Source organism: Burkholderia sp. PU8-34 (assembly GCF_053427725.1).
In genome coordinates this window covers 171122-228120 of the sequence record NZ_JBSAXC010000002.1, presented here as the reverse complement: position 1 = coordinate 228120, position 56999 = coordinate 171122, and the positions used below count along the sequence as shown (strand labels likewise).

General features: G+C 67.4%; 47 protein-coding genes, 4 pseudogenes and 1 riboswitch (2 of these 52 running past the window's edge). Of the genes and pseudogenes, 27 read left to right on the top strand and 24 right to left on the bottom strand.

Annotated features, from left to right (window positions below; genetic code table 11):
- From ACV22Z_RS05730 to ACV22Z_RS05720, 3 genes and pseudogenes are all read right to left on the bottom strand, one after another.
- A protein-coding gene (locus ACV22Z_RS05730) for a histone deacetylase family protein (RefSeq protein ID WP_448075354.1) crosses the window boundary here: on the bottom strand, positions 1-882 show its 5' portion. It extends 141 nt beyond the left edge of the window; the window shows 882 of its 1023 coding nt (coding positions 1-882); the start codon lies at positions 880-882; the stop codon falls past the left edge of the window.
- A gap of 25 nt (positions 883-907) precedes the next feature.
- The gene (locus ACV22Z_RS05725; protein ID WP_448075353.1) at positions 908-2179 is read right to left on the bottom strand and encodes a Zn-dependent hydrolase; all 1272 of its coding nucleotides are present in this window, start codon (positions 2177-2179) and stop codon (positions 908-910) included.
- Positions 2180-2210: 31 nt separating this feature from the next.
- Positions 2211-2354: pseudogene (locus ACV22Z_RS05720) on the bottom strand (MFS transporter); the annotation flags it as partial.
- Between the two features lie 150 nt (positions 2355-2504).
- On the opposite strand from ACV22Z_RS05720, the gene ACV22Z_RS05715 reads away from it, so the two are divergent.
- On the top strand, positions 2505-3461 hold the full coding sequence (locus ACV22Z_RS05715) for a LysR family transcriptional regulator (RefSeq protein ID WP_448075352.1): 957 nt from the start codon (positions 2505-2507) through the stop codon (positions 3459-3461).
- A 73-nt stretch (positions 3462-3534) separates the two neighbouring features.
- Here ACV22Z_RS05715 and ACV22Z_RS05710 read toward each other — a convergent pair whose 3' ends face one another.
- The 4 genes from ACV22Z_RS05710 to ACV22Z_RS05695 form a co-directional block, all read right to left on the bottom strand.
- Positions 3535-4581: a porin gene (locus tag ACV22Z_RS05710; RefSeq protein WP_448075351.1), complete on the bottom strand. Its 1047-nt coding sequence runs from the start codon at positions 4579-4581 to the stop codon at positions 3535-3537.
- A 213-nt stretch (positions 4582-4794) separates the two neighbouring features.
- Complete coding sequence (locus ACV22Z_RS05705) at positions 4795-6228, bottom strand: purine-cytosine permease family protein (protein WP_448075350.1); 1434 nt, start codon at positions 6226-6228, stop codon at positions 4795-4797.
- Between the two features lie 351 nt (positions 6229-6579).
- A complete protein-coding gene (locus ACV22Z_RS05700; RefSeq protein WP_448075349.1) occupies positions 6580-7242 on the bottom strand; it encodes an SOS response-associated peptidase family protein in 663 nt (220 codons plus the stop codon).
- A gap of 203 nt (positions 7243-7445) precedes the next feature.
- Complete coding sequence (locus tag ACV22Z_RS05695; RefSeq protein WP_448075821.1) at positions 7446-7892, bottom strand: phosphate-starvation-inducible protein PsiE; 447 nt, start codon at positions 7890-7892, stop codon at positions 7446-7448.
- A 656-nt stretch (positions 7893-8548) separates the two neighbouring features.
- Here ACV22Z_RS05695 and ACV22Z_RS05690 point away from each other — a divergent pair.
- The 4 genes from ACV22Z_RS05690 to ACV22Z_RS05675 all read left to right on the top strand — a co-directional run bounded on the left by ACV22Z_RS05690 (position 8549) and on the right by ACV22Z_RS05675 (position 16294).
- The gene (locus ACV22Z_RS05690) at positions 8549-9598 is read left to right on the top strand and encodes a Dyp-type peroxidase (protein WP_448075348.1); all 1050 of its coding nucleotides are present in this window, start codon (positions 8549-8551) and stop codon (positions 9596-9598) included.
- Positions 9591-10403, top strand: a complete 813-nt coding sequence (locus ACV22Z_RS05685; protein WP_448075347.1) for a family 1 encapsulin nanocompartment shell protein — start codon at positions 9591-9593, stop codon at positions 10401-10403. Before ACV22Z_RS05690 ends, ACV22Z_RS05685 begins: the two co-directional genes overlap by 8 nt.
- 591 nt (positions 10404-10994) lie before the next feature.
- Positions 10995-13853, top strand: coding sequence for an AAA family ATPase (locus tag ACV22Z_RS05680; RefSeq protein WP_448075346.1), 2859 nt, complete (start codon positions 10995-10997; stop codon positions 13851-13853).
- Between the two features lie 161 nt (positions 13854-14014).
- A complete protein-coding gene (locus tag ACV22Z_RS05675; RefSeq protein WP_448075345.1) occupies positions 14015-16294 on the top strand; it encodes an FdhF/YdeP family oxidoreductase in 2280 nt (759 codons plus the stop codon).
- Between the two features lie 269 nt (positions 16295-16563).
- On the opposite strand, the gene ACV22Z_RS05670 is transcribed toward ACV22Z_RS05675, so the two are convergent.
- The 3 genes from ACV22Z_RS05670 to ACV22Z_RS05660 are packed head-to-tail and all read right to left on the bottom strand — an operon-like array spanning position 16564 to position 19938.
- Complete coding sequence (locus ACV22Z_RS05670; RefSeq protein WP_448075344.1) at positions 16564-17484, bottom strand: bestrophin family protein; 921 nt, start codon at positions 17482-17484, stop codon at positions 16564-16566.
- Between the two features lie 42 nt (positions 17485-17526).
- The gene (gene cydB, locus ACV22Z_RS05665; RefSeq protein ID WP_448075343.1) at positions 17527-18534 is read right to left on the bottom strand and encodes a cytochrome d ubiquinol oxidase subunit II; all 1008 of its coding nucleotides are present in this window, start codon (positions 18532-18534) and stop codon (positions 17527-17529) included.
- Positions 18535-18537: 3 nt separating this feature from the next.
- A complete protein-coding gene (locus tag ACV22Z_RS05660; protein WP_448075342.1) occupies positions 18538-19938 on the bottom strand; it encodes a cytochrome ubiquinol oxidase subunit I in 1401 nt (466 codons plus the stop codon).
- Positions 19939-20402: 464 nt separating this feature from the next.
- Between ACV22Z_RS05660 and fdhD the strand changes: the two genes are divergently transcribed.
- The 5 genes from fdhD (at position 20403) to moaD (ending at position 24790) form a co-directional block, all read left to right on the top strand.
- The gene (gene fdhD, locus ACV22Z_RS05655; protein WP_448075341.1) at positions 20403-21245 is read left to right on the top strand and encodes a formate dehydrogenase accessory sulfurtransferase FdhD; all 843 of its coding nucleotides are present in this window, start codon (positions 20403-20405) and stop codon (positions 21243-21245) included.
- Between the two features lie 6 nt (positions 21246-21251).
- Entirely contained in the window at positions 21252-22472 is a 1221-nt protein-coding gene (locus ACV22Z_RS05650; RefSeq protein WP_448075340.1) for a molybdopterin molybdotransferase MoeA, read from the top strand.
- Between the two features lie 280 nt (positions 22473-22752).
- Positions 22753-23865: a GTP 3',8-cyclase MoaA gene (moaA, locus tag ACV22Z_RS05645; protein WP_448075339.1), complete on the top strand. Its 1113-nt coding sequence runs from the start codon at positions 22753-22755 to the stop codon at positions 23863-23865.
- Between the two features lie 46 nt (positions 23866-23911).
- Positions 23912-24478, top strand: a complete 567-nt coding sequence (locus tag ACV22Z_RS05640) for a molybdenum cofactor biosynthesis protein MoaE (protein ID WP_448075338.1) — start codon at positions 23912-23914, stop codon at positions 24476-24478.
- Between the two features lie 54 nt (positions 24479-24532).
- Positions 24533-24790 carry a molybdopterin converting factor subunit 1 gene (moaD, locus tag ACV22Z_RS05635; RefSeq protein WP_448075337.1) on the top strand — a complete coding sequence of 86 codons (258 nt, stop codon included), beginning with the start codon at positions 24533-24535 and terminating at the stop codon, positions 24788-24790.
- 76 nt (positions 24791-24866) lie between these two features.
- Here moaD and ACV22Z_RS05630 read toward each other — a convergent pair whose 3' ends face one another.
- The 3 genes and pseudogenes from ACV22Z_RS05630 to ACV22Z_RS05620 all read right to left on the bottom strand — a co-directional run.
- Positions 24867-26291, bottom strand: coding sequence for an aminotransferase-like domain-containing protein (locus tag ACV22Z_RS05630; protein ID WP_448075336.1), 1425 nt, complete (start codon positions 26289-26291; stop codon positions 24867-24869).
- A gap of 474 nt (positions 26292-26765) precedes the next feature.
- Positions 26766-27746, bottom strand: a complete 981-nt coding sequence (locus ACV22Z_RS05625) for an NADPH:quinone oxidoreductase family protein (protein WP_448075335.1) — start codon at positions 27744-27746, stop codon at positions 26766-26768.
- Positions 27743-28081, bottom strand: a pseudogene (locus tag ACV22Z_RS05620) (AMP-binding enzyme); the annotation flags it as partial. The gene ACV22Z_RS05625 and the pseudogene ACV22Z_RS05620, both read right to left, overlap by 4 nt.
- A gap of 202 nt (positions 28082-28283) precedes the next feature.
- Between ACV22Z_RS05620 and ACV22Z_RS05615 the strand changes: the two are divergent.
- Positions 28284-29102: an IclR family transcriptional regulator gene (locus tag ACV22Z_RS05615; RefSeq protein WP_448075334.1), complete on the top strand. Its 819-nt coding sequence runs from the start codon at positions 28284-28286 to the stop codon at positions 29100-29102.
- Positions 29103-29127: 25 nt separating this feature from the next.
- On the opposite strand, the gene ACV22Z_RS05610 is transcribed toward ACV22Z_RS05615, so the two are convergent.
- Positions 29128-30954 carry an acyl-CoA dehydrogenase gene (locus tag ACV22Z_RS05610; RefSeq protein ID WP_448075333.1) on the bottom strand — a complete coding sequence of 609 codons (1827 nt, stop codon included), beginning with the start codon at positions 30952-30954 and terminating at the stop codon, positions 29128-29130.
- A gap of 665 nt (positions 30955-31619) precedes the next feature.
- On the opposite strand from ACV22Z_RS05610, the pseudogene ACV22Z_RS05605 reads away from it, so the two are divergent.
- Positions 31620-31805: pseudogene (locus tag ACV22Z_RS05605) on the top strand (lysozyme inhibitor LprI family protein); the annotation flags it as partial.
- 74 nt (positions 31806-31879) lie between these two features.
- Here the strand turns inward: ACV22Z_RS05605 and ACV22Z_RS05600 are convergent.
- A pseudogene (locus ACV22Z_RS05600) lies at positions 31880-32407 on the bottom strand (zinc-binding dehydrogenase); the annotation flags it as partial.
- A gap of 66 nt (positions 32408-32473) precedes the next feature.
- Positions 32474-33466 (bottom strand): acyltransferase family protein, encoded by a 993-nt coding sequence (locus ACV22Z_RS05595; protein ID WP_448075332.1) that lies wholly within the window; start codon positions 33464-33466, stop codon positions 32474-32476.
- Positions 33467-34440: 974 nt separating this feature from the next.
- On the opposite strand from ACV22Z_RS05595, the gene ACV22Z_RS05590 reads away from it, so the two are divergent.
- From ACV22Z_RS05590 to ACV22Z_RS05555, 8 genes are all read left to right on the top strand, one after another.
- Positions 34441-35553 carry a hypothetical protein gene (locus ACV22Z_RS05590; protein ID WP_448075331.1) on the top strand — a complete coding sequence of 371 codons (1113 nt, stop codon included), beginning with the start codon at positions 34441-34443 and terminating at the stop codon, positions 35551-35553.
- Between the two features lie 258 nt (positions 35554-35811).
- Positions 35812-36831 (top strand): LacI family DNA-binding transcriptional regulator, encoded by a 1020-nt coding sequence (locus tag ACV22Z_RS05585; RefSeq protein WP_448075330.1) that lies wholly within the window; start codon positions 35812-35814, stop codon positions 36829-36831.
- 65 nt (positions 36832-36896) lie between these two features.
- On the top strand, positions 36897-37925 hold the full coding sequence (locus tag ACV22Z_RS05580; RefSeq protein WP_448075329.1) for an ABC transporter substrate-binding protein: 1029 nt from the start codon (positions 36897-36899) through the stop codon (positions 37923-37925).
- 16 nt (positions 37926-37941) lie between these two features.
- The gene (locus tag ACV22Z_RS05575) at positions 37942-38766 is read left to right on the top strand and encodes an ABC transporter permease (RefSeq protein ID WP_448075328.1); all 825 of its coding nucleotides are present in this window, start codon (positions 37942-37944) and stop codon (positions 38764-38766) included.
- Between the two features lie 10 nt (positions 38767-38776).
- Entirely contained in the window at positions 38777-39679 is a 903-nt protein-coding gene (locus ACV22Z_RS05570) for an ABC transporter permease (protein WP_448075327.1), read from the top strand.
- A 14-nt stretch (positions 39680-39693) separates the two neighbouring features.
- Positions 39694-40725, top strand: coding sequence for an ABC transporter ATP-binding protein (locus ACV22Z_RS05565; RefSeq protein WP_448075326.1), 1032 nt, complete (start codon positions 39694-39696; stop codon positions 40723-40725).
- A 57-nt stretch (positions 40726-40782) separates the two neighbouring features.
- Complete coding sequence (locus tag ACV22Z_RS05560; protein ID WP_448075325.1) at positions 40783-41607, top strand: phosphodiesterase; 825 nt, start codon at positions 40783-40785, stop codon at positions 41605-41607.
- Positions 41608-41958: 351 nt separating this feature from the next.
- The gene (locus tag ACV22Z_RS05555) at positions 41959-43164 is read left to right on the top strand and encodes an MFS transporter (RefSeq protein ID WP_448075324.1); all 1206 of its coding nucleotides are present in this window, start codon (positions 41959-41961) and stop codon (positions 43162-43164) included.
- A 22-nt stretch (positions 43165-43186) separates the two neighbouring features.
- On the opposite strand, the gene ACV22Z_RS05550 is transcribed toward ACV22Z_RS05555, so the two are convergent.
- Positions 43187-44599 (bottom strand): EamA family transporter, encoded by a 1413-nt coding sequence (locus ACV22Z_RS05550; protein WP_448075323.1) that lies wholly within the window; start codon positions 44597-44599, stop codon positions 43187-43189.
- Between the two features lie 514 nt (positions 44600-45113).
- On the opposite strand from ACV22Z_RS05550, the gene ACV22Z_RS05545 reads away from it, so the two are divergent.
- On the top strand, positions 45114-45452 hold the full coding sequence (locus tag ACV22Z_RS05545; protein WP_448075322.1) for a type II toxin-antitoxin system RelE/ParE family toxin: 339 nt from the start codon (positions 45114-45116) through the stop codon (positions 45450-45452).
- The gene (locus ACV22Z_RS05540) at positions 45449-45730 is read left to right on the top strand and encodes a helix-turn-helix domain-containing protein (RefSeq protein ID WP_448075321.1); all 282 of its coding nucleotides are present in this window, start codon (positions 45449-45451) and stop codon (positions 45728-45730) included. The genes ACV22Z_RS05545 and ACV22Z_RS05540 overlap by 4 nt, the downstream gene beginning before the upstream one ends.
- 34 nt (positions 45731-45764) lie before the next feature.
- Here ACV22Z_RS05540 and ACV22Z_RS05535 read toward each other — a convergent pair whose 3' ends face one another.
- The 3 genes from ACV22Z_RS05535 to ACV22Z_RS05525 form a co-directional block, all read right to left on the bottom strand.
- The gene (locus ACV22Z_RS05535) at positions 45765-46553 is read right to left on the bottom strand and encodes a molybdopterin-dependent oxidoreductase (protein WP_448075320.1); all 789 of its coding nucleotides are present in this window, start codon (positions 46551-46553) and stop codon (positions 45765-45767) included.
- A 26-nt stretch (positions 46554-46579) separates the two neighbouring features.
- Positions 46580-47212, bottom strand: a complete 633-nt coding sequence (locus ACV22Z_RS05530; RefSeq protein ID WP_448075319.1) for a cytochrome b/b6 domain-containing protein — start codon at positions 47210-47212, stop codon at positions 46580-46582.
- A gap of 168 nt (positions 47213-47380) precedes the next feature.
- Complete coding sequence (locus tag ACV22Z_RS05525) at positions 47381-47683, bottom strand: pentapeptide MXKDX repeat protein (RefSeq protein WP_448075318.1); 303 nt, start codon at positions 47681-47683, stop codon at positions 47381-47383.
- A gap of 309 nt (positions 47684-47992) precedes the next feature.
- Positions 47993-48109: riboswitch (TPP riboswitch) on the top strand.
- A 122-nt stretch (positions 48110-48231) separates the two neighbouring features.
- Here ACV22Z_RS05525 and thiC point away from each other — a divergent pair.
- Complete coding sequence (gene thiC, locus ACV22Z_RS05520) at positions 48232-50163, top strand: phosphomethylpyrimidine synthase ThiC (protein ID WP_448075317.1); 1932 nt, start codon at positions 48232-48234, stop codon at positions 50161-50163.
- Here the strand turns inward: thiC and ACV22Z_RS05515 are convergent.
- Positions 50151-50288 (bottom strand): hypothetical protein, encoded by a 138-nt coding sequence (locus tag ACV22Z_RS05515; RefSeq protein WP_448075316.1) that lies wholly within the window; start codon positions 50286-50288, stop codon positions 50151-50153. The genes thiC and ACV22Z_RS05515 overlap by 13 nt on opposite strands.
- A gap of 106 nt (positions 50289-50394) precedes the next feature.
- On the opposite strand from ACV22Z_RS05515, the gene ACV22Z_RS05510 reads away from it, so the two are divergent.
- The 4 genes from ACV22Z_RS05510 to ACV22Z_RS05495 all read left to right on the top strand — a co-directional run bounded on the left by ACV22Z_RS05510 (position 50395) and on the right by ACV22Z_RS05495 (position 53985).
- Positions 50395-50610 (top strand): glycine zipper 2TM domain-containing protein, encoded by a 216-nt coding sequence (locus ACV22Z_RS05510; RefSeq protein WP_448075315.1) that lies wholly within the window; start codon positions 50395-50397, stop codon positions 50608-50610.
- A gap of 384 nt (positions 50611-50994) precedes the next feature.
- On the top strand, positions 50995-51258 hold the full coding sequence (locus tag ACV22Z_RS05505; protein ID WP_448075314.1) for a hypothetical protein: 264 nt from the start codon (positions 50995-50997) through the stop codon (positions 51256-51258).
- Positions 51259-51440: 182 nt separating this feature from the next.
- Complete coding sequence (locus ACV22Z_RS05500; RefSeq protein ID WP_448075313.1) at positions 51441-52367, top strand: DMT family transporter; 927 nt, start codon at positions 51441-51443, stop codon at positions 52365-52367.
- 337 nt (positions 52368-52704) lie between these two features.
- On the top strand, positions 52705-53985 hold the full coding sequence (locus ACV22Z_RS05495; protein WP_448075312.1) for an EAL domain-containing protein: 1281 nt from the start codon (positions 52705-52707) through the stop codon (positions 53983-53985).
- 33 nt (positions 53986-54018) lie between these two features.
- Here the strand turns inward: ACV22Z_RS05495 and arfB are convergent, their stop codons facing one another.
- The 3 genes in view from arfB to recB are tightly spaced (each overlapping or abutting the next) and all read right to left on the bottom strand, a layout consistent with a single transcriptional unit that may run on beyond the window.
- Complete coding sequence (gene arfB / locus ACV22Z_RS05490; RefSeq protein WP_448075311.1) at positions 54019-54423, bottom strand: alternative ribosome rescue aminoacyl-tRNA hydrolase ArfB; 405 nt, start codon at positions 54421-54423, stop codon at positions 54019-54021.
- The gene (locus ACV22Z_RS05485; protein ID WP_448075310.1) at positions 54420-56726 is read right to left on the bottom strand and encodes an AAA family ATPase; all 2307 of its coding nucleotides are present in this window, start codon (positions 56724-56726) and stop codon (positions 54420-54422) included. Before ACV22Z_RS05485 ends, arfB begins: the two co-directional genes overlap by 4 nt.
- Positions 56723-56999: the end of an exodeoxyribonuclease V subunit beta gene (gene recB / locus ACV22Z_RS05480; protein WP_448075309.1), read on the bottom strand. 3437 nt of this gene lie beyond the right edge of the window; only the last 277 of its 3714 coding nucleotides appear in the window; its start codon lies off the right edge, out of view; it ends in the stop codon at positions 56723-56725. The genes ACV22Z_RS05485 and recB overlap by 4 nt, the downstream gene beginning before the upstream one ends.

Sequence of the window (56999 nt, the reverse complement as noted above, 5' to 3'; positions counted from 1 at the left end):
CGTGACCGCGACCTGCGATTGCGGATCGTCCTTGTAGATGTCGAAGCCGAGTGCGAGCACGAGCGCATCGGGCTGGAACCGCGCGAGTGCGTGCAGCGCGTCGTCGAGCCGCTCGAAGAACGCCGCTTCCGGCGCGCCGTGCGGCATCGGCAGGTTGAGGTTGAAGCCGTCGCCCGCGCCGGCGCCCGTCTCTTCCTCGAAACCCGCGACGGCCGGATAGAAGTTGGTCGGATCGCCGTGGATCGACACGTACAGCACGTCGTCGCGGCCGTAGAAGATTTCCTGCACGCCCTGGCCGTGGTGCATGTCGGTATCGAGGATCGCGACCCGCCGATGCCGGCCGCGCAGCGCCTGCGCGGCGATCGCCGCATTGTTCAGGTAGCAGAAGCCGCCCGCCGCGTCGCGCCGCGCATGGTGACCGGGCGGGCGGCACAGCGCATACGCGGCGCGCTCGCCGCCGTTGACGTCCGTCGCGGCTGCGAGCGCGCTTTGCGCCGACCAGTACGCAGCCCGCCACGTATTCGCGCCGACCGGACAGCTCCCGTCGGCCAGATAGCGTGCCGCCTTCGCGAGCACGCCACGCAGCGGATTCGGATCGCGCACGTAGATGTTCGACATCACTTCGTCGCCCCAGTCGTCGGGCATCCGTTTCCAGTCGCGGTGCGCCTCCTCGAGAAAGCGCAGGTAGTTCATGTCGTGCACGGCCGCGATCGGCGCCGTGCCGTGGTCGGCCGGTTCGCGCACGTCGAAGTCGAGCGAGCGGGCCGCCGCGACGAGACGCGCGGCGCGCTCGGGCACCTCCTGCGGCGCGCGCATCTGGCCGCGCGACAGGTAGGTACGCGGATGATGCAGCAGCTGTTCGGGGTGGAAGTAGGTTTTCATGTGTCGTCCTCGGTCGTTCGATGCGTTATGTGGTGTGTGCGGTCTGCGCCGCGTCGGCCGTCGCCGCAACGCCGGCACGCGCGAGCACCGCATGGAGCAATACGTTCGTGCCGCACGTCACGTCGTCGGGCAGCGCGTCCTCGGCTTCGTTGTGCGACAGCCCGTCGACGCACGGGATGAACACCATCGCGGTCGGGCAATGGCGCGCGAGCAGGATCGCGTCGTGGCCCGCGCCGCTGACGATCCGCTCGTGCGCATAGCCGAACGCGGCGGCCGCCTGCTCGACAAGGCCGACGCAGCCGGCATCGAACGGCGTCGCGGGGCTGCGCCAGCATGCGTCGACCGCAACCCGCACGCCGCGCGCGCCGGCAATGCGCGCGAATGCGTCGCGCAGGTCGCGCTCCATCGCGTCGACTTCGCGGTCGTCGTGATGGCGCAGATCGACCGTGAACGTCACGTCGCCCGCGATCGTGTTGCGCGACGCGTTGCGGATGCCGACCTGGCCGATCGTCGCGAGCCCGCGCGGTGCGTACGCCGCGACGATGCGCTCGAGTTCGAGCGCCATCTGCGCGCTCGCGAAATACGCGTCCTTGCGGTACGGCATCGGCGTCGTGCCCGCATGCGCGGCCACGCCCGTCACCGTCACGTCGAGCCAGCGGATCGCCTGCCCGCCAGTGACGACGCCGATCGTCGTGCCGTTCGCCTCGAGCACGGGCCCCTGTTCGATGTGCGCCTCGAAGTAAGCGTCGACGGCGCCGCCCGTGCGCCGCGCGCCGCGATAGCCGCACGCGGCCAGCGCATCGCCGAGCGTCACGCCGTCGGCGTCCTGTTTCGCGAGCGCGTCCGCAAGCGGCAGCGCACCCGTAAACACCGCCGAGCCGAGCATCGCCGGCGCGAAACGCGCGCCTTCCTCGTTGGTCCACGACACGATCTCGATCGGCTTTTCCGTCGCGATGCCCGCGTCGTTCAGCGTGCACACGAGTTCGAGCGCGGCCAGCACGCCGTACACGCCGTCGAAACGGCCGCCTTCCGGCTGCGTGTCGAGATGGCTGCCGATCAGCACCGGCGCCGCGTGCGCGTGCGTGCCGTCGCGCCGCGCGAACAGGTTGCCGATCTCGTCGACGCTGACCGTCATGCCGGCATCCCGGCACCACTGTGCGAACTGGTCGCGGCCGCGTCGATCGTCGTCGGTGAGCGCGAGGCGGCGCACGCCGCCGCGCGGCGTCGCGCCGATCCGTGCGATGTCCGCCAGGCTTTGCCACAGGCGCGCGCCATCGATTGCCAACAGGTCCTTCATGCGTACTCCGGATGAATTGACGGGATGCGGCTCAGTGCGAGCCGACCGCTACGGCCGCCGTGCTGCGCGCTTCGCGGCGCGCATCGAGCGCGACGATGCAGCAGAACGAAATGCCGGCGAGACACGTGTAGAACACCGCGAGCGGCCACCACTGTCCCGCGAAGCGATGCGCGATCGTGACGATCGGCCGTCTGCGCGGCCTTGCGCCGCACGATGCGGCGCCCCCTCCTTTATCGGCGAGCGCCGATCATTAGTCAAATTTCAAGTTATTATTCGCCGTATAAATTCAACTAATACCTCGACCGACGTTCCGCCCGGAGACACGATGCGCGCCGACCTCGCCCCCTTCCTGAACGACCGCCTCGACTGGAACCTGCTGCGCACCTACCTCGTGATCATGCAGGAGCGCAGCGTGAGCCGCGCGGCGGCCCGCCTGCACGTGACGCAGCCGGCGGTGAGCCAGGCGCTGCGCCGTCTCGAGGACGCGCTCGAGCGCCGGCTGATCGAGCGCCGCGGCCCGCATTTCGCGCCGACGCCGGCGGGCGAAGCGGTCTACCGGATCGCGAGCGACATCTATGGCGGCATCTCGCGCCTCGAGACCGAGCTCGACGACCGCACGGCCGACCTCACGGGCTCGATCCGCCTGCTGACCGTGAGCCGCATCGAATCGCCCGTCTACGACGAATTCCTCGCCGAGTTCCATCGCGCTTATCCGCGCATCGACCTGCAGATCGAGGTGATGCGCTCGTCGGACATCCTGTCGTCGCTGCTGCAGAAGACCGCGACAGCCGGCCTCGGCCTGTGCCGCACGCCGCACGACAAGCTCGAGATGCGCTGCTTCCTGCGCCAGCGCTATGCAATCTATTGCGGCCGCCATCACCGGCTGTTCGGGCAGACGCAACTGCGGATGGACGACCTGCTCGTGGAGAACTTCGTGTCGTTTACGAGCGACCAGATCGGCGACAGCCTGTCGCCGCTGACCGTGTTCCGTGACCAGAAGGGATTTACCGGACGCATCGTTGCGTCGTCGCCGAGCCTCGAGGAAGTCCGGCGGCTGATTTTCGCCGGGTACGGGATCGGTTGCCTGCCCGAGCACATCGTGCGCGACGACATCGCGCAGCAGCGGCTGTGGCGCCTGCCGCCGGACGACGGGCTCGTCGACGTCGACGTGTTCCTGCTATGGCATCGCGACCGCAAGATGAATGCGGCCGAGCAGGCGTTTCTCGACGCGATGGAGCGCTGCATGCAGCGCTATTCGCTCGCGGAGCGGTTGGGGAAGTAGCCTGGTCGCGCGACGTGCGCGACCGTGATCTGCGACGCAACTCCGGACGCATGCGCCCGGAGTCGCAACGAGATCAGAAGCGATGCACGATGCCGAGCTGCACGCCGCGCGCATTCGCGCCCGGATAGGCCAGCGGCAAACCGGGGTTCGCCGCACCGGCAAGCGTATAGCCGGCCTGATTGCGGTTGCGCAGGTACGACAGCGCGCCGTAGAAGCTCGTGCGCTTCGACAGGTCGTACTCGTACATCAGCCCGAACTGGTCCGCGTTGTCGCCCTGCGACGTCTGGTCGTGCAGGTACGCGTAGCCGAGCGCGACGTAGTTCGCCGGATTGATCTGGTATTTGACCGACAGCCCGTAGACGCGGGAATCGATGCCGATATCGTCCCACTTCACTGCCGAGAACCCGCCGTAGACGGTCGCCTTGCCGATCGCGTACGACGCGCCCGCCATGATCGTGCGGTCCGTCGTGGTGGCCGTCGGGTTCTTCAGCCACTGGCCCGCGACGAATGCCGCGAACGGCCCGTGCTCGTAAGTCACGTCGAACTGCTGGCTCGACCCGGCCGAGCGCACGCCGCCCGCGTCGCCGAAGCCGAAATACACGCCCGCCTGGAATCCGGCGATCTCGGGGCTCTGGTACGAAACGGTGTTGCTCGTGCGGAACGCGAACACGGTCAGGTTGTCCATGCCCGACGCCTGCGTGACCCCGCCGAACGCATCCTGCCCGCCCTGGTCGTTGAACAGCGGCGAGTTCTGCCGGCCCGCACGCACCTTGCCCCACTGCCCCGCGATGCCGACCCATGCCTGGCGGTTGAACATGCGCCCGGCATCCGCGAACGACCCGTCGTTCGGGTTGAAGCCGTTTTCCAGCGCGAACTCGATCTTCTGTCCGCCGCCGATGTCCTCGCCCCCCTTCACGCCGAAGCGGCTGCCCCACTGGCCGCCCGAGCCGATCGCCGCCGTGTAGCCGTTGCCGGTGTTCACGTACTGCGCGAACTCGTCGATCACGCCGTACAGCGTGACGCTGTCCTGCGCGCGTGCGGCGCCCGAGCCGGCAAGCGCTGCGGCCGCGCATGCGCAATGGAGGCCCACGCGTGCGAACGTCAGTCGCGACGACGGCATGCGATTTGTCTTTAATTTAGTCATGCTATTCATTTCAATGGAAAGCACTGCCGCGGGACGACAGCAACGTGTCGTCCTGCGGTCAGATGGAAAGGGAAATCGGGCTGAGGCGTGGCGCCTTGCGACGCCCGGCAGCCGACGCGTGGCGCACCGTCGTCCGGTGCGGCCGGTCGGGGACTCGACGGCTCCGCGTGCGCCGCGGAGCCCGCGTCGTCAGTTCTTGAGTTCGCCGTGCTCGAACGGCAGGATCAGCCGTTCGGGAATGCTGCGGCGCGACGCGCGTGCGCCGATGTAATACAGGATGGCCGGGACGACGAGGCCGAGGATCCACGAGATGTCGGTACCGCCCAGCGCGTCGACCAGCGGCCCCGTGTACAGGTGCGTCGACATGAACGGCAGCTGCACGAGCACGCCGACCACGTAGATCCCGATCGCCATGCCGTTCCAGCGGCCGTAACGGCCGTCCGGGTCGGACAGCGCCGGCACGTCGTAGCGCGATTTCGTGAAGCAGTAGTAGTCGACGAGGTTGATCGCGCTCCACGGCGTGAAGAACGCGAGCAGGAACAGGATGAACGCGGTGAACTCCTTCAGGAACGAATGGCGGCCGGCGAGCGCCACCATCGTCGAGATGAAGATCATCCCGAAGATGTACACCAGACGGCTCTTCGACGACACCGCGCCCTTGCCGCGAAAGCCGCTGACGATCGTCGCCATCGACATGAAGCTGCCGTACGCGTTGAGCGCCGTGACGGTGACCTTGCCGAACGCGATGCTGAAGTACAGCAGCGCCGCAACCGCGCCCGTCGAGCCGAGCCCGACGATATAGGCAACCTCGTGATGCGCGAACTGGCTGCCTGCCAGCGCCGCGGCGAACACGCCGAACACCATTGCCGCCTGCGCGCCGATCACCGAGCCGAGACCGACCGCGAGGAACGTGCGGACCGACGACGTCGAGCGCGGCAGGTAACGCGAATAGTCGGCGACGTACGGGCCGAACGCGATCTGCCACGACGCGGACAGCGACATCGACAGCAGGAAGCTCGCGAGCGAGAAGTGCCGGTTCGCGAGCAGCGCGCCGATGTCGTGGTTCGCGAACAGCTGCGTGAACATGTAGACGAACGCGGCGATGCCGATCACGCTCGCGATGCGGCCCACCGCATGGATCGCGCGGTAGCCGAACACGGTCAGCACGACGATCACGGCGGCGAACAGCAGGATGCCCGTCGCATCGTCGACCTTCAGCAACTGCGCGACGGCCTGCCCGGCCAGCACCGAGCCGCTCGCGGAAAAGCCCACGTACATCAGGCACACGAGCACGATCGGGATCATCGCGCCGTACACGCCGAACTGCACGCGGCTCGAGATCATCTGCGGCAGGCCGAGCTGCGGCCCCTGCGCGCCGTGCAGCGCCATCACCGCGCCGCCGATCAGCTGCCCGAGCAGCAACGCGATCAGCGACCAGAACACGTCACCGCCGAGCACGACCGCCAATGCGCCGGTCACGATCGCCGTGATCTGCATGTTGGCGGACAGCCACAGCGTGAACTGGCTGAACAGCCCGCCGTGACGCTCCGAGTCGGGAATGAAATCGATCGAGCGAACCTCGATCAGGCTGCCGCCGGCTTTTCCGCTTGAATTCGTTGACACGAAGAAATCTCCAAATTGCTTAGGATCACAAAGGTATCCATCGATACGGGGCGCGTGCCGAGCCGCCTTTGATGGCTCGTCGGAGTGGAACGCCGTGGATCGCCGGCATGCGCCAGGCACGCACGGTCAGCACCCTGGCGCGCAATCAGCACAGCCCGTGCCGATATTGCCTGCGGATGATCTTGTATATACAACTTTGATGATATTGGTAGTTACCCGAGACCGAGCGAAGCTGGTATTTGTCTGAATAATTCGGCGTACAAAGATGGCGACTGTCCGATGTTTAGGGGTCCGCCGAATGAAAGCCGTCAGAAAGCCGGCGCCTACTCCGCCGGACACCGGCCCGTGCCACTATTTCGGATTCGGTTCGGCCACCAGTTCGTCGCCGGGCAGCAACTGCAGCATCAGGCGTGCGGCCTCGACGTTCGTCGTATGCAGCCATTCGTCGTAGTCGTCGGCCCGCAGGATCACGACGCCCCGCTTCTCGTCGCCGGGCCGGTGCATCCGCGCGAACACCGGATGGCCGTCGGCGTTGACCGTCAGCATCGACATGCCGATCAGCGCCCGGCCGTCGTCGCCTTCGTAGCGTCGCCAGATGCCGGCGACGCAGCAGGTATCCCAGTCCGCAAGGCCGATCCGGTGCCACACGTTGCGGCCCGTCTCGTAGCACGGCTCGCAGATCCAGCGCGCCGGAATCAGGCAGCGCTGCCCGTCGCGCCACGCCTTCGCGTACAGGCGCGACGTGCCGACCGTCTCGGCGCGCGCGTTCATCGTGTCGAGCTTCTTCTTTTTCCTGCCGTTTTCGTCGACCCGCTCAGGCTGCATGAATTTCGGCCAGAAGCCGAACACGGCCTTGACCACCGCAAGGCCGTCGCCCTGCGCGCACGCGATCGGCGCCGCGTAATCCGGATACACGTCCGGCTCCCACGGATCGCGGCGGAACAGGTCGCCGATGCCGATCTTCAGTTCGCTGATGCCCGGATCTTCGTCCGGCGCGCGATAGTTGGTACACACGGCGGCGGCCTGCGATGGATTGGAATCCTTTCATCGTAGGACACCATACGCCGCGCAGGTGAACCAACACCTCTTTCAAGGGATCAATTTTTCAGTGCAATGGCCGCATTCCGGGCTGTCGTGCGGGCGGGGAGCGGCAAGCCCTGTCGTTCTTCACGTCACGGTTGCGAAGGTTGCAGCTGCGGCGGCTTTCCGGCAAAGCACTACCGCCCTTCCGGCACGTCGTCGGCTTCGTCCGGGTCGGCCGGGAACCGGTGCTGTCCGAAACGCAGAATGAGCACGCCGACCGCCAGCAGCACGATGCCTAACGTCGTCATCAACATGTGTTCGGGGCTGTCCGTCACGCCGCGCAGGATCAGGTCCCGCGCGAGCGACGTCATCGCGATGTACAGCGGGAAGCGCACCGGCAGCCGGCCGAGGCGCAGGTAGCGGACCGTCATCGCGAGCACTTCCAGATACAGGAACATCAACAGCAGGTCCGTCAGCGACACCTGTCCCGCGACGACGACCTTCCACGCCTCCTGCCCCATCGCGAACGTCGTCGCGAGACCGATCACGACGAGCCCGCCAAGCTCGGCTGCGTGGAGAAAGCCGTCGAAGCGCCGGCGGAGGCGATCTGCCGCCGCGAGCAGCGGGCGGGACGTGTTCAGTGTGTTCAAGATGACTCGTTGCGTGAAAGTTGAAACGGCCGGCGCGCCGCGCGCGTTCGTCCGTTACGATCGTCGGACCGCACACCGATCGTGCCGGGTTCTGCGCGATCGTCCATCCGTCGCGCATCATTTCGTTATCCCGATGATTGTCGGACGCATCGCGCCCGGTTTCGTCGATCGCCTGCACGACGCGACGGCAGCCGAGATAACGCCCGAGCGTGTCGAACTGCGCACTGACCTGCGCGACGCCAGCGAGCAGCCTCATCGCGATGGCGCTCGCCGGATGGCGGGCGGTCTTAATCTACTGCACACGACGCGGCGGCATCAAGAGCACAGCTGCTGCCGGCGGGCGGGCCGGGCCGTTGACCGACCGCAGATTCGGATAACAGATCTGCACGATCTGTTCCAAAGACGCACCGAAGCTGCTAGATTGCTTCCGCAACCATGCAATTCGGCAAGCGCCGTGCTGTGCTGCTGCGGCATCGCGACGCACTTGCAGCGGCAGCCGGCGCGCGACGGATCGCACGCGCCGCGCGACGGCCGCGCCTGTCACAAAAGAGCACAGCGACACCTGACACACTCGTCCGATCCGCTTTCGTGGTGCATCGTTTCGACGCCCCGCGTATCGTATCGGCGTAACCAACCGGCATGCCCCGATGCAGACAAACCCACCCGCCCCGCAGAACGTTCACAGCCCCCCTACCCGCAACGCGATCTTCCTCGTTGCGACCATCAACCCGGGCGCCGGCCACGCCGACACGATCCGCGCCTGGTGCGGCGACATTGCCGCGCTCGTCCGCTCGGTCGGCAAGCGCGTGCCGGCCGGCAACCTGACGTGCGTATGCGGCTTCGGCGCCGACGCGTGGGACACGCTGTTCGGCACGCCGCGGCCCGCGGCGCTGCACCCGTTCCGCGAATTCGGCACGGGCCAGCGCGTCGCCGTCGCGACACCCGGCGACATCCTGCTGCACATCCGCGCCGATGCAACCGATCTGTGCTTCGAACTCGCGACGCTGCTCGTCGGCCGCCTCGGCGACGCGGCGAAGATCGTCGACGAAGTGCACGGCTTCCGCTATTTCGACCAGCGCGCGATGATCGGCTTCGTCGACGGCACGGAGAATCCGGCCGGGCGCGAAGCCGTCGATTTCACGGTGATCGGCGACGAGGATGCCGAATTCGCGGGCGGCAGCTACGTGATCGTGCAGAAGTATCTGCACGACATGGCCGGCTGGAACGCGCTGCCGGTCGAGACGCAGGAGCGCATCATCGGCCGCACCAAGCTGTCGGACATCGAGCTCGACGCGGCGGTCAAGCCGTCGTCGTCGCACAGCTCGCTGACGACGCTCGTCGAAAACGGCGAGGAAGTGAAGATCCTGCGCGACAACATGCCGTTCGGCCGCCCTGGCGCCGGCGAGTTCGGCACCTACTTCATCGGCTACGCGCGTTCGCCCGCGCCGATCGAGCAGATGCTCGAGAACATGTTCGTCGGCCGGCCGCCGGGCAATTACGACCGGCTGCTCGATTACAGCCGCTCGGTGACGGGTTCGCTGTTCTTCGTGCCATCGGCCGACCTGCTCGACGCGCTCGCGACACGCGCTGCGCCAGCCGCCGACGCCGAGCCGGAGGCCGCGCCCCAATCGAACGAGCCGCCCGCCGACGGCTCGCTGAAAATCGGCTCGCTCAAAGGAAACCATCGATATGAATAACCTGCATCGCGAACTCGCCCCGATCTCCGCCGCCGCGTGGTCGCAAATCGAGGAGGAAGTGGCCCGCACGTTCAAGCGCTCGGTGGCGGGCAGGCGCGTCGTCGACGTGATCGGGCCCGACGGCGTCGAACTGTCGGGCGTCGGCACCGGCCACCTGCGCGACATCGCCGCGCCGCGCGAGCACGTCGGCGCGAAGCTGCGCGAGGTCAAGGCGCTCGTCGAGTTCACCGTGCCGTTCGAACTGAAGCGCGATGCGATCGACGCGGTCGAGCGCGGCGCGCGCGACGCCGACTGGCAGCCCGCGAAGGACGCTGCGCAGCGGCTCGCGTTCGTCGAGGACAGCGCGATCTTCGACGGCTATGCGGCCGCCGGTATCGCCGGCATCCGCGAAGCGACGTCGAACCGCCAGATCGTGCTGCCCGCCGACGTCCGCGACTATCCGGGCGCGATCGGCGAAGCGCTCGAAGCGTTGCGGCTCGCGGGTGTCGACGGCCCCTATGCCGTGCTGCTCGGCGCGGATGCCTATACGGCGCTCGGCGAAGCGCGCGAACAGGGTTATCCGGTGATCGACCACCTGAAGCGGATCGTCAACGGCGAGATCGTCTGGGCGCCCGCGCTCAGCGGCGGCTGCGTGCTGTCGACGCGCGGCGGCGACTTCGCATTGCACCTTGGCGAAGACGTGTCGATCGGCTATCACAGTCATACCGGCAGCGACGTTCGACTGTACCTGCGCGAGACGCTCACGTTCCTGATGCTGACGAGCGAGGCCTCGGTCGCGGTGGCCGCGCAGCCGACCGCAGCCTGACAACCGGCCGTCCGGCGCACCGCGCCGGACCCATCCGGCGCCGATCGGCGAACCGGGCGCCGACCAGACGGCGCTCGTCGAAGGGTGCGCTCGTCGAAGGGTGCGCTTGGCGGAGCGTCGCCGTATCCTTCATTTCAATTCGATGTAACGCTTGCTTCGCGGGTTCGAGCCGGTTGAATCTCCATCCTGCAACCTGACAGTTGGCCGGCGACCGCGTGCATGAAGGCGTCGCTGGCCTCCCCTCCCTCCCCCCGCCCCTCTCTTCCCCCGTGCAGAGCCCGCGTCGCACCTGCGCGCGTGCCCGCCTGAATCCGTTCGCGTGACGACGCCACACGCGTCGTTTCCGCATTCGTGACAAACGCATGTCCGTCTGTACTCCTCGCGTTCGCGCGACACGTGCGCGCAAGGGTGCAATTCGCCCGCCACGACGGATCGAACTGTGTCTTGGACAGCGTCTGTCGATCCGCTATTTTTTGACACAGTCAACGTGATGCGATGGGTTCGTCGAAACACGTGCGTTCCCGTCCCCGGCTGTGTCCGCACCGCATCGGCCATCGACCCAGCGACCTCTTTACCGACAGGAGCCACCCCATGCCCGCACTTTGCGATATCTGCCATGCCCGCCCTGCCGTGGCGCGCGCCACGGTGACGCAGAACGGCGAGCGCAAGTCGATTTCGATCTGCGACTACCACTACCGTCAGCTGATGCGGCATCAGAGCATGCTCAATCCGTTCGACACGCTGCTCGGCGGAGGAAGCGACCTGTCGCACTTCTTCGGCGGCTTCGGCGAAGGCGCGCATGACGACAGCCATCTCGCCGCCGAACTGCCGCGCGAATCGGTCGACCCGACCGACGCGTTCAGCGAACAGACGCTCGAACTGCTGCAGCGCGCCGCGGAAAAAGCGCACGAGCTGCGCCGCACCGAACTGGATACCGAGCACCTGCTGTACGTGCTCGCCGATACCGACGTCTGCGCCGCGCTGCTGAAGGAGCTGAAACTCTCGCCGGACGACATCCGGCGCTACATCGACGAACACGCGCACACCGGCACCGCGGACCCCGACGCACCCGTCGACCGGATGACGATCTCGCCGCGCGTGAAGAAGGCGATCCAGTTCGCGTTCCAGGCGTCGCGCGATCTCGGCCACTCGTATATCGGGCCGGAGCATCTGCTGATCGGCCTCGCGGCCGTGCCCGACAGCATCGCGGGCACGCTGCTGAAGAAATACGGCGTGAGCCCCGAAGCGCTGCGCCAGAAGGTCGTGAAGGTCGTCGGCAAAGGCGCGGAAGACGGCCGCGTCGACACGCCGACCGGCACGCCCAATCTCGACAAGTTCGGCCGCGACCTCACCGCGCTCGCGCGCCAGGGCAAGCTCGATCCCGTGCTCGGCCGCGCGCAGGAAATCGAGAGCACGATCGAAGTGCTCGCGCGGCGCAAGAAGAACAATCCGGTGCTGATCGGCGAGCCGGGCGTCGGCAAGACGGCGATCGTCGAAGGCCTCGCGCAGCGGATCGTCAACGGCGACGTGCCCGAAGTGCTGCGCAACAAGCGGCTCGTCGAGGTGAACATCAACTCGATGGTCGCCGGCGCGAAGTACCGCGGCGAGTTCGAGGAACGCGCGAAGCAGCTGATCGACGAAGTCACCGCGAAGCAGGACGAGCTGATCCTGTTCATCGACGAACTGCACACGATCGTCGGCGCCGGACAAGGCGGCGGCGAAGGCGGCCTCGACATCGCGAACGTGCTGAAGCCGGCGCTCGCGCGCGGCGAGCTGAGCCTGATCGGCGCGACGACGCTCAACGAATACCAGAAGTACATCGAGAAGGACGCGGCACTCGAGCGGCGCTTCCAGCCCGTGTTCGTGCCCGAGCCGACCGTCGAACAGACCATCGTGATCCTGCGCGGGCTGCGCGACAAGCTCGAGGCGCATCACCAGGTGAGCTTTACCGACGAGGCGTTCGTCGCGGCCGCCGAATTCGCGGACCGCTACATTACGTCGCGCTTCCTGCCCGACAAGGCGATCGACCTGATCGACCAGGCGGCGGCACGCGTGCGGATCAGCGCGACGTCGCGGCCGGCGGAGATCCAGGAGCTCGAGGCGGAACTCGCGCAGTTGAAGCGCGAGCAGGACTACGCATCGTCGCGCAAGCGCTTCGACGAGGCGAAGAACTTCGAGGAGCGCATCGCCGACAAGCAGAAGCAGCTCGACGACCGGATGGAGGCGTGGCAGCGCAAGACCGGCTCCGAAACGCTGGAGGTGACGGTCGCGTCGGTCGCCGATGTGGTGTCGCGCCTGACCGGCATTCCGGTCAACGAACTCACGCAGGAAGAGCGCCAGAAGCTGCTGCAGATGGAAGCGCGGCTGCGCGAGCGCGTCGTCGGCCAGCAGGATGCGGTGGTCGCGGTCAGCGACGCGGTGCGGCTGTCGCGCGCGGGCCTCGGCCAGACGCACCGGCCGATCGCAACGTTCCTGTTCCTCGGGCCGACCGGCGTCGGCAAGACCGAGCTTGCGAAGGCGCTCGCGGAAACCGTGTTCGGCGACGAGCAGGCGATCATCCGCATCGACATGTCCGAATACATGGAGCGGCATGCGGTGGCGCGGCTGATCGGCGCGCCGCCCGGCTACGTCGGCTACGACGAAGGCGGCCAGCTCACCGAGCGCGTGCGGCGGCGCCCGTACAGCGTGATCCTGCTCGACGAGATCGAGAAGGCGCACCCGGATGTCTACAACGTGCTGCTGCAGGTGTTCGACGACGGCCGGCTGACCGACGGCAAGGGCCGCGTGGTCGACTTCAGCAACACGATCCTGATCGCGACCAGCAACCTCGGCGCCGCGATCATCATGGACAACCTGACGCAGCCCGAGGCCGCGCGCAAGACCGACAAGGCGATCAAGGACGAGTTGATGCAGGTGCTCAAGGGACATTTCCGTCCCGAGTTCCTGAACCGGATCGACGAGATCATCGTGTTCCATGCGCTGTCGAAGGACGACATCCGCGCGATCGTGCAGATCCAGCTCGACCGCGTGATCCGCACCGCGGCCGCGCAGGACATCACGCTGACGATCGGCGCGCCGCTCGTCGACCATCTTGCCGATGTAGGCCATCAGCCCGAATTCGGTGCGCGCGAACTGAAGCGCCAGATCCGTCAGATCATCGAGACGCGCCTCGCGAAGGAGATCCTCGGCGACAAACTCAAGTCGGGTGATCGCGTCGAAATCGACTACGACGACGCCGGCGACGAAGTGAAGTTCAACAAGCTGCCGCCGGCCGCGGACGTGTCGAAGGACGGCAAGGCCGCAGCAGACGGGAACGCATCGGGCGACGGCGAGGCGGCGGCCGAACCGGCCGGCGACATTCCGTCCGACGTGACGGAAGCCGCCGCCAGACCGGCTGCCCGAAAGACATCGCGCGCGAAGTCGTCCGGCGACAAGAAGGAAGCCCGATAAGGAAACCCGGTGGCCCGCTGCCCGGGCCCCGAACGGACGCGTGCACCGCCACGCGCCACCGGCGCCGCCCCGCTCCCTCGGGAACGCGCCGCACGTAGCCGCGACGCGGCATAACCCGAGCCCGGTTCCGGCGTGTCCGGCACGGCTCACGGAGCATTCACATGACAAATCGACGCGAAGTGCCAGGTATCAGGAAGTACGAGGGGCCCGCCGGCGGTTGGGGCGCGCTTCGCGCCACGGCCGACGCAGTGCGCACGCAGATGGACGCCATCGAGGCGCCGATCATCCTGATGCGGACCAACCAGCCCGACGGCTTCGACTGTCCCGGCTGCGCGTGGCCCGACAAGGAGCACCGGTCCACATTCCAGTTCTGCGAGAACGGCGCGAAGGCCGTCACGTGGGAAGCGACCACCAAGCGCGTGACGCCCGAATTCTTCGCGGCCAATACGGTGTCGTCGCTGCTGCGCATGTCGGACTACGAACTGGAGAACATGGGCCGGCTCACGCATCCGCTCGTCTACGATCGCGCGACCGACACGTTCCGCCCGGTCGAATGGGACGCCGCGTTCGCGCGCATCGGCGAGGTGCTGCGCGGGCTGTCGCCCGAGCAGGTCGAGTTCTATACGTCCGGCCGTGCATCGAACGAGGCTGCGTACCTGTACCAGCTGTTCGCACGCGAATACGGGACGAACAATTTCCCCGACTGCTCGAACATGTGCCATGAGCCGACGAGCGTCGGCCTGCCGCAATCGATCGGCATCGGCAAGGGGACCGTGTCGCTGGAGGACTTCGACCACTGCGAGCTGATCATCTCGATCGGCCACAACCCCGGCACGAACCACCCGCGGATGATGGGCACGCTGCACGAATGCTCGCGGCGCCACGTGCCGATCATCGTGTTCAATCCGCTGCGCGAGCGGGCGCTCGAACGCTTCGCGGATCCGCAGGACATGATCGAGATGGCGTCGTTCGGCTCGACGCGGATCGCGTCGACGTACTACCAGGTCGATGCGGGCGGCGACGCGGCGGCGCTCAAGGGCATCATGAAGGCGCTGCTCGCGCTCGAGGCCGAACAGGGCAACGTGCTCGACCATGCGTTCATCGCCGCGCACACGAACGGCTTCGACGCGTTCGCGGCCGATCTCGAAGCAACGTCGTGGGACGACATCGAACGTGCGAGCGGCCTCAGCCAGGCGCAGCTCGAGGAGGTCGCGCTCGCGTATGCGAAGTCGAACGCGACGATCGTCACGTACGGGATGGGCGTCACGCAGCACAACAAGGGCACCGCAAACGTGCGCCTGATTGCCGACCTGCTGCTGCTGCGCGGCAACTTCGGCAAGCCCGGCGCCGGCATCTGCCCGCTGCGCGGCCACTCGAACGTGCAGGGCAACCGCACGGTCGGCATCACCGAGAAGCCGGCGGCCGACTTCCTGAAGAAGCTCGAGGATGTGTTCGGCTTCACGCCGCCGGCGCATCACGGCCACGACGCGGTCCAGGCGATGCAGGCGATGGTCGACGGCACGGCGAAGGCGCTGATCTGCCTCGGCGGCAACTTCGCGGTCGCGCTGCCCGATCCCGAGCAGTCGTTCCCGGCGATGGGCAAGCTCGACCTGAGCGTCCATCTCGGCACGAAGCTGAACCGCTCGCACCTGCTGGTCGCGAAGGAAACCTACATCCTGCCCGTGCTCGGCCGCACCGAGCTCGACGTGCAGGCGAACGGCCCGCAGTCGGTGACGGTCGAGGATTCGATGTCGATGGTCCACGCATCGGCCGGCAAGCTGAAGCCCGCATCCGAGCACCTGCGTTCGGAGCCCGCGATCGTCGCGGGCATCGCGCACGCAACGCTGCCCGCCAGCAAGGTGCAGTGGCTCGACCTCGTCGCTGACTACGACCGGATCCGCGACCTGATCGACCGGACGATTCCCGGCTTCGAGGCGTTCAACACACGGATCCGCACGCCAGGCGGGTTCCGGCTGCCGCTGCCGCCGACCGAGCGCGTGTGGCCGACGGCCACCGGCAAGGCAATGTTCTCGGTCTACACGGGCGTGAAGGAAGACGCCGACGTGCTCGGCGCGGACGAGGTGCTGCGCCTCATCACGCTGCGCAGCCACGATCAGTACAACACGACGATCTACGGGCTCGACGATCGCTACCGCGGCGTGTTCGGCCGACGCGACGTGCTGTTCATGAACCCGGCGGACCTCGAGAAGTTCGGACTCGAGCACGGCGACCTCGTCGACATCGAGACGGTTTCGCCGTCGGGCCGGCTGCTGCGCCTCGAGAAGATCACTGCGATCGAGTACGACATCGCGCCGGGGTCGGTCGGCGCGTACTATCCGGAAGCGAACGTGCTGGTGCCGCTCGACTACATCGACAAGGAAAGCGGCACGCCGTCGTACAAGTCGGTGCCGGTGAAGGTGACGCGCTCGGCCACCGTGTGACGGAAAGGCAGGCTCGCCGCTTCGGGCTTCGGGCTTCGGGCTTCGGGCTTCGGGCTTCGGGCTTCGGGCTTCGGGCTTCGGGCTTCGGTGCGGCGAGCGGCGAGCGGCTGGAATGAAAATGCAAATGGCGCGTCATCGGACGCGCCATTTTTTTCTGACCTTTCGAAGTACAGTGCCGCACTGCTGCGCACTTGCATTCGCCCTCTTCAACGACGACGTCGCGCGCGAATCCCCTTCCCGTCGCGCGGCCATCCGCACGCCGCCGGCAGTCAGGTCAGCTGGTACGTCTCGGAAGGCGCGACTTCCTTCGGGATCTCGTTGCCGCACAGTTCGAGCACCGAGCGCTCGATTGTCCGGGTGATCGCGTCGAGCGCCAGCGCATTGGGCGCCACGCCGAACGGTTCGGCGACTTCGTTCGCGATCGCTTCGAGCGCGATCAGCGTGTATGAGATGAACACGCAGATCAGCGGCGTGAAGAATTCCGTCGAGTCGACGAGACCGAACGGCAGCAGCACGCAGTACGCGTAGACGGTGCGATGCAGCAGCACGCTGTACGCGAACGGGATCGGCGTCGACGCGATCCGCTCGCACCCGCCGACTGCATTGCCGAGCTGATCGAGCTGCGCGTCGAACATCCACGTCGTGACGTCGGCGCCCGCTGCGCCGCCCCGCATCCGCACCAGGTTGCCGCGGATCTCGTCGAGCAGCGCAACAGGCTTGTAGCACTTGCCGCTCAATGCACCGGTGCGCGCGAGCCCGAGGATGCGCGTCAAATCCTCGGCGGGATCGGTGTGGCGCAACTGGTGCTTCAGCGCGTAGACGAACGCGATCAGCAGGTCGGTGGTCTGGTTGCGTTCGGCGGCGTCGACGTGTTCGGGAAGGTAGTGCCGCATCTGCGACGTCAGCGCGCGCGACGCGATCAGCAGGTTGCCCCACAGGTGCCGCGCCTCCTTGAAGCGCTCGAAGCTCGCGTTGTTGCGAAACGCGAGGAAGATCGCCAGCGCGAGCCCGAACAGCGTGAACGGTGCGGTATTGAGCGGGATCTTCTCGCCGAAGATGCGGCCGTTCGTGAAGACCGCCAGCGTGCTGACGGTCGCCATGAAAACGAGCTGCGGAATGATCGATTGCAGGACCGAACCGTTCCACACGAACAGCATCTGCAACCAGTTCTGTCGCGGTCTGACGATCATGATGCGTGTCGAATGACAGGCGCGCCGCGCGGGGCGTGCGTGTCAGTGGTAGCCGACGTCTCCTTCCCGCACCTTGCCGCGGAACACGCGATACTGCAGCGCGTTGTAGACGAGGATGATCGGCAGCACGATCACGGTGCCGACCAGCGCGAACAGCTGGCTCGAATGGCTCGACGACGCATCCCAGATCGTCAGCGACGGCGGCACGATGTTCGGCCAGATGCTGATGATGAGGCCCGTATAGCCGAGAAAGCAGATCGCGAGCGTCAGCAGGAACGGCGTCGCCTCGTGCTGGCGCCGCACCGTCCGGAAGATTCCCCACACGCACGCGAGCACGAGCACCGGCACGGGCAGGAACCACACGAGGTTGCCGCTGCCGAACCAGCGATGCGCGACGGCCGGCAGCCCGATCACGGTCCACAGGCTGACGACGCCCATCATCGCGAGCAGCACGCCCGTCAGCGGCTTCATCAGCAGCCGCATCTTGCGCTGCAGCTCGCCGTCGACCTTCAGGATCAGCCAGCCGCAGCCGAGCGTCGCGTAGGTGACGAGCACGCCGATCCCGCAGAGCAGGCTGAATGGCGACAGCCAGTCGAACGGGCCGCCGACGAACTGGCCGTTGGCGATCCGGATGCCCTGCAGCAGCGAGCCGAGCACGATCCCCTGGCAGAACGCGGCGAGCGCTGACCCGCCGATGAACGCGAGATCCCACAGATGCTGCGTGCGGGTCGCCTTCGCGCGCAGTTCGAAGGCGGCGCCGCGAAAGATCAGCCCGACGACCATCAGGATCAGCGGCAGGTAGTTCGCCGGCAGCAGCGTCGAGTAGACGACCGGAAACGCGCCGTACAGCCCCGCGCCGCCGAGCACGAGGAACGTCTCGTTGCCGTCCCACACCGGCGCGACCGTGTCGAGCATCACCTGCCGCTCGGCCTTTGCGTCGAAAAACGGAAACAGCAGCCCGATGCCGAGATCGAAGCCGTCCAGCATCACGTAGATGTACACGCCGAGCGCGATGATCGCGGCCCATACCACCGGAAGATCGATTTGCATGACTTACTCCGCTTCGGTGACGTTCAGCGGCGTGGACAGCGCGCTCTTGCGCAGCCCCGGATGCCGGTGCAGTTCGATGTACCCGGCGTTCGCCGCCGGCCCGTGCATCATCAGTTTCAGCATGTAGTAAAGGCCCGTTCCGAAGACGAGGAAATACACGACGACAAAGATCAGCAGCGATACGCCTGCCTGCTGCGCGCTGATCGGTGCGACCGAATCCGCGGTGCGCAGCACGCCGTACACGGTCCACGGCTGCCGGCCGACCTCGGTCGTGATCCAGCCGGCGAGCAGCGCGACGATCCCCGACGGTCCCATGCCCAGCACGAACCATTGGAACCAGCGCGTTTCATAGAGGCGGCCGCCCTTTCTCAGCAGCAGGCCGACGAGCGCGGTGAGCAGCATCAGCATGCCGAGGCCCGCCATGATCCGGAACGTCCAGAACACGATCGGCGAATACGGACGGTCCTGCGGCGGGAATTCCTTCAGCCCGCGGATCTCGCCGTTCCAGCTGTGCGTGAGGATCAGGCTGCCGAGGTGCGGCACCTGCACTGCGTAGTGCGTGGCTTCCGCCTGCATGTCGGGCAGGCCGACGAGGTTGAGCGACGTGCCGCCCTTCTCCGTTTCCCACAGCCCTTCGATCGCCGCGATCTTCGCGGGCTGGTATTCGCGCGTGTTGAGCCCGTGCGCATCGCCGACGACGATCTGCACCGGCGCGAGCAGCAGCAGCATCCACAGCGCCATCGAGAACGTGCGCTTGACCGGTTCGTCGCGGCGGCCCTTCAGCAGATGCCACGCGCCGCACGCGGCGACGATGAAGCCCGCGACGATGAACGCCGCGATCGTCATGTGCACGAGCCGGTACGGAAACGACGGATTGAAGATCACCTTGAACCAGTCGACCGGGACGACGATGCCGTCCTTGATCGCGTAGCCCTGCGGCGTCTGCATGAAGCTGTTCGACGCGAGGATCCAGAACGTCGAGATCAGCGTGCCGACCGCGACCATCAGCGTCGCGAAGAAGTGCGCGCGCGGGCTCACGCGATTCCAGCCGAACAGCATCACGCCGAGGAAGCCGGCCTCGAGGAAGAACGCCGTCAATACTTCATACGTCAGCAGCGGCCCGGTGATGTTGCCGGCGATGCGGGAAAACCCGCTCCAGTTGGTGCCGAATTCGTACGCCATCACGACGCCGGAGACGACGCCCATCCCGAAGCCGATCGCGAAGATCTTCGACCAGAACTGGAACATCGACTTGTAGGCCGCGTCGCCGGTCGCCAGCCAGCGCCACTCCAGCACCGCGAGGAAGCTCGCCATGCCGATGCTGATCGCGGGAAACACGATATGAAAGGACACCGTGAACGCGAACTGCAATCGCGCGAGGTGGATGGCATCGAAGAGTTCCATGACCGTTATGTGCCCGTGATGATGAAGACAGGGGGTTCGACGCGAGCCGTCCCGTGACGGCCCGGCAGCCTTCCGTGCGGCCTCGGCGATTGCGTGTGAATGACGCTGAATTGCACGTGAAGCGCGCCCGGCATCGAAGCGTGATCGACGATATCGCGATTCGAATGTCGTTCGCAATCAATCGCTTGCACGCGCGAACTGTGCTCGTGGCGTCGCCGTCGATGTGTACATCTAAACCACGCGGTCAGCCAACGCGGTCGCCAGCTGTACTGCTTTTCCGGTTGTGACGCTGTGTACGCACAGCGCATCCGATCGCCCGTACGCTGTCGACAGGTTAGGGTTCGCGGCGCAGGCGCACATGTGCGCGATGCGTTCCGCCCACCCGTCATCCGTCATCCGTCATCTGCCGGCTTCGCACGCATCCGCTGTCGGGATGCGCCGCCGGCGCCATTGCGAGGACACTCATGCAGCCAGGCCCCCACCTGAACGAGCCGACCGGCAGCGTCGCGCGCGACGTCATGCGCCATCGTGCGGGCGAGTTCGAGCGGGTCGTCGACCGCGTCGTCGACGAATGCCCGGTCGCGCTCGTGTTCAACGGCATTTCGCACGCAGTGATGATGGCGACGCCGATCGACCTCGACGTGTTCGGCCTCGGCTTCGCACTCAGCGAAGGCATCGTCGAACGCGCATCGGATGTCTACGACATCGAAAGCGAATACACGGCGGAAGGCGCGGTGGTGCACCTCACCGTGTCGCAGCGTGCGTTCATGGCGTTGAAGATGCGACGGCGCGCGCTCGCCGGCCGCACCGGGTGCGGCGTGTGCGGAATCGAAAGCATCGCGCAGCTCGACCTGCATCCCGCGCGCATCCGTCACGCCGGCGCGGCGGCCGGAATCGGCGCCGATGCGGTCGCGCGCGCAGCGCATGCACTGCCCGCACATCAGGCGCTGATGCGCGACACGGGCGGCATACACGCGGCCGCATGGTGCAGCCGCGACGGCGCGGTCGTCGAGGCCTTCGAGGACGTCGGCCGGCACAACGCGCTCGACAAGCTGATCGGCCGGCTCGCGCGCGGCGCAACCGATCCGCGCACGGGCTTCGTGTTCCTGTCGAGCCGCGCGAGCTACGAGCTGGTCCGCAAGGCCGCGCGCATCGACATCCCGATGATCGCGACGATCTCCGCGCCGACGGCGCTCGCGATCGACGTCGCGCGCGAAGCCGGCATCCGCCTGCTCGGCTTTTGCCGCGGAAACGGTTTCGTCGACTATGTCGACGGCATCGACACACCAGCAACCGTGGACGCATGACCCGCCATGACTCGACCGATCGACTTCGACACTGCCCAGCAGCACTTCGCGCACGCGTTCGCGCGCTCGCCTGCCCCGACGGCCATCCCGACCGCCGACGCGGCGGGCCGCATCCTCGCCACGCCATTGACCGCCGTGCTCGACCAGCCGTGCGCCGACCAGAGTGCGATGGATGGCTACGCGGTACGCTTCGCCGACCTCGCAAGCGGCGAGCCGTTGCGCGTTGCGCAGCGCTGCTACGCGGGCGACCTCCCGCGGCCGCTCGATCCGCGCACCGCGGCGCGCATCTTCACCGGCAGCCTGATCCCGCCCGGCGCGGATACGGTGGTCATGCAGGAAGACGCGCAGGAGCAGGATGAGCACGTGACGTTCGGCGAACGCACGCGCGCCGGCACGCATATCCGCCGGCGCGGCGAGGAACTGCGCGCGGGCGACCTGCTGATTCCGGCGGGCGTCCGGCTGCATGCCGCGCACGTCGGCATCGCGGCCGCACAAGGGATCGAGCGGCTCCACGTGCATCCGGCACTCCGTGTCGGCATCCTGACGACCGGCGACGAACTCGTCACGTGCGGTGCACCGCGGATGCCGCAGCAGATCTACAACAGCAACGCGCCGATGCTTGCCGCGCTCGTCGCCGGAACCGGCGCCGTCGTCACGCGGAGCACGCATGCGCGCGACACTCGCGACGCGATCGATCGCGCGCTGCGAGACCTGCTCGCGCATTGCGATGTGCTCGTTTGCGTCGGCGGCGCGTCCGTCGGCGACAGGGATCTCGTGCGTCCCGCGCTCACCGGACTCGGCGCGTCGTTCGTGCTGTCCGGCGTGCGGATGAAGCCCGGCAAGCCGGTGGCGCTCGCGCGGCTCGACGGCAAGCCGGTCGTGCTGCTGCCCGGCAACCCGGGCGCCGCGCTGACGACATTCGCGCTGTTCGTGACGCCGCTGATCCGCGGCCTGCAGGGGCAAGCGCGCGACGAACGCGTGCCGGTCACGCCAGCGCTGCCGCTCGACGCCGACATCGAGGCCGACACGGCGCGCGACCGGTTCCTGCGGGTTCGCTGCCGAGTCGCGCCGAACGGGCAGCCCGTGCTCGATACGCTGCGGCGGCAAGGCGCCGGGATGCTGCAGTCGCTCGCGGACGCAAGCGGCCTCGTGCGGCTGCCGGCCGGCCGCGCGATCGCGCGCGGCGATGCGCTGCCCTACTACGATTTCGCGCGATGGCTCGCATGACGACGACGGCGCGCGGGTGCGTGTTGCGATGCGGCACAGCACTGGCCGGCACCTCACCTGGTTCGCAAGGTTCGCGGGCCGCGCGCCCGCGGCGAACTGTATTCCTGCAAATCGGCCGGGATTGTGTCTCTGTTTCGTCGACCCGGCGAACTATTCTCCGGCAAGGAGCCTGTCACGGCTCGCGCGCGTCCCGTCGATACGACATGCGCGCGGTCGACCGCTCCGCTCTTCTCAACCCGCGCAGGCCAACGGACAGATCGTGAACGTCATCGATTCCGTCATGCCGACCGAATCCGCGTCGAGACGCGGCGCGTCGGCGGGCGACTTCCCCCGCATCGTCGACACGCTCGAGCGTCCGCTGCGCGACCTGCGGCTGTCCGTCATCGATCGCTGCAACTTCCGCTGCACGTACTGCATGCCGCGCGACAGCTTCGACGGCGATCACGCGTTCATGCCGACGTCGGACCGGCTGTCGTTCGCGCAACTGACCCGCATCGCGCGCGCCTTCGTCGCGCTCGGCGTCGAGAAGATCCGCATCACCGGCGGCGAACCGCTGCTGCGGCGCGGGCTCGAAACGCTGATCGAATCGCTCGCGTCGCTGACGACGGCCAGCGGCAAGCCGGTCGACATCGCGCTGACGACCAACGGGTCGCTGCTCGCCGCGAAGGCGCGCTCGCTGCGCGATGCCGGGCTCGCGCGCGTGACGGTGAGCCTCGACGCGATCGACGATGCGCTGTTCCGCCGGATCTGCGACGTCGACCTTCCCGTGTCGCGCATCCTGGCCGGCATAGACGCCGCGCAGGCGGCCGGGCTCGCGCCCGTCAAGGTCAATGCGGTGATCGAGCGCGGCGTCAACGACAACCAGCTGCTGCCGCTCGTGCGTGCGTTCCGGCACACGGGCGTGGCCGTGCGCTTCATCGAGTACATGGACGTCGGCGGTGCGCACTCCTGGTCGACCGACAAGGTCGTCACGGCCGCGCAGATGCGCGACACGATCGACGCCGTGTATCCGCTGCTGCCGACGGGCGACGGTGACACGAGCGACGGCACGGGCGACGACGAAGCGCATGCCGGCACCGCCATCGGCTATCGCCACGCGGATGGCGCGGGCGATGTCGGCTTCATCGCCAGCGTGTCGCGCGCGTTTTGCGGCACCTGCACGCGTGCGCGCGTATCGGCCGACGGCCAGCTCTATACATGCCTGTTCGCGACGCACGGCACCGATCTGCGGCCGTGGCTCGCCGACACCCTGCCGCTCGAACCGCTGACTGCCGCGATCCGCGATCGCTGGCTGCGCCGCGACGACCGCTACTCGGCGTTGCGCGCGGCACGCGCCGCGCGGCGGCCGGGGAACGCGTACCCGACCGTGCGCATGTCGCTCGTCGGCGGCTGACACGCAGCCGAACGATGCGAGACGCGCCGCCCTCTGGAGAACCACCATGACGTCACCCATCGATTCGCCCGCCGCGCCTGACGACCCGGCCCATTCCGACCATCGCCGCGACGACGATACCGCCGTGCTGCCTGTCCGCACACCGCCGGCGATTGCCGCCGGCTTCGAGGTGCGCGTCCAGTACGCGCCGATCGACGTCGATGCGGAAATCATGCCGATCGCACGCAACCCGCGGGTCGGCGCGCTCGTGAATTTCCTCGGCGTCGTGCGCCAGACCGGCGATTTCGACGACGTCGTCGCGCTCGAGATCGAGCACTACCCGGGCATGACCGAACGGTCGCTGTGGAGCATCGTCGAGGAAGCGTCCGCGCGCTGGCCGCTCGAAGCCGTCCGGATCGTCCACCGGATCGGCCGGATCGCGCTCGGCGAGCCGGTCGTGCTGGTGGTGGTCGCCGCGCCGCATCGCGCGTCGGCATTCGATGCGTGCGAATTCCTGATGGACTTCCTGAAGACCCATGCGCCGTTCTGGAAAAAGGAAATCCGGCATGACGGTGCGGCCGAGTGGGTTGAGGCCAAGACGCACGACGATCAGGCGATGCGACGGTGGGGCTGACGCGCACATTGCCTGTCTGCCCGCTGCATTTCCCCCTTTCAGCAACGATCCGCCATGAGACTGACGATCAAGTACTTTGCAAGCATTCGCGAACAACTCCGCGTCGACGAGGAAACCGTCGACATCGATGCGGCTGAACTCACCGTCGACGCGCTGCGCAGCACGCTCGCATCGCGCGACGAACGAACCGCCGACGCGCTGCACCGGGATCGGCCGGTGCGCGTCGCCGTCAATCAGGAAATGGTGAGCGGCACGTTCGTCGTGCGCGAGGACAGTGAAATCGCCTTCTTTCCGCCTGTCACCGGCGGCTGAACGATGTCGCATGCCGCATGCCGGGAATGCGCGGCATGAACGCGACGCGCACGGTAGCGAGCGCCGCACTCGCCGTTCAGCGCGCGCAGATCGCAGCCAGCTTGCCGACCGTGATGACGGCCTGCTCGATCTGGCTCGACCACGGGCTGCTGTAGTTCAGCCGGATGAAATTCCGGTAGCTGTCGGAGATGGAGAACATGTAGCCGGGCCCGATCGTGATCCCCTGCTCGAGCGCGAGCTGATACAGCCGCATCGCGTCGACCTTCGCCGGCAGCTCGATCCACAGCACGTAGCCGCCTGCCGGGCTCGAGATCCGCGTGCCCTCGGGGAAGAACCGCGACACGATCGCGCGCATCAGGTTTGCCTGCTGCGCATACGCCTTGCGGATCCGGCGCAGGTGATGCTCGTAGCCGTCGCGTTCGAGGTATTCCGCGATCGCGAGCTGCGGCAGCGACGGCGTCGCCAGCGTGTTCAGGAACTTCAGCTTCTCGACCTGATCGCGATAGCGGCCCGGCAAGGCCCAGCCGATCCGGTACGCGGCGGTCAGGCTCTTCGAGAACGACGAGCAGTGCAACACGAGCCCCTTCCTGTCATAGGATTTCAGCGTGCTCGGATGCGTATCGCCGAAATACAGTTCGTTGTACACGCCATTCTCGATGATCGGCAGATCAGCCTTCGCCGCGAACTCGACCAGCTCGCGCTTGCGCTCGTCCGGCATCTGGAAGCCGAGCGGGTTCTGGAAGTTCGGCATCACCATGCACGCGGCAATCGGCTGCGATTTCGCGATCGCCGCGAGCGCCGCGATGTCGATCCCGTATTCCGGATGCGTGGACACCTCGATCGCCTTCATCCCGAGACGTTCGATCGCGTGCAGCATCGCATAGAAGGTCGGCGACTCGACGGCGATCACGTCGCCGGGCTTCGCGACCGCCTGCAGGCACAGGTTGATCGCTTCCGTCGCGCCGACCGTGATGATGATCTCGTTCGGGTCGACCGACATGCCGTTTTCCAGGTAGCGGCGCGCGATCTGCCGCACGAGCCGCGGATGGCCGGGCGGCAGCCCTTCCGTCACGCCCCACAGCGACTTGTCGCGGCCGGCCGCATACGCATACCGGTTCAGCTTTTCGAACGGGAACAGGCTCGGGTCCGGATACGGCGAGCCGAGCGGCACGGCGTCGTCGACGCCGATCGAGCGCAGCGTCGACAGCACGAGGCGGCTCACGTCGACCGATGACGAGATCGCGATCGGCTTAGACGGGCGCAGGTCGCGCACCTGTCCGTTGCCGTCGTCGCGGCGCAGGTCGACGAAGTAGCCCGACTGCGGCCGGCTTTCGAGCAGGCCGCGGCTTTCGAGCAGCAGATACGCGTGCAGGACCGTCGTGATGCTGAGCCGATGCTGCTGGCTCGCCTGCCGCACCGACGGAATCCGGTCGCCATGCCGGTACACGCCCTGACGGATCAGACGTTCGATGTCATCCGCAAGCTTCTCGTAAAGTTTCATCGCGCGCTCCCTGCCGCCGCCGGCTGTCGATGCGTCGCGATCCTTCCGTCCGGTTTTGCCTTTTCCATCACTGTGGGCTCTCGTGAAGATGCATCCGCAAGCCCCGTATCCCGGGACCTGCGTCGCTGTGCTTTTGATGATGGAAGAGTAAAAGCAGAACAGTCGCCCGCAGGCACACACATTCCCTGTGCGTGCAAGAGTACAGTTTAGCCAAGTGGCTGGAGTGCGGGGGAACTGTATGTCTTACGAAATCCGGGCCGGGGCCGGATGGCGGTGCAGCGTCGCGTACGCGTGGAACCTTTGCCGCATGCCGACGACCGCGCCGACATTCGAGCCCGGCGCGCCGTCGATTGACAGCGGCCCGGCGTGACACGTGACGCTCGCGGAGTATTGCGGGCCGGGAAATTCCCGGCGCTGCCGCCGAGCGCGAGCACCGCTGCCCTGCAGGGCGGCGGCGCCCGGTGACGCGTCCGGTTACGCGTCCGGCAGGATCACCACCTTGCCCTTGACCTGCCGGTTCGCCATCCGCGCGATCGCGTCCGCCGCAGCGGCGAGCGGCACGCGCTCGGTGATCACGGGCCGCACCTTGCCCGCCGCGAACCATTCGACGAGCAGGCGCATATTGGCCGCGTGCTGCGCGGGGTCGCGCCGCACCGCGTCGCCCCAGAACACGCCGAGGATGTCGCGCTCCTTGAGCAGCGCCAGGTTCAGCGCGATCTTCGGAATCTCGCCGGCGGCAAAGCCGACCACGAGGTAGCGGCCGCGCCATGCGGTCGCGCGCAGTGCCGCCTCGCTGTACGCGCCGCCGACCGGGTCGTAGACCACGTCGGCACCGCGCCCGCCGGTCAGTTCGTCGACGCGGCGGCGCAAGTCTTCGGTCGCGTAGTCGATCGTCTCGTCCGCGCCCGCGTCGCGGCACAGCGCCAGCTTGTCGGCACTCGACGCCGCCGCGATGACGCGCGCACCGAGCGCCTTCGCGATCTCGATCGCAGCAAGGCCCACGCCGCCCGCCGCACCCAGCACGAGCAGCGTCTCGCCCGGCTGCAGGCGTGCGCGCTGCTGCAGCGCGTGCAGCGACGTGCCGTAGGTCAGCACGAACGCGGCGCCCTCGTCGAACCCCATCCCCGGCGGCAGCGCGGCGATCTGGCGTGCGTCGGCCACGCACTGCTCGGCGAACCCGCCGTGGCCGGTCGACGCGATCACCGCGTCGCCGGGCCGCCACCCGCTGATGCCTTCGCCAACCGCATCGATCACGCCGGCGAGCTCAGCACCGGGCGAGAACGGCAGTGCCGGCTTCACCTGGTACAGCCCCTGCACGATCAGCGCATCGGGGAAATTCAGCGACGCCGCCTTTACGCGAATCCGCACCTGGCCCGCGGCAGGGTCAGGCGCCGCGACGTCCTCGAGCCGCAGGCGGTCGATCTGACCGAACGCGGTACACAGCAGAGCTTTCATGACTTCCTCTCTCGTTGCGCGGCCTGGCGTGCCGCTTCCTGTTCCTGCAGCTGGCGCCACAGGATCTTGCCGCTGCCCGACTTCGGCAGCGCTTCCACGAACTCGACGACGCGCGGCGCCTTGTACGACGCCATGTGCTCGCGCGCCCACGCGATCACCGCGTCCCCGGTCAACTGCCCCCGCTGCGCGGGATCGCACACCACGACCGCCTTGACCGTCTCGCCGCGATACGGGTCGAGCGTGCCGATCACGCACACTTCCTGGATCGCCGGATGACCGTAAAGGATCGCCTCCACCTCCGCCGGCCAGACCTTGTAGCCGGACGCGTTGACAATGACGAATACGACCGGCTGCGGCGCGAGTGTCGCGCGGCCTGTCGGCCCGGCGCCCGCGCCGGCGCGCGGGAAACCGGACGCCGCGTCCGGAAGCTTCGCGCATCCGGCAAGGCGACCGGATGCTTTCCGGTAGAATCCTCGCAGCCCGCCGCCCGGCGCACGCCGGCCGCGCCGGGCGACCTCCATCCCGCACCACACGTTCATGGGTAATCCGAAGCGCGACGCGCTCACGCTGCTGTCCGTCCCAAACGAGGACCATCCGCAATTCATCACGGCGCTTGCGCGCGGGATGGCGGTGCTGCGCTGCTTCACGCGCGGCGAGCGCTTTCTCGGCAACCAGGACATCGCGCGGCGCACGCGCCTGCCGAAGCCGACCGTGTCGCGCGTCACGTTCACGCTCACGCAGCTCGGCTATCTGCATTACTCGGCGGAGCACGAGAAGTACTCGCTCGGCATCGGCATGCTGAATCTCGGACACGCGTTCCTGCAGGACAACGAGGTCGTCGATATCGCGCGCCCGTTCCTGCAGTCCTACGCGGAATACACGCAGGCGGCGGCCATGCTCGGCGAGTTCGACGGCAAGCAGATGATCCTGCTCGACGTGTGCCAGGGCGATCCGCTGTTCCAGCTGCGGCTCGAGCCCGGCTCGCGCGTTCCGCACGGCTCGACCGCGCTCGGCCGCGCGCATCTCGCGGCGCTGCCGGCCGAACTGTTCGAGCGCTATCTGCAAAGCGCCCGCGCGAGCAGCCCGCCGGATCAATGGCCGAAACTCGAAGCCGGGATCATCGCCGCGCGCGAAGACTACGAGCGGCTGGGCATCTGCGTGTCGCTCGGCGACTGGATGCCCGACCTGTTCGCGCTCGGCGTGCCGATGGTGTCGGCCGATCGCTCGCGCATCCTCGCGTTCAGTTGCAGCGGGCGCGTATCGACCGTCACGCGCGACCGACTGGTCGACGACTTCGGCCCGCGGCTCGTCGCGCTGCGCGACGAGGTGCTCGCGCGCGTCGGCGGCCACTTCTAGTCGGCGTGGCGGCATCGGTGCGGGCTCAGAACCATGCGTCGCGCATGTCGAGCGTCGTCGTGTCGAGACTCGCGAGCAGATCGAGCTGTGCGTCCACTTTCGGCAGTTCCCAGCGGAAGAAGTAGCGGGCGGCGGTACGCTTGCCGGCGTAAAAATCGCCGCTGCGCCCCTGCGCGGCGAGCGTCATGTCGAGCCACAGCCAGGCAACGACGACGTGACCGAACGCCTCCAGATAGACGCTCGCGTTCGCCAGCCGCGCCTGCGGATCGCCGATCGCGCCCAGCTGGCGCGTGACGTCGCCGACGCGCGCCCAGCGCTGCGCCAGCGCGTCGGCATGCACGCATGCTTCGCCGTCCACGGCCCGCGCGCGTGCGACGGTTGCCGCGATACGCGCATCGAGCGCGCGCAGCGCGGCGCCGTCGTCCTGCCCGACCTTGCGGCCCAGCAGGTCGAGCGCCTGGATGCCGTGCGTGCCCTCGTGAATCGGATTCAGACGATTGTCCCGATAGAGCCGCTCGACCGCGTAGTCGCGCGTGTAGCCATAGCCGCCGTGCACCTGGATCGCCAGATCGTTCGCCTCGAGGCACCACTGCGACGGCCAGCTTTTCGCTATCGGCGTCAGGATGTCGAGCAGACGCCCGGCTTCGGCACGCGCATCCGCGTCCGTGTGTGCGCGCGCGTCGTCGACGAGCCGCGCGCAGTACAGGATCAGCGCGAGGCCGCCTTCGACGTACGCTTTCTGCGCGAGCAGCATCCGGCGCACGTCCGGATGCGTGACGATCGGCGCCTGCGGTGCGGCGGCATCCTTGCCGGCCGGCCCGAGCGGACGCCCTTGCGGCCGGTTGCGCGCATAGTCGAGCGCGTGCAGGTAACCGGTATAGCCGAGCGCCACCGCGCCTGCGCCGACGCCGATGCGCGCCTCGTTCATCATGTGGAACATGCAGGCGAGGCCCTGGTTGGGTGCACCGACCCGATAGCCGATCGCGCCCGCGCGGCCCTCCGGACGATACCGGGTGCCCTCGCCGAAATTCAGCAGGCAGTTGGTCGTGCCGCGATAGCCCATCTTGTGGTTCAGTCCCGCGAGCACCACGTCGTTGCGCTCGCCGCGCGCGCCGTCGGCGCCCGGCAGGTACTTGGGCACGATGAAAAGCGAGATGCCGCGCGTGCCGGGCATCAGCCGGCCGTGTTCGTCGGGAATCTTCGCGAGCACCAGGTGGACGATGTTTTCCGCGAGTTCGTGCTCGCCGCCCGAAATCCACATCTTGTTGCCGGTGAGCCGGTAGCGCGGACCGAGCGGCGATTCGCACTCGTAGTCCGCGCGCGTCGCGATGTCGGCCAGCGACGATCCGGCCTGCGGTTCCGACAGGCACATCGTGCCGAAGAAGCGGCCTTCGAGTTCGGGGCGCGCGAACGCGTCGACCTGTGCGGGACTGCCGTGCGCGACGAGCAGGTTCGCGTTGGCGACGGTCAGGAACGGATAGGCTGCCGTCGCGATGTTCGCGGCCTGGAAGAACAGGAACGATGCCGCCTCGACGAGCTTCGGCAGCCGCATCCCGCCGAGCGCCTCGTCATGGCCCGCGGCGATCAGGCCGGCGTCGGCGAACGCGCGCACCGCAGGTGCGACTTCGGGAATCAGCGTGACGCGCTCGCCGTCGAATTGCGGCTCCTCGCGGTCGCCGCGCGCCGCATGCGGCGCGAACAGATCGGTCGCGATCCGCTCGCTGGTGTCGAGCACCGCATCGAAGGTCTCGCGGCTGTGCTCCGCGTAGCGCGGCAGCGCCGCGAGCGCTTCGGCATCGAGCCATTCGTACAGCAGGAACGCGAGATCGCGGCGCGACATCAGCATGCTCATCGTGCGGCCCTCCGGCGTGCCCGGCCCGGCGCGATTCGTCGTCCGCTTGGTGTGCCCTGCGCGTCAAAGCCGGCGTACGCGCGCTCGATCGATGCATGCTCCATCACGTCTGTCTCCTGTCGGGCGGCACGATGACGCGCGGCCCGGTAGTTTCGTTTAACGAAACTTGATCAGCACTCAGGCTGGCCGAAACACCGGCGAAAAATTTAGCACTGTCGTTCGCAAATCGCAATGCTGGGTTGTCACCGGAGCAATTTGCGGTCTTCGGTAGGAATCGGGCGGCTCGTCACGCTCAGTCGAATGATCAGTTTGGCATCCTTTCAAGTTCCGCCAGATGAAACTTTTGCAATAACCTGGAACGTGCGGAATCGTGCAACGAGGAGTCTGCATGGATCGGGGCACGCCGACCGTTCCGACCGATCAGGAAGCAACGTCGGCGCCGGTGCGCCCGAATGGGCTCGGCAACCATCGCCAACTCGAGCCGGCCCGCCGTTCTGGCGTCAAGAGGGTGCCCAATGAGAAAGCTCGCATTCGAATTGCTTCTGCTTGCGTCTTCGAGCGCTTTCGCAGATCAGACGCCAGCCGACGAAATCTCCGTACGCAGCGGGCTGCCGGCCAGCGAGGTCAACGCGTTGCTCGCCAACTGCGACTCGAACCAGACCAGCATGAATGTCTGCGCGTGGCGCGACCGGATCGTCGCCGAGCGCGAACTGCAGCAGGCTGTCGACAGGCAGGCGCGCGAGCATCCAGCGCGAAAGGCTGCGCTCGAAGCCAAGATGTCGAAATGGAAGAAGGCGCGCGACGCGTCATGCGAGAAGGCGGCGCGCGACGATCGGGGCGACGGCTCGATGCGCCCGGCAGCGCAGGCGATCTGTCACGCGGAATCGACAAAGAAGATGACCAGGAAGCTGTCGGCGGCGTCTTCCCGCCAACCACATACTGATGATGCAGCGGTACCGTCCGCAACAGCCCGCAATACCGCCTGCGCTCGCTCCTGGTATTCGTCTGCCGTAGCCGTGTGTGCGGCGAGCGAGGGTCGCGTCAGGAAGAGTGAGCCCTTGGCATTGAGCGTACCGACTTCGATGGAAGGCGGCGCACCCGACGTCATTCCGAACGAAACCAGCAGACCACGAGGGCGCAGGCTGTCCAGCGATGCCTCGAAAGTAACGCGGCCGATCGGGTCGTACACGACATCGACCTTGCTGCCGTTTGTCGCTTCGGCGACTTGCGCTGCAAGCGTCGTCGGGTTGAACACCAAAACCTCGTCGCAACCCGCTGCCTTTGCACGCTCGACACTCTCCTGCTTCGAAACGACGCCGAACACGAACGCACCAAGGCCTTTCGCCCATGACGCCATGATCTGCCCTAATGCACCCGCCGCGCCGTACAGCAAAACGCTTGAATGCGACCCGACAGCATAGATTGCGTTGAGCAGGTATTGAGCGGTTACTGTTTGCAACAAACTTGCGCAACAGGATTACCGCGCCACAGATAAAGGCAGAGATGCGCGGTGGACCTCCTATGCTGCGCTCTTCCCCTCTGGCGCGTTCAACTTCCTGAACGGCTGAAACTTCCGCAGGCCGATCAGTAGCGGTCTCTCGATGGCGAGATGCACGATCAGACCAGAGAGAATGGACAGAGCCACTGCGGAAGCGAAGACGAGATTGTTCCTGTCCCGCGTGAATGCCTCGATGCCCCAAAGGGCAAATGGGTGCGCCAGATATATCGAATAGCTCGCCGCTCCGAGCAATTGGGTGACTTTCGATCGAACAAGGCGCGATGAATCGAAGGCGAGGGAGCCTACAAGAATCATGGCCCACGGGACTCCCCAACCGATGGCGGCGTAGATTCTCGACCTTGGCGAGTGGAGAGCGAGTAGCGCGCTTCCGACGCAGATCAGCATTAACGATACGCCGCGGCTTGGGATGAGTCGGACGCGTATTGCCATGCCAATCAGGATGCCAGCTGCGAACTCGATCATTACCGGCTGGCAGTAGTATTCGACGTAAGGGGTTTGTACTGATTCGTGCAACGCGCCGAGTGCCAGCGTGATGATTGCTGTGAGGCTCATCGCACTTGTGCCGAACATGAGCAGAATCGCAATTAGCGCATAGAAAAAAATCTCATAGTTCAGCGACCAGCCCGGATAAAGAAGCGGGAACGTGCCGACATGTTCAGGCGGCAGAAAGAAGACAGATTGAGCTATACCCCAGGTTGGCGGGAAATGTCCCGACTTGGCGATATAGACAAGCGCCGCGCCGAGGGTACCGATCCAGTACAGCGGGACAACGCGCGTGAATCGAGCCCAGAGAAAGCCCGGCGAACTGGTCTGGCCATTGACGGAAAGATACATGACTGTTCCGCTGATGATGAAGAACAGATCGACGCCGGTGGCGCCCACATGCAGATTGACCCCTGCGCCAAGCGATCCGGCGTGATAGAGAACGACCGCGATGGCGCCGACCGCGCGCAGGGCCTGAAGTGAGAGTACCCGCAGTTGTTGGCGTGCCATTTGTACTTTGATAGCTCTTCGCAATCTTCGTCGTCGACAATGGCGACGAGTACGCGCGTGAGGGGGATTTCTTTCAACTGTTGGGCTCCGGTGTGTTCGAGAACACGAGCCGTCATCCCGCCAATTTCCCGCCGGCCATCTCTGAGAGGCGCGCCAGATATAGAAGTCTTGGTGCCGGGGACCGGACTCGAACCGGCAAGCCAGTTAAGGCGGCGGATTTTCGTCACACTGCTTCTTTCAAAGCCGGCATCGTCTGAACAATGCCGTTCGTGCGCTGGACTATGCCTTCGCCATCGCGCCCGGGCCTTTGCCCATGCGCCTTAGGCGCCCCCCGTCTAGTCTCTACACCTTCCACGCGTGTGCCGCGAGGCTTGGCTCGGCGTTGCCTCGATGCATCGCATCAGGGGTTTCGCCGAATTTGAAGGGTTCTGCACCGGTCGTTTCCGGCCGGGCACTCAAACTTTTAAGTCCGCTATGTTTACCAATTTCATCACCCCGGCAAGGGCGGACGGGATTCTACCACTGCTCGCGCGAACCCTCGTCATTTGACCCTGTCGCACACCGCCGCATCGATGCCCCTGCCCGCCATCGCACGCGACCGACACGCAGTTGCACGGTGCAGCGCTCATGCGTCGACGCAGGGTCGATCTCACCTTCATTCAACACCGCGCGCCTTACATCGGGAAAATGAAAATATTCGATTTCGCTTGACGCCTTCAAGCGCATTCGACGCGCTCGCGTCGATGAATGCCACCGAATTTTCGACGCACGGTGTGAATCGATGCCCTTCGTTAAGCTCGCCTTAAGCCACACCATGATACGGCCCGCCCGCACTGCCGCGCCATCAACTCGCATACATCCGATTTTTCACCCAAACGAAACATGCGCGGCTTAGGCTGACCCGCGCCCAAGTAATCGACAGTAATAAATCAACCCGATTCGTCTGGCGCGAGTCATTCCGTTAGGAAAACATAATGTTCAGAAAGCCCCTGTTAATCGCGATGTCGGCATCGGTCTTTCTTGCCGCATGCGGCGGAGACGACGCAACTTCTACCCCCGGCATCGCGCCGGCCAATACGGCCGCGATTCCGAACACCGCCACCGCGACCGGCTACTCGCTGTCCCTATTCGCGAAAGCGCCGACGTCCACCGACAAACCCGATTCGATCGTCCAGTACAACAACACGATCTTCATCGGCTATCAGAAAGCCGGCGACGTGAAGGACGGTTCGGTGCCGGGGCTGACCAACGACGTCGTGCAATACGACCTGAGCGGCAACGTGCTCAAGACGTACACGGTGCCGGGCCACGTCGACGGCCTGATGGCGCGCACCGATACGAACACGCTGTGGGCGATGGCCAACGAGGACGGCAATCCCGAACTGACGATCATCGACCTGAACGCCGGCACGCAGAAGACCTATGCGCCGACCGTCAATCCGACCGCGCACGGCGGCGGCTTCGACGACATGCAACTGCTCAACGGGAACATCTACGTGAGCGCGTCGAACCCGGCGACGCCCGGCGCCGCGCCGACGCTCGTCCAGCTCACGCTGAACCCGAACGGCACGACGTTCGACGTCGCACCCGTGCTGGCCGGCAACGCGCAGGCCGTCGACCTGACCCCGTCGGTCGGCGGCTCGCCGAACCCGACCTACAACCAGCCGGTCACGTTGAGCCTGACGGACCCGGATTCCGAAGCGATCGATACGGCCGGCGATCTCGTGCTCGACAGCCAGGCCGACGGCAAGCTCGTGTTCATCCACAATCCGGGCGCGAGCCAGACCGTCAGCGTGCTGACGCTCACGCTCTTCAACGACAAGGACGGCCCCGTGTATCCGGTCGACGATACGCGCTGGGTGCCGGCGCCCGGGCCGCAGAACAAGACCTTCATGCTGTTCACCGATGCGAGCAACACGACGTACCGCGTCGATGCGCCGTTCAGCCAGGGCGACGCATACAGCGCAGGCCAGGGCCAGGTGATGAAACTCGACACGAAGTCCGGCCACCTGACGCCGGTCGTGACGAGCGTCGGCAACGCATCGGCGCTTCAGGATCCGCACGGCGTGCTGTTCGTCGCGCTGTAACGCAGGCGTTCGCACTCGCGCGCCATTCGCCGGCCATCGCGGCCGACGGACGGCGCGCGACGCGCCACTGCGCCGCAAATGCCGCGCCTCCCCCACGATTGCCGGTTCCACCGCTACAATCGACACCCTGCACCGCGGGCACTTTCGTCACACGATTCCGCGCGCGGCCATCCGATGCGCCCCCATCACACGTCATCGGACGGTCACAAACGTTTTCGATAATCGTCTTGCCGAAAACGTTTACATCGCGCTGCCCCCATGACCCCGACCATCAAGGATGTCGCCGCACTCGCCGGCTTCTCGATTGCTACCGTCTCACGCGCGATCAACGCGCCGCATACCGTCAGCCCGGCGACGCTCGAAGCGATCCGCACGGCGATCGATACGCTGAAATTCCGCCCGAGTCCGCTCGGCCGCCAGTTGCGCGGCGAACGCACGCGGCTCGTCGGCGTCGTGCTGCCGACGCTCGCGAACCCCGTGTTCGCCGACTGCCTGCAAGGGATCGACGAACTCGCGACCGCGGCCGGCTTCAAGCTGATCCTGATGACGACCGAATACGACGCGGCGCGCGAGCGCCACGCGATCGAGACGCTGCGCGAGCAGCGCGTCGAAGGGCTGATCCTGACCGTCGCCGACGCGGACACGCACCCGCTGCTCGACATGCTCGACCACGACGGCCCGCATTACGTGCTGATGCACAACGACACGCAGCGCCGCCCGTCGGTGTCGGTCGACAACCGCCGTGCCGCGTACGACGGCGTGCGGCTGCTGACCGCGCGTGGCCATCGCCGCGTGCTGATGCTCGCGGGCTGCCTCGCCGCGTCGGACCGCGCGCGGCAGCGCCATCTCGGCTACGCGCAAGCGCTCGACGAAAGCGGTGTCGCGCCGCTGCCGCCCGTCGAGGTCGACTTCAACGCACCCGAGCTGCCCGACGCGGTGCTCGCGCACCTGACCGCGCGCGCGACGCGCCCGACCGCGCTGTTCTGCAGCAACGACCTGCTCGCGATGGTCGTGATGCGCGGCCTGCGACGCGCCGGTTTCTCGGTGCCGGACGACATCTCGGTGCTCGGCTTCGACGGCATCGCGATCGGCGAACTGCTCGCGCCACCGCTCGCGAGCGTCGCGACGCCGAACCGCGACATCGGCCGGCAAGCGTGGCAGCGCCTCGTCGAATGCATCGGCGGCAAGGCCGTCGAACGCGCGTCGCTGATCCTGCCGCACACCGTGCGCGACGGCGCGACGGTCGCACCGGCCGGCCTGCATCTGCGCGAAGCCTGAAGCACGGCACGCGCGCCGCCGCTTCCTTATACGCGTCCCCCATACGCTCACCCGGAGACCACCCCGTGACCCCTCGCCTGCCGTCCCTGTTGCGCAAGCTCGCCGCGCCGCTCGCCTGCGCCGCGCTCGTCGTCGGCGCCTCGTCCGCGTACGCGGAAGACACCGCGATCTGCTACAACTGCCCGCCCGAATGGGCCGACTGGGCCGCGCAAATCGCCGCGATCAAGCAGAAGACCGGCATCCGCGTGCCGTTCGACAACAAGAACTCGGGCCAGGCGATCGCGCAGCTGATCGCCGAACAGAAGAGCCCGGTCGCGGACGTCGTCTATCTCGGCGTGTCGTCGGCGTTCCAGGCGAAGGACAAGGGCGTGATCGCGCCGTACAAGCCCGCGCACTGGAACGACATCCCCGCGAACCTGAAGGACCCGCAGGGCTACTGGTTCGCGATCCACTCGGGCACGCTCGGCTTCTTCGTCAACAAGGACGCGCTCGAAGGCAAGCCGGTGCCGCGTTCGTGGGCGGACCTGCTGAAACCCGAATACAAGGGCATGGTCGGCTACCTCGATCCGTCGAGCGCGTTCGTCGGCTACGCGGGCGCGGTTGCCGTCAACCTGGCGCTCGGCGGCACGCTCGACAACTTCAAGCCCGCGCTCGACTGGTTCGGCAAGCTTAAGTCGAATGCGCCGATCGTGCCGAAGCAGACCGCGTACGCGCGCGTGCTGTCGGGCGAGATCCCGATCCTGCTCGACTACGACTTCGACGCGTATCGCGCGAAGTACAAGGATCACGCGAACGTCGAGTTCGTGATCCCGAAGGAAGGGACGATCGCGGTGCCGTACGTGATGAGTCTCGTGAAGGGTGCGCCGCACGACGCGAACGGGAAGAAGGTGCTCGATTTCGTGCTGTCGGACGAAGGCCAGAAGCTTTGGGCGAACGCGTATCTGCGCCCGGTGCGCGCGCAGACCATGAGCGCCGACGTCGCGTCGAAATTCCTGCCTGCGAGCGACTATGCGCGTGCGAAACCGGTCGACTTCGGCAAGATGGCGGCCGGCCAGCAGGCGTTCGGCCAGCAATACCTGCAAGTGATGCAGTGACGGCAGGACGCGACCGATGCTCGACCTGACTTTCCCGCTGCGCTGGCGCATCGCGCTCGTCGCGCCCGCGCTCGCGGTGTTCGCCGCGTTCTGGCTGCTGCCGATGGTGTCGCTCGCGCAGGTGTCGGCGAACGGCGCGTTCTTCGCGCAGTATGCATTGCTGCTCGGCAACGCCCGCTACATGAAAAGCCTCGGCGAGACGGTCGCGCTGTCGGCGGCCGTCACGCTTGCGACGCTCGCGCTGTCGACGATCGCAGGCCTCTTGCTCGCGCGGCGCGAGTTCGCCGGCAAGCGCGTGCTGCTCGCGCTGCTCACGTTCCCGCTCGCATTTCCGGGCGTCGTCGTCGGCTTCATGGTGATCATGCTCGCAGGCCGGCAAGGGCTGATCGGGATGCTGTCCGCGAAGCTCACCGGCGACAAGTGGGTGTTCGCGTATTCGGTCGCGGGCCTGTTCGCGGGCTACCTGTACTTCTCGATTCCGCGCGTGATCGTCACCGTGATCGCCGCGGCGTCGAAGCTCGACCCGTCGCTCGAAGAAGCCGCGCGCTCGCTCGGCGCGTCGCCGTGGCGGATCCTGTGCGACATCGTGCTGCCGGCGCTCGCGCCGGGCCTGATCGCGGCCGGCGCAATCTGCTTCGCGACCGCGATGGGCGCGTTCGGCACCGCGTTCACGCTTGCGACCGACCTGAACGTGCTGCCGATGACGATCTACACCGAGTTCACGCTGAACGCGAACATCGCGACGGCCGCCGGCCTGTCGATCGTGCTCGGCATCGTCACGTGGGCCGTGCTCGCGCTCGCGCGCCAGTTCACCGGCCACACCGCGGCTGCGGCCGCCTGAGGTTCATCCGATGCATTCGCTTTCCGATTCTCCCGCGCCATCGCCCTCCCCCGCCCCTACCCCCGCGCGCGCGAACGGCGCCGCGCGGCGCGCGCCGCGCGTGACCGGCACGCGTGCGATCGCCGCGCTGCAATGGCTCGTCACGCTGCTGCTGTGCGCATTCCTGATCGTGCCGGTCGTGATGTCGGTGCTCGCAGGCCTGACGGTCAACTATTTCCGCGGCGTGTCGAGCGGCCTCACGCTGCGCTGGCTCGAACAGGTGTGGCAGCAGTATCACGGCTCCGTCGCGCTGTCGCTCTACGTCGCGTTCGCGACGCTCGCGATCGTGCTCGCCGTCGGCGTGCCGGCCGGCTATGCGCTCGCGCGCAGCAAGAGCCGCGTCGCGCGCGTGATCGAGGAAGCGCTCGTGCTGCCGGTCGCGCTGCCGGGGCTCGCGTCGGCGCTCGCGCTGCTCGTCGTGTACGGCGGCTTCACCGCATTCCGGATGAGCCTGTGGTTCATCGTCGCCGGCCACGTCGTGTTCACGCTGCCGTTCATGGTGCGCGCGGTCGCGGCGGTCGCCGCGGGCGCCGGCCTGCGCACGCTCGAGGAAGGCGCGGCCAGCCTCGGCGCGTCGTTCGTCACGCGCTTCGTCACGATCGTGCTGCCGAACCTGCGCCCCGGCATCGTCGCGGGCGCGCTCGCGGTGCTCACGCTGTCGATCGGCGAATTCAACCTCACGTGGATGCTGCACACGCCCGACACGAAAACGCTGCCCGTCGGCCTCGCCGATACCTATGCGTCGCTGCGCCTCGAAGTCGGCAGCGCGTACACGATCCTGTTCCTGCTGATGACGCTGCCGCTGCTCGTCGCGATGCAATGGCTCGGCGTCGATCCGACCGGCACGCGCGCGATCAGGCGCGGCAAGCGCTGAATCCGGCCTTCCCCATGAAACTCGATTCCATTCCGATCACCCTGACCCGCTGCGCGAAGACGTTCCGCGGCACCCGCGTGCTCGAGCCGCTCGACCTGTCGATCGGCGCGGGCGAGACGCTCGTGCTGCTCGGCCCGTCGGGCTGCGGCAAGACGACCACGCTGCGCCTGATCGCGGGCCTCGATACACCGGACGCCGGCGGCACGATCGCGTTCGGCGGCGACGACGTCACCGCGCTGCCGATCGAGCGCCGCCAGGTCGGCATGGTGTTCCAGAACTACGCGCTGTTTCCGAACCTGACCGTGCGCGGCAACGTCGGCTACGGGCTGAAGATCCGCAAGACCGAGCCGCGCGTGCTGCGCGAGCGCGTCGACGACCTGCTCGCGATGATGCGGCTCGACGCGCACGCGGACAAGCCGATCGACCAGCTGTCGGGCGGCCAGCGCCAGCGGGTCGCGCTCGCGCGCGCGCTGGCGGTACGGCCGCGCGTGCTGCTGCTCGACGAGCCGCTGACCGCGCTCGACGCGAAGCTGCGCGACGCGCTGCGCCGCGAAATGAACGCGCTGTTGCGTGAACTGGGGGTGACGACCGTCTACGTGACGCACGACCAGGCCGAAGCGATGGAGCTCGGCGACCGCATCGTCGTGATGAGCGCGGGCCGCATCGAGCAGATCGGCACGCCGCGCGACATCTACTACCGGCCGGCGAACCGCGCGGTCGCGCAGTTCATCGGCACGCTGAACCGGGTTGCGGGAGAATGGAAAGATGGTGCGCTCGTGACGACGGGCGGCGCGCTCGTCACGCCGCACGCCGCCGACGAATGGTTCTTCCGTCCCGAGGACGCGCAGCTCGCCGACCCCGCGCACGCGCCGTTGCGCGGCGCGGTCGGCGCATGCGCGTTCCTCGGCGAGCGCACCCGGCTCACGATCGAGCACGCGGCGCCCGACGCGCTCGTGATCGACGTGCCGGGCCGCGTCGAGCTCGCGCGCGGCACGGCCGTCGGCATCGCGATTGCGCCCGAGGGGCTGATCGCGCTCGGTGCCTGACGTCGCGTCACGTCGCGTCACGCACCCCACGATAACCATTCGATCCGAGGAACGACGATGCTGCTTGCACAAATCAGCGATCTCCACATCAAACGGCCGGGCCAGCTCGCGTACCGGCGCGTCGATACGGCCGCCGCGCTCGCGCGCTGCATCGCGCGCCTGAACGCGCTCGAGCCGCGCCCCGACGCCGTGCTCGTCACCGGCGACCTGACCGATTTCGGCAACGACGACGAATACCGCCATCTGCGCGACCTGCTCGCGCCGCTCGAGATTCCGTATTACCTGATGGTCGGCAACCACGACGATCGCGCGGCGTTGCGCCGCGTGTTCGCCGACCGGCCCGAATGGCAGGACGGCGAATTCGTGCAATACGCGTTCGACCTCGGCGCGGTGCGCGTGCTCGCACTCGATTCGCAGGTGCCGGGCGCGAGCGCCGGCGACCTGTGCGATGCGCGGCTCGCGTGGCTCGCCCGCGAACTCGATGCCGCGCGCGACCGGCCCGTGATCGTCGCGCTGCATCACCCGCCGTTCGCATCGGGGATCGGCCACATGGACGCGCTGCGGCTCGCACCGGCCGCCGCCGCGAAGCTCGACGCGCTGCTGCGTGGGCACCCGAACGTCGAGCGCGTGCTGTGTGGCCACGTGCACCGGACGATGTTCGCGCGCTTCGGCGGCACGATTGCATCGGCCGTGCCGGCGCCCGCGCACCAGGTCGCGTTCGACCTGCGCGACGACGCGCCGTCGGCGTTCCGGCTCGAGCCGCCCGCGTTCGCCGTGCATCAGTACACGCCGGAAGCCGGCGTGATCACGCATCACGTGTACGTCGACGAAGGCGACGGGCCGTATCCGTTCTACGAGCCGACCGGCGAACTCGTCGACTGACGGGATGGCGCGCCAGGGGCGGCTGCTCATGGCGTGCTCGTCTGACCCTACCCCGCCGAGTACGCCATTCACACGTGGGTGGACTCGCCAGTCGATTCCGGCGCAGACGGGTTCGTTGTCGACATCGTCATGCGAGTCGCCACCCGGCGCGTCGCCAACGCGCGGCAGCAGATGCGTCGACGTTGAGCACCGGATGCGCACCGCTTCATCGATCGATCCGGCCCCGCCGTGCGCCCGGCAGGATTCACGGTGCTCCGGTATGATCGGCACCCTCGAACGATGCCCGGCGCGCGCGGCCGTCAGCCGCCGCGCCCGTGCGGGCCTCGCCGCTCCCGACTGCCCGGTACCGCCATGTCCACCGCCTCCACCGACCGTCCGACCGACGGCGCCGCCTCGCCCCACTACTCGCGCAGCCTGCTGTTGCTGCTCGCAACGATCGCGGGCGTGTCGGTTGCGAACATCTACTACAACCAGCCGCTCCTCGACAGCTTCCGCGAGGCGTTTCCCGACCACGCATCGTGGATCGGCGCCGTGCCGACCGCGACCCAGCTCGGCTATGCGGCCGGCATGTTCCTGCTCGCGCCACTCGGCGACCGCTTCGACCGGCGCCTGCTGATCCTGCTGCAGATCGCCGGCCTGTCGGTCGCGCTGATCGCGGCGGCCGCCGCGCCGTCGCTCGCCGTGCTGGCAGCCGCGAGCCTCGCGATCGGCGTGCTCGCGACCATCGCTCAGCAGGCGGTGCCGTTCGCCGCCGAAATCGCGCCGCCCGCCGCGCGCGGCCAGGCGGTCGGCACCGTGATGAGCGGCCTGCTGCTCGGCATCCTGCTCGCGCGCACGGCGGCCGGTTTCGTCGCCGAATACTTCGGCTGGCGCGCGGTGTTCGGCGCGTCGGTCGCGGCGCTCGTCGCGCTCGCCGCGGTGATCGTGCTGCGCCTGCCGAAGAGCTCGCCGACGTCGACGCTGCCGTACGGCAAGCTGCTCGGCTCGATGTGGCATCTCGCGGTCGAATTGCGCGGCCTGCGCGAGGCGTCGCTCACGGGTGCGGCGATCTTTGCGGCGTTCAGCGCATTCTGGCCCGTGCTGACGCTGCTGCTCGCCGGCGCGCCGTTCCATCTCGGGCCGCAGGCGGCCGGCCTGTTCGGCATCGTCGGCGCGGCCGGTGCGCTCGCGGCGCCGTATGCGGGCCGCTTCGCCGACAAGCGCGGGCCGCGCGCGATCATCTCGCTCGCGATCGCGCTGCTCGCGTTGTCGTTCGTGATCTTCGCGCTGTCCGGCGCGAGCATCACCGGGCTCGTGGTCGGCGTGATCGTGCTCGACGTCGGCGTGCAGGCCGCGCAGATCTCGAACCAGTCGCGCATCTATGCGCTGAAGCCCGAGGCGCGCAGCCGTGTCAACACGGTGTACATGGTGTGCTATTTCATCGGTGGCGCGCTCGGCTCGTCAGTCGGCGTCGCCGCATGGCGCGTGTTTGGCTGGCCCGGGATGTGCGCGGCGGGACTCGTGTTCTCCGCGCTCGCGGGCTGGTGCCACTATCGCGGTGCCAAGCGCGGCGGCTGAACGGCCGGCGCGCGTGCCGCTGTCACGCGTCGGCGGCCGGGAATGCGGATGCCGTCGCGGGCGCGGCTGCTGGCGTCGGAACCGGGGCTGACGTGGAGGCCGGTGCTGGTGCAGAGGTCATCGTCGGCGTCGAGGCTGGCACCGAGATGGACGACGTTGCCGGCGTCGAGGCTGTCATCGAGACGGAGGGCGTTGCCGGCGTCGAGGCTGCCACCGAGATGGACGGCGTTGCCGGCGTCGAGGCTGTCATCGAGACGGAGGGCGTTGCCGGCGTCGAGGCTGCCACCGAGATGGACGATCTTGCCGACGTCGATGCTGTCATCGAGACGGAGGGCGTTGCCGGCGCCGAGGCTGCCACCGGGACGGACGACGTTGCCGGCGTCGGTACGGATCCAGGCGCAGACGTCGTGACAGGCGTCGGCGCAGACGCTGCCACCGGAGCCGCTGCGGACGCCGCCCCAACATCAGTCGCAGGCGTCGAAACGCTCGCGGCGGCCGCTCGCGACACGCCCCTGCGCGCCGGGTCGAACACGAACGACAGTCCGACGCTGCCGAGGATCGCGAGCGTCGCGACCACCGTCGCCATCGTCACGGGTTCGCCGAGCATCAAGGCGCCGAGCGCGACCGCGACGATCGGGTTCACGTACATGCAGCTGCTCGAGATGATCGGGCTCGTGTGGCGGATCAGATAGCCGTACGCGACGTAGGCGGCCATCGTGCAGAACACCATCAGGTACACGAACGCGAACACGGGCCCCACCGCGACGTGCTCGACGCGTTCGCCGAGCAGCCACGCGGCGAACGTCGACATCAGGCCGCCGAGGCCGATCTGCAGCGACGTGGACAGAAACAGGTCGGACGGCAGCTTGAGCCGCGTCGACAGATGCGCGCCGCCTGCCCAGAACAGCGCGCCGGCCAGCACCGAAATCGTGCCGAGCGCCGAATTCTCGGCAGCCGCGCCGCCCGAATTCAGCACGATGATGCCGACCATCCCGAGCGCGACGGCCGCCCATTCGCCCTTCGTCACGGGCCGCCCCGCGACGGCGGCGATCACGGTCGCGAACAGCGGCACCGTCGCGACCATCACCGCGGCCGAGCCGCTGCTGACGGTCCGCATGCCGAGCGCGATCGTGCCCGACGACAGCGCGACGAGCATCGTGCCGATGATCGCCGAATTGCGGATCTCGACGAGCGTCGGCCATTCCGGCTTGCGCCGCAGCGCGAAGATGAACAGGCCGATCCCGCCGAGCAGGTTGCGCAACCCCGACAGCAGCAGCGGCGGGAACGACTGCAGCGCGAAGTGCAGGCCGCTGTAGGTCGAGCCCCAGACGAAATAGATGAACACGAGCGCCAGCGCAACGCGGCCGCCGCGGCTTTGCGGCAGGCGGATCGGATGGCGGGCGAAGAAATCGAGGAGCCGGTCGAGCGCAGTCATCGTTCAGCCTGCCCGCACGGCGTGCCGCGTGCCCCGTTGAGAGACGCCGGAAGAACCGGCAAACGGCCCGGATGGGGCCGGAACGGCGAGAGCAAACGTGCGGAACGACATGACAGTGCGAACGGCGACGAAGTGAACCGGCAGGGCCGGCGGCAGACGGACATGAAAACGTGCGCAACCGCTGCGGCTGCGCACGTCTCGGCATTATGGCATCACGGATTCGAAAGGATCTTCAGACCTGGCTGAAAGGTGGATGACTGACGTTTCGGCGCGACAGTTTCGATCGGGTCGCGACGCGGGATCGTCCGGAATCCGGACGACCGGAACTGCTCTGCTCATCTGCCGGACGACGACGGCCGAACGCCGCCCCTCTGCAGTTCAGCCAACGTTGCGTGCCCACTATGCACGCACCGCAGCTGCGCGGCTATCGTGACGGTGCCATTTCATCCAGCGCCAACACTTACCCAACCTGCTGCACACTCGCATCTCATACAAAATTTTGTATAATTCATCCATGCCTGATCCCAGGCCCGTCGTCTTCGTCGGCAGCGCGCTCGACGACCTGCGCGCATTTCCGCTGGCAGCACGGCGCGAGGCCGGCCACCAGATCGACCAGGTGCAGCGCGGTCTGGAACCCGACGACTGGAAGCCGATGAACACGGTGGGCCGTGGCGCGCGGGAGATTCGTCTGCGCGACGCCAGCGGCGCGTTCCGGATCCTCTACGTCGCGAAGTTCGCCGACACCGTGTACGTGCTGCACTGCTTTCAGAAGAAGACGGAACGAACCCGCCACGCGGACGTGGAACTGGCCGCGCGACGATACCGCGACATGTTGATGGAGCTGAAGCGATGACCAAGCAACGCTTTCCGAGCGTCTGGGACGCGATCGAACACACCCCGGCGGAAGCCGAGAACATGAAACTGCGTTCCGAGCTGATGATGGCGCTCAAGCATCACATCACGCGGATGGAAATCAGCCAGGCGCAGGCCGCGAAGCTCTTCGGCATCACGCAGCCGCGCGTGTCCGACCTGATGCGCGGCAAGATCAACCTGTTCGCGCTCGACACGCTCGTCAACATGGCGACGGCCGCCGGCCTGCGCGTCGAAATGCGGGTGCGGGAATCGGGCTGACGCGCGGCGCGCGCCAGCGCTTGCCCGCGGTTCGTCACGACCCGCCGAACCAGTTGTATCCCTGGTCGACCCAATACCCGCCCGGAAACGTGTTGGTCACGAAAATTTCCATGATGTGCTTCGGGTTCTTGTAGCCGAGCTTGGTCGGCATCCGCAGCTTCATCGGGAAGCCGAATTCCGCCGGCAGCCGTTGCCCGTCGTATTCGAAGGTCAGCAGCGTCTGCGGATGCAGCGCGGTCGGCATGTCGATGCTTTCGTAGTAATCGTCCGCGCATTTGAAACCGACGTATTTCGCGCTCGTGTCCGCGCCGACGCGCTGCAGGAACGCGCCGAACGGTGTGCCGCCCCAGCGCCCGATCGCGCTCCACCCTTCGACGCAGATGTGCCGCGTGATCTGCTCCGCATGCGGCAGCGCATACAGCTCGTCGAGCGTCCACACGCGCTTGCCGGTCACGAGGCCCGACAGCGCGAGCTTGTAAGTCGACGCATCGACGTGCGGCACCTCGTCGATCGCGTAGTACGCGTTGAACGGGAACGGCCGCGTCAGGTCGGCCTCGGTGTAGGTCGGCGCGAGACGCTGCGGGCTGAACAGCCATGCTTGCACACGGTCGTTCATCCGCGACACCTTTTCGAGAAACGCGTTGACCGATGCGTCGTCCTGCAGCGTGCAGCCGGTCAGCATCGTCAGGCCGCCGAGCGTCAGGATCCGCCGGTTGAACAGGCGCCGCGACGGCATCTCCAGCTCGCGCCGCACGTCGAGCGCGAGCGCCTGCCGGTCGAGCGTCCAGCGCGGACGGCCGCGCGTGTCTTGGGGTTCGGACATGATGATCTCCTTGCGCGTGTTCGCGCCTAGCGTCCACGCAGCATCGCGAGCAGCGAGCGCGGCACCAGCAGCGCCATCGCGACATGCACGACGAAGAACGCGACGAGCACCGACATCGCCCAGAAATGCACGACGCGCGCGTTGTCGTAGCCGCCGAGCAGTGTCCGCAACAGCGGAAACTGCACCGATTTCCAGATCACGAGACCGGACAGCACCAGCACGACGAGATCCGCGATCGCCGTCAGGTACGCGGCGCGCTGCACTGCGTTGTAGACGCTCAGGTCGTCGTGCGCGAGCTTGCCGCGCAGCGCCGCGACCAGATCGCGCAGCACCGCCGATGGCGTGACCGGAAGGAACTTGCGCGCGATGCGCCCGGTCGCGGTCGCCATCGTCAGGTAGAAGAGCCCGTTGCCCGCGAGCAACCACATCGCCGCGAAATGCCATTGCAGCGCGCCGCCGAGCCAGCCGCCCAGCGTAATGCCGTGCGGGAACATGAACGGCGGGTAGATCGGCGACGCGTCATAGATGCGCCAGCCGGACAACACCATCACGATCGCCGCGAGCGCATTGAGCCAGTGGCTCACGCGCACCCACAGCGGATGGATCGTCTGCACGGGCGGCCTGGCGGCCGCGTGCTCGGGAACAGGAACGGCGGGCATGACGCACCTCCTCGAATGGGTCGGCAGTCGGCGCAGGCTGGCCGCACGACGGCAGGCCAACCGGCTGCACGACGTCCGGGAAGCGCGCGGCGCGCAGCAGGCACCGCCCCGGCCGGCGGCGGATGCGCCGGCGGCCGGTCGCTCACGGCACGCGCGCGAAGGATGCGTTCAGTACGACATCTTGTTCGACTTGTCGTCGTTCGTCGGCTTGCCCATCGTATCGTGCGACATCGCGCCTTTCTTCTTCATGTCGTGCTTGGCCATGGCGCCTTTCTTCATGCCGTTGTCCTTGGACATCTCGTCGTGGCCCATTGCGTCCTTCGACATCGGCGCCTGCTCCTTCGACATCGACGACTGGTCCTTCGACATCGACGACTGGTCCTTGGACATCGCATCGTTCTGTGCGTAGGCGCCCGTCGCTGCAAAGGCGAAACCGGCGAGACAGGCGGCGATCAATACGTTCTTCTTCATGACATCACTCCTTCAGGGGTGGGTTTGAGGAGTCGAATAGTCGGACGAGGCCACGTGAAATGACAGCCCCGTCACAGAACATTTTAGTTTTTGCGGCGAACGATCGCGGCCCGGCCGGCCGCGCGCCGCCGCATCGCCAGGCTGGCCACGATGGCCCCGGGTTTTCCCGCCGTTTCCGCCGGAAACGCCCACCCGACGCTCTCCCGGCCAACCTGCCCGGACGCACGCCGCCGCCGGACGGACGCGCCGTGGCATGCCCGTGATCTGCCCCCGGTTGAAACTGCCGCGAACCCGGTGTATCTTGTGCGCTTGCTAACGCGGGGGTCCTGCAATGCGTTCGGTCAAGAAACCGGCATTGCGGGTGAGAAATACCCTTTGAACCTGATCTGGGTAATGCCAGCGCAGGGAAGCGTACGGGCTTCGCCGCCATCCCTCTGACGAAACCCGCCGCCTCACCAACCTCGTCTCCTGCTTAGCTCGAGCCCCACATTCGCCATGGGACCCGAGTCATCGCCATAGCGCCGACTCGGGCCGATACAGGAGATTGCATGAACGCCAATCCGAAGTTTCTGTCCGCCGACGCCCACGTCGACGCCGCTGCCGTCGCACCTCTGCCGAATTCGCGCAAGATCTACGTGACGGGCTCGCAGCCCGACATCCGCGTGCCGATGCGCGAGATCACGCAGTCCGACACGCCGACCGGCTTCGGTGGCGAAAAGAATCCGCCGATCTACGTATACGACACGTCGGGCCCGTACACCGATCCGGACGCGAAGATCGACATCCGCGCGGGCCTGCCGGCGCTGCGCCAGCGCTGGATCGAAGCGCGCGGCGACACCGAGACGCTGTCGGGCCTCACGAGCGACTACGGCCGCGAGCGCGCAGCCGACCCGGCCACGGCCGACCTGCGCTTCCCGGGCCTGCACCGCCACCCGCGCCGTGCGCAGGCTGGCAAGAACGTCACGCAGATGCACTACGCGCGCCAGGGGATCATCACGCCGGAGATGGAATACATCGCGATCCGCGAGAACCAGCGCCGCGCCGAGTACCTCGAAAGCCTGAAGGCGAGCGGCCCGAACGGCGCGAAGCTCGCCGCGATGATGGGCCGCCAGCACGCGGGCCAGGCGTTCGGCGCCGCCGCGTTCGGCCCGAACGCGCTGACCGAGATCACGCCGGAATTCGTGCGCTCGGAAGTCGCATGCGGCCGCGCGATCATCCCCGCGAACATCAACCACCCGGAATCGGAGCCGATGATCATCGGCCGCAACTTCCTCGTGAAGATCAACGCGAACATCGGCAACTCGGCCGTCACGTCGTCGATCGGCGAGGAAGTCGACAAGATGACGTGGGCGATCCGCTGGGGCGGCGACACGGTGATGGACCTGTCGACCGGCAAGCACATCCATGAAACGCGCGAGTGGATCATCCGCAACAGCCCGGTGCCGATCGGCACGGTGCCGATCTACCAGGCGCTGGAAAAGGTCAACGGCAAGGCCGAGGACCTGACCTGGGAAATCTTCCGCGACACGCTGATCGAACAGGCCGAGCAAGGCGTCGACTACTTCACGATCCACGCGGGCGTGCGCCTGCAGTACGTGCCGCTCACCGCGAACCGGATGACGGGCATCGTGTCGCGCGGCGGCTCGATCATGGCAAAGTGGTGCCTCGCGCATCACAAGGAAAGCTTCCTGTACGAACACTTCGCAGAGATCTGCGAGATCATGAAGGCGTACGACGTGAGCTTCTCGCTCGGCGACGGGCTGCGCCCCGGCTCGATCTACGACGCGAACGACGAAGCGCAGCTCGGCGAGCTGAAGACGCTCGGCGAGCTCACGCAGATCGCGTGGAAGCATGACGTGCAGGTGATGATCGAAGGCCCCGGCCACGTGCCGATGCAGCTGATCAAGGAGAACATGGATCTCCAGCTCGACTGGTGCAAGGAAGCGCCGTTCTACACGCTCGGGCCGCTGACGACCGACATCGCACCGGGCTACGACCACATCACGTCGGGCATCGGCGCCGCGATGATCGGCTGGTTCGGCACTGCGATGCTGTGCTACGTGACGCCGAAGGAACACCTCGGCCTGCCGAACAAGGACGACGTGAAGGAAGGCATCATCACGTACAAGCTCGCCGCGCACGCCGCCGACCTGGCCAAGGGCCACCCGGGCGCGCAGGTGCGCGACAACGCGCTGTCGAAGGCGCGCTTCGAGTTCCGCTGGGAAGACCAGTTCAACCTCGGTCTCGATCCGGACAAGGCGCGCGAATTCCACGACGAGACGCTGCCGAAGGATTCCGCGAAGGTCGCGCACTTCTGCTCGATGTGCGGCCCGCACTTCTGCTCGATGAAGATCACGCAGGACGTGCGCGAATTTGCGGCGCAACAAGGCGTGTCCGAAACCGAGGCGCTGCAGAAGGGCATGGAGGTCAAGGCCGTCGAGTTCGTGAAGACCGGCGCCGAGATCTATCACCGCCAATAAGCGTCGCCGGCAATCAGCGCCGGATCGCTCCGCGATGCACGCAGCCCGCTTTCGAGCGGGCTTTTTTGTGCATGCCGCATGCCCGCCACCGTGCCGGGAAACAATTGATTACGTAAGTCGATCACTTTAACAAGTCCTTACAGCAGACCTCCAGTTCGGCGCGTACCTTGGGTTTGTGCGCGGGACCCATCCGACGCGCAACAACCTTTTATGACATCAAGGACAACGATCATGATTTCGATTCGGCGTATTGGGGCAAGCGCACTGATCGTCGCAACGATGGCGAGCCTGTCGGCGTGCGACTCAATGACCACGCGTCAGCGCGATACGGCAATCGGCGCGGGCGTAGGCGGCGTCGCCGGTGCGGCGATCGGCGGCAATGCGTTGTCGACCCTCGGCGGCGCGGCCGTCGGCGGCATCATCGGCAACCAGGTCGGCAAGCATTGACGGCCTGCCTCCCCCGGAGGCAGCGTGACACGACAGACGGCGCTATCCGCATTGCGGGTGCGCCGTTTTCGCTGCGGAGCGCACATGTCGTCCGGCGATCGATGCGTGCGGGTGGCGGTGATCGGCGCGGTCGCCGAAAGCTGCCCTTTGTGACCGGCGACCCCACATGGCGGACGGGATCGCCACCGCCGCTCCCGCAGCAGTTCTTGTAGCAGTTCTTGTAGCAGTTCTTGTAGCAGTTCTTGTAGCAGTTCTTGTAGCAGTTCCCGTAGCAGTTCCTGTAGCGGCTCCCGAAATGATCCGTTACCGTTTTGCACATCGTGTCACGGCCGCGCGGCGTAAGCTTAATCATAGGCTCACCGCCCACCTTGCCGGGGAGACATCATGAACAGAACATTCGTCGCCGCAGCCCTCGCATGCGCGACGCTTGCCGGCTGCTATTACCCGTACGGCTACTATCCGTCCGACTATTACGCGGCCGCCCCCGTCCCGGCGGCGCCGGCATACGTGGCGCCGGCCCCCGCCTATTACCCGGCCTATCCGGTCTATCCGGCACCCGGCTACTACGCGCCGGGCTGGGGCGGCTGGTGGGGTCCGTCGCTGTCGCTCAACTTCGGTTTCGGCGGGCGCGGCGGCCGTCGCCACTGATCGCCGCCCACTAGTCGCCGCCACTGTCGAACGGCGCTCCGCGGCGACATGCCAGCTGCCGCCGTCGTCGGCGACACGCGGTTCTACCGTTTCTTGTCGTTTCATCCGATCGTGAAACGTCGGCCGGGTAACGCGGTGTAAGATTCAGCGCATCCCCTCCCCAGCCTTCCGGCCCACGATCGATGTCACCGAAGAACGCTTCCCTGCTGACCGTGCTCGCTGCCCTGTGGGGCGCGTCGTTCCTGTTCATCCGGATCGGCGTCGCCGAGTTCGGCGTCGCGCCGCTGATGGCGCTGCGCGTCGGCATCGGCGCGCTGTTCCTGACCGGTCTCGCGCTCACCCGTTTCAAACCCGCCGAGCTCGGCACGCAACTGCGCCGTCATGCGTGGCCGCTGTTCGTCGTCGGCGTGCTCAATTCCGGCGCGCCGTTCTGCCTGTTCGCGTTCGCCGAGCTGACGCTGTCGGCCGGCGTGACGTCGGTGATCAACGCGACGACGCCACTGTGGGGCGCGCTCGTCGCGTACCTGTGGCTGAAGGACAAGCTGTCGCTGCCGCGCGCGCTCGGTCTCGTGATCGGCTTCGCGGGCGTGCTGACGCTCGTCTGGGACCAGATCGCGAGCGCAAGCGGCAACACGGGCGCCGGCGCAACCGCACTCGCCGCCGCAGCAGCGCTCGGCGCGACGCTGCTGTACGGCATCGCGGCCAACTACACGAAGCGCAAGCTGACCGGTGTCGACCCGCTCGTCAACGCGACCGGCAGCATGATCGGCTCGACCGTGCTGCTGCTGCCGTTCGCGATCGCGACGTGGCCCGCGGCGCCGATCAGCGCGCACGCATGGGGCTCGGTGCTCGGGCTCGGCATCGCGTGCACGGGGATTGCGTATTTCATCTTCTTCTACCTGATCGCTCACGTCGGGCCCGCGCGCGCGATCACCGTGACGTTCGTGATCCCGGTGTTCGGCCTGCTGTGGGGCGCGCTGTTCCTGAACGAGCACGTGTCGGCCGTGATGCTCGAAGGCTGCGCGATCGTGCTCGTCGGCACCGCGCTCGCGACTGGCGTGATCCGGCGAATTCCGGGCATGCGGCCGCGCGGCGGCGAAACGGCCTGACGGCGTCGGCGGAGGCCGCAGGCGTCGGCCTCGCGCGCCGCCCGCCTGTTCGTGAAACGGACGCGCCCGATTGGGCGCGTTTTTTGCGCGTTCTTGCGTCCAGGCGATGCCGATCCACGTTGACGCCGATGCGCGTCGAGCGGCGCGCCAGGCTGTACGCGGCTGGCGTCTGGAGTTACCCTGATACGCGATCCATCGGGATCTCGCTACACTCCAAACAATTATCCGCAGGAGGCGGTCAAGATGGGCCACGTTGTTCCGCGCCTGCGTGCGTGTGCGGCCGCCGCTGCGACGCACCGCGAAGCCACGTTGCCGTCCGTCTCCGAGCGCTGCTGACATGCCGCAGACACTCGACCTTTCACTCGAATCCCTGCTCGAACGCCTGACGCCCACGCCGGCCGGCTGGCTCGCCGACTATCGCGGCGTGACGCTGCGCAGCGTGTTCCAGCCCGTGCTGTCGATCACGCACAAGCGCGTCGTCGGCTACGAAGCGCTGTTGCGCGTGGTCGACGCGAACGGTCAGGCAATCTCGCCCGGCGCGCTGTTCGATCGCACGCGCGGCGAAGAGGAAGCGCTCCTGCTCGACCGGCTCGCCCGTTGCCTTCATACGGCCAATTTCGTCGCGCAAGGGATCGGCGATGGCTGGCTATTCCTGAACGTGATGCCTCGCGTGCTCGATTCGGGCCTCGTGCAACGCGAGTTCGTCGAGGCGCTGTGCCATCATTTCGCGCTGCCGCCGAACCGCATCGTGCTCGAGGTTGTCGAGCAGCCGTCGCGCGACGAAGCCGAGCTCGCCCGCACGATCGACATGATCCAGCATCGCGACTTCCTGATCGCGATCGACGATTTCGGCACCGGGTTCTCGAATTTCGACCGCGTGTGGCGTGCGCGGCCCGACATCGTGAAGCTCGATCATTCGCTCGTCGAACGCGCGACGTGGGCTGCCGAAGATCGCCGCATCATCCATCACCTCGTGTCGATGCTGCATCAGGCCGGCGCGATGGTCCTCGCCGAAGGCGTCGAGAGCGACGACGCGCTGCAAGCGTTGATGGAAGCGGATATCGATTTCGTGCAGGGTTTCCAGTTCGGTCAGCCCGATCCGTCGATCGCGCGCGCGAGCGCGGCGGTGCCGGCGATGCTCGACGCCGCGTGGGCGCGCTTCATCGCCCGCCACCCCGTACCGGCGAATGCCGCGCAACCGGGCTTTGACGCGATCGAACGGCTAGTGCTTGCGGGCGCGGCCGCGTTCGCGGTGAGCGGCAACCTGCAGGACGCCGCGCAGCGCGTGCTCGTCGTACCGTCCGCACGCCGCGTGTTCGTCACGGACGAAATCGGCGAACAATTCCTGCCGTCGATCGGCGCGCCGGCCCACAACCACAGCGCAGCCACCACGCGCCTCGCGCCGCTCTTTCCGGAAACGCACAGCAACTGGTCGCGCCGCCCGTATTTCCAGCGCGCGATCGCCGCACCCGGCCGCGTCGCGCTGATGGGGCCGCACTTTTCGCTGACGGAAGGCCGCGACTGCTACACGGCCGCCGTTGCCACCCGCGCAAACGACCGGCTCGTCGTGTTCTGCGTCGACTTCGTGCTCGACAGCGCGGGAACCGTGATGCGCTGATGCGCGCAAGTCGTCCGGCGCGACGCGCCGGCGTCAGTCGACGATCTTCCCGCGCCCGGATTTCACTGCGCTGCGGCGCGCCTTGTGCTCCAGCCGCCGCTCCTTAGATGCGCGGGTCGGCCGCGTCGCGACGCGTGCGCGCGGCGTGACGGCGACGCTGCGGATCAACGCGTCGAGCCGCGCCAGCGCGGCGTCGAGATTCTTCTCCTGGGTGCGATGTTCCTGCGACTTGATCACGACGATGCCCTCGCGCGTGATGCGCTGGTCCGACAGCGCAAGCAGCCGTTCCTTGAGCAATTCGGGCAGCGACGACGCACGGATGTCGAAACGCAGGTGAATCGCGCTCGACACCTTGTTGACGTTCTGCCCGCCCGCGCCCTGCGCGCGCACCGCGGTCCATTCGATTTCAGCCGGATCGAGCGTATAGCGGATCATCATCGCGACGCTTCCGCACGGCGCCGCGCCAGCGCCTCGTCGATCCGTGCGGACAGGCCCGAATCGCGCTGCGTGCGTGTCGCGACGGCCTGCGCGAGCACACGCCGTGCGCCGATCACCTGCACGCGCGTGCGCGCCCGCGTCACGGCCGTATACACCAGCTCGCGCGTCAGCACGCGGCCGAACGTCGCCGGCAGCACGAGTGCCGCCTCGTCGAATTCAGAGCCCTGCGATTTGTGGACGGTCAGCGCGAACGCGGTTTCGTGCGGCGGCAACGCTGCCGGCGACACCGCGCGCGCCGTGCCGTCCGCACGCTTGAACCACACGCGCAGCACGCCGTGCGCATCGGGCAGCGCGATGCCGATGTCGCCGTTGAAGAGCCCGAGCGCGTAATCGTTGCGCGTCACCATGATCGGCCGCCCGGTGAACCAGTGCGCGCCGACCGCCAGCGGCACGCGCGCGGCGCGTCTCACGTGCGACGCGACGAGCGCGTTCACGTGCTCGGCGCCGCGCGCCCCGCTGCGGGTTGCGCACAGGATCCGGAAACGGTTGAGCGCGTCGAACAGCGGCAGCGGATCGGGCTCGGTCTCGGCAAGCGCATCGCGCAACGCATCGAGATAGGCTGAGAAACGCCGCGCGAGACGTTCGACCGTCGGCGCGGCGAGCGTGTCGCCCGTGTCTTCGTGGAACGACGCGGCGGCCGCGTCGCTCGCCGGCAACGCGTCGAGCGCGTCCTGCACGTCGCCGCGGCGAATCGCCAGCGACAGGCGCCCGATCGGCGAATCGAGCCCGAAGCGGTAATTGCGCTCGAGCCACACCACGCAATCGGTAAGCGGGGCCGGCGCCGACGCTTCGACGGTCGCGGTCGCGTCGGTCGCGTCGGTCGCGTCGACCGCCGGCGCAATCGCCGCAGCCGCACGCTGCGCATCGCCGGCACCGAGCGGCGCAAGCGCGGCTGCATCGAGCCACGCGAGTTCGTCGGCCTCGATCCACGCAGGTGCCTCGCTGATCTCACGCACCTCACGCACGTCACGCACTTCACCCACCTCACCCATCTCGCCCGTCTTGTGCGCGATGTCGTCTGCGACGGCCGCCTCCGTCGATGGGTCGTCGTCGATCAGCAAGTCGAACAGCGACGCCTGCCGGTCATCCCCCTGCGCGGGCGCAGCCGGCTTCCGCGAGGCTTCCGCTGCAACCGATGTCGCTGCGGCCTCGGCACGGTCCGGCACCGGAAGCGCCGCAGCGAACGCCGCTTCGTCGATGCCGAGCGCCTGCGCGATGCGCGTGCGCGCGGCGGCGCTGAACGACGGCCGCGCGCTCAGCTCGGCGAATACGGCGCCGGCCTCGACCGCGGCAAGCTGGTCCTTGTCCCCGAGCAGCACGAGCCGCGCGCCCGGCGCGAGTGCATCGAGCAGGTGAGCGGCGAGCGCGACGTCGATCATCGACGCTTCGTCGACGACGATCAGGTCGTACGGCAGCGGGTTGTCGCGATGATGGCGGAAGCCTGCCGCGCCGCCGCCACCCAGCAGCCGATGCAGCGTATACGACGTGTCCGGCAGGCGCGCGGCGAGATCGGGCGGCAGGTCGCCCGCCCGCGCGTGCAGCGCTTCCTGCATCCGCTGCGCGGCCTTGCCGGTTGGCGCGGCGAGCGCGATGCGCAGGCCCGGATGCGCGTCGAGCAGGCACGCGAGCACGCCGACGACGGTCGTCGTCTTGCCGGTGCCGGGGCCGCCGCTGACGATCGTCACGCGGCCCGTCAGCGCGACGATCGCCGCGACGCGCTGCCAGTCCAGCTCGCCCGTCGCCGGCCCGAAGTAACGGGCAAGGCGTTCGCGCAGCGTGTCGGGCGCCAGCGCGTCGTCGGCAATGGCCTCGCCCGCCTGGGCGACCAGCGCATCGGCGAGCCGCCGTTCGTAGTCGAAATAGCGCGCGAGATAGAGGTGGCCGTGCCGGTCGACGATCAGCGGCCGCTCGTCGCCGCGTTCGAGCGTGCCGAACGCGACGACGCCGCTCGCGGCGAGCGCCGCACGCACGTCGGCGATCGGTTCTTCGTAACGCTGCGCGAGCGCGCCGAGCGACACGCAGACGTGCCCGCCCGCTGTCGCCCGGCTGGACGCGAACGCGGCCCGCGCAGCCCAGCGGGCGGCCACGGCCGGCGCGCCCCCGCGGCGCGCGAGTTCGCCGATCCGGCGCGCGAACCCTTCCGCGAGCGCAATGCCGAAGTCGGCCGGTTCAGGCAGGCGTGCGACGAGGCCGCCGGTATAACTGAGCGCATCGATGGCGAGCGTATCGTCACGCGGACTCATGCGCGGCCTCCTTCCATCATCCGGTCGAGCGCGTCGACGAGTTCGCGCGCGGGCCGCCGCGCATGGACGCCGGCCGGCGCGCCACCGCTGCGCCACGCGGGCCGCACGCCGCGAATGAACAGGTACAGATAGCCCGCGATGTGCGTGTCGTAGTCGTAATCGCGCAGCCGGCCGCGCAAGTAGCGATGCAGCGCGACCGTATAGAGCAGCGCCTGCAGGTGATACGCGTGATCGGCCATCGCCGCGTCGAGCGCGCGCGGGCCATAGGCATCC

What these genes read in the sequence shown, in the direction of transcription:
- ACV22Z_RS05625 (WP_448075335.1), bottom strand. Translation starts at nt 27,746, where the DNA reads ATGAAAGCTCTGCTGTGTACCGCGTTCGGTCAGATCGACCGCCTGCGG.
- ACV22Z_RS05550 (WP_448075323.1), bottom strand. Translation starts at nt 44,599, where the DNA reads ATGACTGCGCTCGACCGGCTCCTCGATTTCTTCGCCCGCCATCCGATC.
- ACV22Z_RS05540 (WP_448075321.1), top strand. Translation starts at nt 45,449, where the DNA reads ATGACCAAGCAACGCTTTCCGAGCGTCTGGGACGCGATCGAACACACC.
- ACV22Z_RS05675 (WP_448075345.1), top strand. Translation starts at nt 14,015, where the DNA reads ATGACAAATCGACGCGAAGTGCCAGGTATCAGGAAGTACGAGGGGCCC.
- ACV22Z_RS05670 (WP_448075344.1), bottom strand. Translation starts at nt 17,484, where the DNA reads ATGATCGTCAGACCGCGACAGAACTGGTTGCAGATGCTGTTCGTGTGG.
- ACV22Z_RS05510 (WP_448075315.1), top strand. Translation starts at nt 50,395, where the DNA reads ATGATTTCGATTCGGCGTATTGGGGCAAGCGCACTGATCGTCGCAACG.
- ACV22Z_RS05500 (WP_448075313.1), top strand. Translation starts at nt 51,441, where the DNA reads ATGTCACCGAAGAACGCTTCCCTGCTGACCGTGCTCGCTGCCCTGTGG.
- thiC (WP_448075317.1), top strand. Translation starts at nt 48,232, where the DNA reads ATGAACGCCAATCCGAAGTTTCTGTCCGCCGACGCCCACGTCGACGCC.
- ACV22Z_RS05660 (WP_448075342.1), bottom strand. Translation starts at nt 19,938, where the DNA reads ATGGAACTCTTCGATGCCATCCACCTCGCGCGATTGCAGTTCGCGTTC.
- ACV22Z_RS05485 (WP_448075310.1), bottom strand. Translation starts at nt 56,726, where the DNA reads ATGAGTCCGCGTGACGATACGCTCGCCATCGATGCGCTCAGTTATACC.
- ACV22Z_RS05615 (WP_448075334.1), top strand. Translation starts at nt 28,284, where the DNA reads ATGGGTAATCCGAAGCGCGACGCGCTCACGCTGCTGTCCGTCCCAAAC.
- ACV22Z_RS05685 (WP_448075347.1), top strand. Translation starts at nt 9,591, where the DNA reads ATGAATAACCTGCATCGCGAACTCGCCCCGATCTCCGCCGCCGCGTGG.
- ACV22Z_RS05710 (WP_448075351.1), bottom strand. Translation starts at nt 4,581, where the DNA reads ATGCCGTCGTCGCGACTGACGTTCGCACGCGTGGGCCTCCATTGCGCA.
- ACV22Z_RS05505 (WP_448075314.1), top strand. Translation starts at nt 50,995, where the DNA reads ATGAACAGAACATTCGTCGCCGCAGCCCTCGCATGCGCGACGCTTGCC.
- ACV22Z_RS05555 (WP_448075324.1), top strand. Translation starts at nt 41,959, where the DNA reads ATGTCCACCGCCTCCACCGACCGTCCGACCGACGGCGCCGCCTCGCCC.
- ACV22Z_RS05535 (WP_448075320.1), bottom strand. Translation starts at nt 46,553, where the DNA reads ATGTCCGAACCCCAAGACACGCGCGGCCGTCCGCGCTGGACGCTCGAC.
- ACV22Z_RS05570 (WP_448075327.1), top strand. Translation starts at nt 38,777, where the DNA reads ATGCATTCGCTTTCCGATTCTCCCGCGCCATCGCCCTCCCCCGCCCCT.
- ACV22Z_RS05560 (WP_448075325.1), top strand. Translation starts at nt 40,783, where the DNA reads ATGCTGCTTGCACAAATCAGCGATCTCCACATCAAACGGCCGGGCCAG.
- ACV22Z_RS05640 (WP_448075338.1), top strand. Translation starts at nt 23,912, where the DNA reads ATGACGTCACCCATCGATTCGCCCGCCGCGCCTGACGACCCGGCCCAT.
- ACV22Z_RS05530 (WP_448075319.1), bottom strand. Translation starts at nt 47,212, where the DNA reads ATGCCCGCCGTTCCTGTTCCCGAGCACGCGGCCGCCAGGCCGCCCGTG.
- ACV22Z_RS05495 (WP_448075312.1), top strand. Translation starts at nt 52,705, where the DNA reads ATGCCGCAGACACTCGACCTTTCACTCGAATCCCTGCTCGAACGCCTG.
- fdhD (WP_448075341.1), top strand. Translation starts at nt 20,403, where the DNA reads ATGCAGCCAGGCCCCCACCTGAACGAGCCGACCGGCAGCGTCGCGCGC.
- ACV22Z_RS05595 (WP_448075332.1), bottom strand. Translation starts at nt 33,466, where the DNA reads ATGGCACGCCAACAACTGCGGGTACTCTCACTTCAGGCCCTGCGCGCG.
- ACV22Z_RS05585 (WP_448075330.1), top strand. Translation starts at nt 35,812, where the DNA reads ATGACCCCGACCATCAAGGATGTCGCCGCACTCGCCGGCTTCTCGATT.
- ACV22Z_RS05715 (WP_448075352.1), top strand. Translation starts at nt 2,505, where the DNA reads ATGCGCGCCGACCTCGCCCCCTTCCTGAACGACCGCCTCGACTGGAAC.
- ACV22Z_RS05630 (WP_448075336.1), bottom strand. Translation starts at nt 26,291, where the DNA reads ATGAAACTTTACGAGAAGCTTGCGGATGACATCGAACGTCTGATCCGT.
- ACV22Z_RS05725 (WP_448075353.1), bottom strand. Translation starts at nt 2,179, where the DNA reads ATGAAGGACCTGTTGGCAATCGATGGCGCGCGCCTGTGGCAAAGCCTG.
- cydB (WP_448075343.1), bottom strand. Translation starts at nt 18,534, where the DNA reads ATGCAAATCGATCTTCCGGTGGTATGGGCCGCGATCATCGCGCTCGGC.
- ACV22Z_RS05545 (WP_448075322.1), top strand. Translation starts at nt 45,114, where the DNA reads ATGCCTGATCCCAGGCCCGTCGTCTTCGTCGGCAGCGCGCTCGACGAC.
- ACV22Z_RS05575 (WP_448075328.1), top strand. Translation starts at nt 37,942, where the DNA reads ATGCTCGACCTGACTTTCCCGCTGCGCTGGCGCATCGCGCTCGTCGCG.
- ACV22Z_RS05610 (WP_448075333.1), bottom strand. Translation starts at nt 30,954, where the DNA reads ATGAGCATGCTGATGTCGCGCCGCGATCTCGCGTTCCTGCTGTACGAA.
- ACV22Z_RS05680 (WP_448075346.1), top strand. Translation starts at nt 10,995, where the DNA reads ATGCCCGCACTTTGCGATATCTGCCATGCCCGCCCTGCCGTGGCGCGC.
- arfB (WP_448075311.1), bottom strand. Translation starts at nt 54,423, where the DNA reads ATGATGATCCGCTATACGCTCGATCCGGCTGAAATCGAATGGACCGCG.
- moaD (WP_448075337.1), top strand. Translation starts at nt 24,533, where the DNA reads ATGAGACTGACGATCAAGTACTTTGCAAGCATTCGCGAACAACTCCGC.
- ACV22Z_RS05525 (WP_448075318.1), bottom strand. Translation starts at nt 47,683, where the DNA reads ATGAAGAAGAACGTATTGATCGCCGCCTGTCTCGCCGGTTTCGCCTTT.
- moaA (WP_448075339.1), top strand. Translation starts at nt 22,753, where the DNA reads ATGCCGACCGAATCCGCGTCGAGACGCGGCGCGTCGGCGGGCGACTTC.
- ACV22Z_RS05650 (WP_448075340.1), top strand. Translation starts at nt 21,252, where the DNA reads ATGACTCGACCGATCGACTTCGACACTGCCCAGCAGCACTTCGCGCAC.
- ACV22Z_RS05690 (WP_448075348.1), top strand. Translation starts at nt 8,549, where the DNA reads ATGCAGACAAACCCACCCGCCCCGCAGAACGTTCACAGCCCCCCTACC.
- ACV22Z_RS05590 (WP_448075331.1), top strand. Translation starts at nt 34,441, where the DNA reads ATGTTCAGAAAGCCCCTGTTAATCGCGATGTCGGCATCGGTCTTTCTT.
- ACV22Z_RS05565 (WP_448075326.1), top strand. Translation starts at nt 39,694, where the DNA reads ATGAAACTCGATTCCATTCCGATCACCCTGACCCGCTGCGCGAAGACG.